Here is a 53,659-nt window from a genome sequence, read left to right as displayed (position 1 = left end):
ACGTAGAAGGGGCTGTCGGGCGGGCTGTCGAGGAGCCCGGCGGCCCACCCCAGCCCCGCGAGGGCCCGTACGCCCATCCCGGCGGCCACGGCCGCGGTGACGGCCCGGGCGAGTCGTCCGCCGCGCCCGCGGGAATGCGCGAGGACGGCGGCGGCCCCGGCCAGCGTCAGCGCGGCCAGCGGCAGCACCGCGGGCGGCGCGAAGGAGGTCTCGATGCCGAGGACGGCGAGCGAGAGGGCCCGGGTGTCGGCGGCGGGCCAGGTCGCGCCGGTGGCCCAGTACAGGTGCAACAGCCCGTCGGCGGCGAGGAGTCCGGCCAGCGCGAGCCCGGTGCGGTGTCGTGTCGTGGTCTTCATGTGAAAAGGGAGGGGGCCCACAGGGAGAACATTCCCTGTGGGCCCCGTCACACCGGTGCGATCGTCCGGCTTGCTCAGGCGGTGGTGCGGCGGCGGCGGCCCGTGCCGGCGACCAGGGCGGCGCCCATGGCCAGGGCCACGCCCGCGCCGCCGAGGGCCCAGGTGGTGGCCGCGTCGGCGCCGGTGGCGGCGAGCTCGCCGCCGGTGTTGCCGCCGGTGTTGCCGCCGGTGGTGGTGTCGCCGATCGGCTTGGCACCGCCGTTGGGCTTCGGCTGGTTGCCGCTCTCGTCCTTGCCGCCGGTCTCCGGAGCGGCGGCGACGAGCTTCGTCAGCTGCGGCTTGGACTGCGACCGGGTGATCCCGTCCTCGGGGCCGTCGCCCAGCGGGGACATGCCGAAGCTGCGGATGATCAGATCGCCCTTCGGGGCGTCGGCGGTGAAGCGGACGCGGACCTGGACGTCGAAGCTCTGGCCGGCCTTGACGGGGCCGCCGGCGAGGTCGAAGCCCATGAACACGCCGTCATCGGTCAGGTTCTCGGCCTCGTGCCAGCCGGCCTTGCCGTTCTTGTCCTTGCTCAGGACCTCGACCTTGAGCTGGTCCGCCTTCATCGACACCCAGTCCGGGCGGGCCAGGACCAGGCCGAGGAAGAACTCGTCCAGCGACTTCCCGCCCGCGTTGTCGACGTGGACGGAGAGGGTGGTCCAGCCGCCGCCCACCGCGATGGTGTCCGGTACGCCGTTCACCGTCAGCGCGGGGCCGTCGACGATCTCCGGGCCCTCGTGGCCACCGGTCGCGCCGCTGATCTTCGCGAAGTACCAGCTGGCGGGGGAGTGGTTGGTGCCGTTCGCGGTGCGGCTCTCGCCGTCCGAGTACAGCTCGAAGGGCAGGACCGGGGTGTCCGCCGCGAAGCTGATCCGGACGTCGACGGTGTAGACCTTGCCGCTGGCGACGTTCGGAGTGGTCCCCAGCTTGTACTGGAGGCCGGGGCCCAGCTCCTCGCCCTGGACGAGCGTGGCGGACTGCCAGGAGCCGCCGGCGCCGCGCCACTCGACCTTGACCTGGGAGGGCTTGAACTTGCCGTCCGCCTCCATGATGTTCAGGGCCGGAGTGTAGTTGGGCACCGCGATGTGGCCGGAGTTGTCGACCGTCACCTTCAGCGGCGTCCAGCTGCCGTCGGGCTTGAAGCCGTCCTTCGGGATGCCCGCCACCGTGACCTCGGGACCCATGAGGATCCCGTCGGACTCGGCGTCCTGCTCGTCCTCGCCGGCCTTGGCGTCCTTCGACGGCTGCTCGGGCTTCGGCGCCGCCGGCGCCGGCGGCGCGGGCTTCTCCGCCACCGGCGAGGGCGCGGGCGCGGGCACTTCGAGGACCGGGGTGGTGGCCTCCGGGGCCTTGCCGGTCTCGCCGGTGCCGGGCGCGGCGTCTTCCTGCGGCGCGGTGTCCGGGACGATCACGGCAGGCTGGTCGGCAGCCATCGCGGGCGTGGACAGCAGGGCCGTCGGACCGGCCACGGCGACCGCCGCCACGGCGGCAATGCGCTTGATCTTCTTCACTTGGTTTCCCCCCGAAGCTCTTTTTGAACGCGATCAGGTTAAGCGAGGCGGAGGGATTTCAAACGGCTGGGAGATCACGAATCGCAAACGGCCCCGGCAGCAGCTGCCGGGGCCGTACGTTTCGCGCGGGTTGTGCCGATGTCAGAGCTTCTCGGGGGTCCGGATCCCGAGGAGGGACATGCCCTTGCCGAGGGTGCGGGCCGTCAGGTCGCACAGGAACAGGCGGTTCTCGACCTGCGCCGGGGTGTCCGCCTTCAGGACGGGGCACTCCGCGTAGAAGGTCGTGTAGAGCGAGGCCAGCTGGTAGAGGTACGCCGCCAGCTTGTGCGGGGCGTGCTCCGACGCCGCCTCGGCGATGAGCTCGCCGAAGTGGTCCAGGTGCAGGCCCAGGGCGCGCTCCGCCGGGGCGAGGGCGAGCTCCGGGTGGGCGGTGGGCTGCGCGTCCCCGGACTTGCGCAGGATGGACTGGATACGGGCGTACGCGTACTGGAGGTACACGGACGTGTCACCCGTCAGCGAGACCATCTGGTCCAGGTCGAACTTGTAGTCGCGCGCGGCGGAGGTGGACAGGTCCGCGTACTTCACCGCGCCGATGCCGACCTGAACGGCCCGCTCGCCGATCTCGGCCTCGGACAGGTCCTTCGCCTTCTCCCGTACGACGGCCGCCGCGCGGTCGATGGCCTCGTCGAGGAGGTCCACCAGCCGGACCGTCTCGCCCTCACGGGTCTTGAACGGCTTGCCGTCCTTGCCGAGGACGGTGCCGAAGGCCAGCTGCACGGCCTTGACCTCGTCGTTCAGCCAGCCCGCCCGGCGCGCCGTCTCGAAGACCATCTTGAAGTGCAGGGACTGCCGCGCGTCGACCACGTAGATCAGCTCGGTCGCGCCCAGCTTGCCCACCCGGTCGCGGATCGCGGAGAGGTCGGTGGCCGCGTAGCCGAAGCCGCCGTCCGACTTCTGCACGATCAGCGGGGTCGGGTTGCCGTCCGGGCCCTTGACGTCGTCGAAGAACACGCACAGCGCGCCATTGGAGCGGACGGCGACGCCCGACTCCTCCAGCAGCTTGCACGTCTCGACCAGCATGTCGTTGTAGCCGGACTCGCCGACCACGTCGGCGTCCTGGACGTCCATGTCCAGCTTGTCGAAGACGGAGTAGAAGTAGATCTTCGACTCGTCCACGAACCGCTGCCACAGCGCGAGGGTCTCCGGCTCGCCGGCCTGGAGGTCCACCACCCGGGCCCTGGCCCGCGTCTTGAACTCCTCGTCGGAGTCGAAGAGCGCGCGCGAGGCCTTGTACAGGCGGTTGAGGTTGGACATGGCCTCCTCGCCGGAGACCTCCTCGTCGGACTTGTGGTCCAGCTCGTGCGGGTGCTCCAGCAGGTACTGGATGAGCATGCCGAACTGGGTGCCCCAGTCGCCGATGTGGTGGCGACGGACCACCTTCTCGCCCGTGAACTCCAGGATCTCCACCATCGCCGCGCCGATCACCGCGGAACGCAGGTGGCCGACGTGCATCTCCTTGGCGACGTTCGGCTGGGCGTAGTCGATCACCGTGGTGCCCGGGTTCGCCGCGAGCGGCACGCCGAGGCGGTCGTCGCCGGCCCGCGCCGCGAGGGTCTCGATGATCGCTTTGTCGGTGATGGTGATGTTGAGGAAGCCGGGGCCGGAGACCTCGATCTCCTGGATCAGGTCACCGGTCGGGATGCCCTCGACCACGGTCGTCGCCAGCTCGCGCGGGTTGGCCTTGGCCTTCTTCGCGAGCGCCAGGATGCCGTTGGCCTGGAAGTCGGCCCGGTCGCTTCGTCGCAGCAGCGGGTCGGCGGCACCGGCCTCCGGCAGGGCGGAGGCGAGGGCGTCCGCGACGCGCTGATTGACGGACGAAGCGAGGGAAGGGACCGAGGCCATGAGCTGCCGTTCCTGTGAGGTTGTGCCTGAAGGTGCACTTGGGTGTTCCGACAAGTGCCGAGTATCCCACGCGGGGCCGTGCGATTTCGCGGGAGAAAACAACCGCGGAGTGGCCCGTTACGTCTGGGAGAATGGCTGAAGCCAGCATTCGAGTAGAAGGACGTGTCGTGGCTCAGAGCAGCACCGAGACCGACTGGGTCTCCCGTTTCGCGGACGAGGTCATCGCCGAGGCGGAGCGCCGAGCACCCGGCAAACCAGTCGTCGTCGCGTCCGGACTCTCCCCCTCCGGCCCGATCCACCTGGGCAACCTGCGGGAGGTCATGACCCCGCACCTGGTCGCGGACGAGATCCGCCGCCGGGGCCACGAGGTCCGGCACGTGATCTCCTGGGACGACTACGACCGGTACCGCAAGGTCCCGGCCGGCGTCCCCGGCATCGACGAGTCGTGGGCCCAGCACATCGGGCGCCCGCTGACCTCCGTCCCGGCCCCGGCCGGATCGGCGTACCCGAACTGGGCCGAGCACTTCAAGGCCGTCTTCGTCGAGGCGCTGGCCGAGATGGGCGTCGAGTACGACCCGATCAGCCAGACCGAGCAGTACACCGCGGGCACCTACCGCGAGCAGGTGCTGTTCGCGATGAAGCACCGCGGCGACATCGACGCGATCCTCGACCAGTACCGCACCAAGCAGAAGCCGGGCGGCAAGAAGCCCCAGCAGAAGCCGGTCGACGAGGCCGAACTGGAGGCCGCCGAGGGCTCCGGCGCGGCCGCCGAGGACGACGGCAGCACCGGCGAGGGCGGGTACTTCCCGTACAAGCCGTACTGCGGCGAGTGCGGCAAGGACTTCACCAAGGTCACCTCGTACGACGACGAGACCACCGAGATGACCTATGTCTGCACCGAGGACGAGTTCACCGAGACGGTCAAGCTCAGCGAGTTCAACCGCGGCAAGCTCGTCTGGAAGGTCGACTGGCCGATGCGCTGGGCCTTCGAGGGCGTGATCTTCGAGCCCTCGGGCGTCGACCACTCCTCGCCCGGCTCGTCCTTCCAGGTCGGCGGGCAGATCGTCGGGATCTTCGGCGGCGAGCAGCCGATCGGCCCGATGTACGCGTTCGTCGGCATCAGCGGCATGGCGAAGATGTCCTCCAGCAAGGGCGGGGTCCCGACCCCGGCCGACGCGCTGAAGATCATGGAACCGCAGCTGCTGCGCTGGCTCTACGCCCGCCGCCGCCCCAACCAGTCCTTCAAGATCGCCTTCGACCAGGAGATCCAGCGGCTCTACGACGAGTGGGACAAGCTGGAGGCCAAGGTCACCGACGGCTCCGTGCTGCCCGCCGACGCCGCCGCGCACGCCCGCGCCGTACGGGTCGCCTCGCACGAGCTGCCCCGCACGCCGCGCCCGATGCCGTACCGGACGCTCGCGTCCGTCGCCGACATCACCGCCGGGCACGACGAGCAGACCCTGCGCATCCTGAGCGAGTTGGAGCCCGAGAAGCCGCTCACCTCGCTCGACGAGGTACGGCCGCGCCTGGACCGCGCGGAGAACTGGATCACCACCCAGGTCCCCGCCGACCAGCGGACCCTCGTACGCGAGGAGGCCGACGTAGAGCTGCTGTCCTCCCTGGACGAGGAGGGGCGCGAGTCCCTGCGGCTGCTCCTGGACGGACTGGACTCGCACTGGTCGCTCGACGGGCTGACCACGCTGGTCTACGGCGTCCCGAAGGTCATGGCCGGCCTGGAGCCCGACGCCAAGCCGACGCCCGAGCTCAAGATCGCGCAGCGGACCTTCTTCGCCCTGCTCTACCGGCTCCTCGTGACCCGCGAGACCGGGCCGCGACTGCCCACGCTGCTGCTGGCGGTGGGCGCGGACCGGGTGCGCAAGCTGCTCGCCGTCTGAGCCCGCACGGTCATGTGGAAGGGCCCGCACCCCTCGGGGGTGCGGGCCCTTCCGCATGCCTGTGCGCGATGTGCCGCTAGGCGATGTGCTCGTTCTCCAGCTCGGTCTGGTAGCGCTGCTTGAGCTGCGGGAAGATCTTGCGGATCAGCGAGGCGCTGCGCGGGTGCACCACCCCGTACCGGTCCGACAGCACTATGTCGAGCTGCTCGGCCGTCAGGACCTCGCCGTTCTCCTCCAGGTGGGAACGGAAGACCTCGTACGCCGCCTCCGCGAACTTCACCGTCTCCTCGTCCTCGGAGTCCAGTACGTACTCCTCCTGGCGGGGAGCCGGTATCGGCAGGTCCGGCCGCTGCTGGAGCAGCTCCTCCGGCTCCGGGCCGGTCGGGGGCATCACCGGGGTCGGCTCCAGGCCCTCCACCACGTGGGGGTGGTAGCCGCCCTCGTACGCCGCCTGCGGGGCCCGCGGCGCGGCGAACCAGGCGCTGTTGTGCGCGGCCGGCATCGCGGTCGGATCCACCGCGAAGGGGGCCGGAGCCATGGCGGCGGCTGGGGTCCCGGGGGTCCCGGCAGTCCCGGGGGTCTGCTGCACCGCGGCCGGCTCGGTCCCGGCGGACGCGTCCCCCGCCACTGCCGTCTGCGCGGGCAGCAGCTCCGGATCGGACCCCGCGGGCAGCGCCGGGCCGACGCCCGAGACCGCGAGACCGGCCGGCCCGCCCTCCTGCCCGGCCGGCAGCGCCTCCGACACGGGCGGCAGCAGCGCCGGGCTGATCCCCGCCGCCGCCAGCCCCTCCGGAGCCGTCTGCGAGAGCGGCACACCGATCCGGGCCAGCTTCAGCGGCATCAGCGCCTCCACCGGGGCCTTGCGCCGCCAGGCACGCCCGTAGCGCGCCTGCAGCCGCGCCTGGTAGATCAGCCGGTCCTGCTCCATGCCGACCGCCTGCTCGTAGGAGCGCAGCTCCCACAGCTTCATCCGGCGCCACAGCTTGAAGGTGGGGACGGGGGAGAGCAGCCAGCGCGTGATGCGGACCCCCTCCATGTGCCGGTCCGCGGTGATGTCCGCGATCCGGCCCACCGCGTGCCGGGCCGCCTCCACCGTGACCACGAACAGGATCGGGATCACGGCGTGCATGCCGACGCCCAGCGGGTCCGGCCACGCCGCCGCGCCGTTGAACGCGATCGTCGCGATCGTCAGCAGCCACGCCGTCTGGCGCAGCAGCGGGAAGGGGATCCGGATCCACGTCAGCAGCAGGTCCAGCGCCAGCAGGACGCAGATGCCCGCGTCGATGCCGATCGGGAACACCAGCGAGAAGCTGCCGAAGCCTTTCTGCAGGGCGAGGGCGCGCACCGCGGCGTACGAGCCCGCGAAGCCGATGCCCGCGATGACGACGGCTCCGGCGACCACGACGCCGATGAGTATCCGGTGCGTACGAGTCAGCTGCATCGCGGCCACCCGCGATCCCCTCCCCTTGTCGAACACTTACCGAGCCTTTACCGAGCTGCGGCAGGGCACAGCGTACGGGTGACCGGGAGTGAGTGCTTCCGCAGGCTCCTCCTGCTCTCCTACGGCTCGGCTACTGCTTGTTGGCGGAGTCGACCGACGCCACGGCCTCCTTGGCCGCCGCGATGGCGTCCTGGAGCAGCTTCGCCTGGTCCGGGGCACCGGCGCCCTCGTACGCGGCACCGTTGTAGTCGAGGGTCACGACCACGTTCTGGGCGCGCGCCACGATCGTCGTGTTGAAGAAGTCGACGTCCTTCTTGACGTTGTAGACGACCGACATCCCCTGGTCGCCGATGCCGCCCGCCTCCTCCGCCTTCACGTTCTGCGCGCCCTCGGTCACCTTCGCGGCCTCGACCTGCTTGGTGAACTGCTCCTCCGCGCGCTTGTTGGCGCTGCCGAGGGAGGCGTGCGAGTCGTAGCGGAAGAGGGAGATGGAGAGCCAGCGGTACTGCGAGCCCTTCAGGCCGTCCTCGTCGAGGCCGTTCCAGGAGCAGCTGGCGCGGCTGGCCAGGTCGTTCGACTTCGTCGCCGTGCCGTTCTTGTCCTTCGCCTCCGGCACGAGCGTGTCGATCGTGCCGGTCTGGACCGCCTTGCAGGGGTCCGGCAGCGTGGCGTACGCCGCCTTCTCCAGGGTGGCGGAAGGCTTCGCGCTGGGCTTGGCGGACGAGGAGGAATCGGACTTCTTGCCGCCGTCCGAGCCCGAGGCCTTGCCCGAATCGGACGAGCACCCGGCGACGGTGAGGATCACCGGGACGGCTGCGCAGGCGAGAACGCGGGTGAGGCGCGAGGCTGATCGGTGCATGGTTCCTTCAGTACGTTGTGGGTCTTCTTCGGACGCGGAACGGCCGCGCGGACCCGAGCAACGGTAGCCCGATCGGGTGGCGGCCTGCTGTGCGCGCCGTCACCCCGGGGCCCGGCGCGCCCCGCTCACTCGTTCAGACGCTCGACCAGAGCCTGCGCCAACTGCCGTGCCTTGTCCTGGGTTTCGGTGCTCGGCGGGACCGTGCCGGGCAGCGCAGGCTGCACGCTGTACTCCAGCGTGACGATGACATTCGAGGTACGGAACACAATCCGCACGGTGCGCGCCTGCGCCGCGGTCGCCCCGGCGGGGCTCAGCTTGTCCTCCAGGAACGCCTCGCTCCCGAGTCCGTCCAGCACGCGGGAGGGGAGCTCGGGCGGGGCGGAGGGGCTGCCGCTGGGGGTGGGCGAGCCGGCGGGGTTCGGGGCGGCGGGGTTGGGAGCGGCGGGCGTCGGGGCTGCCGGAGTCGGCGTGCCCGGCTGGCCGCTGCCGCCGCCGGGCGTCGGGGTGGTGACCGGGCCGGGGTAGGGCAGCTTCGCGTCGGTGAGCCGGCGCACGTACACCTGGCGCGCCCTGTCGTCGTCGCTGGTGGCGGCCCGGTCGTAGGAGACCACGCGCTCGAAGACGACCGACAGCAGCCGCGTCTCCTCGGGCGTCTGCGCGCTCCAGCGGCAGCCGACGTGCCGGTCGCCGTCGTAGGAGGCGTCCGCGACGCCGGCGTAGAGCTGGTCGCGCTGCTCGGGCGTGAGCGAATCGGCGGCGGGGAGCATGCCCTTGAGCCGCTTGCTGTCGGCGCCGGCCTTGCAGGGGGCGGGCAGGATGCGGTACTTCCCGGGCTGGGCGGGTGCGGCCTGGCTGCCGCCGGCCTTCGAGTCGCTGGTGTCGCCGCCCTTGCCGCTGCTGGTGCAACCGGCCACGCCGGCCACCCCGGCCACGAGTGCGGTCAGCATCGCGATGCCTGGCAGGACTCGCCGTACCGCTGCCTTGCGCTGCACGTCCACTGGCTCCCCTCCGGAAAATGCGTTGCCGCGGTTCCGACGCGGATGGACACAATGTCTATCGCACGCACTGGTGCCGGCGCCGGTCCCCTGTCGCATTTGGGGCCAAGAGCGAGGCTTTTTGCGCATTCAGACTTTTCTGTGGTTTTCGGGGGATTGATTCCGTATGTCGTATGTAGAGGTACCCGGGGCGAAGGTCCCGATCCGGATGTGGACCGACCCGGCGTCGGTCGAGGACGGCGCGATGCAGCAGCTCCGCAACGTCGCCACCCTCCCTTGGATCAAGGGCCTGGCCGTCATGCCGGACGTCCACTACGGCAAGGGGGCCACGGTCGGCTCGGTGATCGCGATGAAGGACGCGGTCTGCCCGGCGGCGGTGGGCGTGGACATCGGCTGCGGCATGTCGGCGGTGAAGACGTCCCTGACGGCGAACGACCTGCCGGGGGACCTGTCGAAGCTGCGGTCGCGGATCGAGCAGGCGATTCCGGTGGGCATGGGCCTGCACAAGGAGGCGGTGGACCCGGCGCGCCTGTACGGCTTCTCGGAGTCGGGGTACGAGGACCTCTGGAAGCGCTTCGACTACCTCACGGACTCGGTCAAATTCCGTCAGGAGCGTGCCCTGAAGCAGATCGGAACGCTCGGATCCGGCAACCACTTCATCGAATTCTGTCTCGATGAGTCAGGTTCGGTCTGGCTGATGCTGCACTCCGGCTCCCGGAACATCGGCAACGAGCTCGCCGCCCACCACATCGGGGTGGCCCGGGGGCTGGCACACAACCAGGACCTGGTCGACCGGGACCTGGCGGTGTTCCTGGCCGCGACGCCCGAGATGGAGGCGTACCGCAACGACCTCTTCTGGGCGCAGGAGTACGCCAAGTACAACCGTGCCGCGATGATGAGCCTGTTCAAGGAGGTCATCCGCAAGGAGTTCCGGAAGGCGAAGGTCTCCTTCGACCGCGAGATCAGCTGCCACCACAACTACGTGGCGGAGGAGCGGTACGACGGCATGGACCTGCTGGTCACGCGTAAGGGCGCGATCCGCGCCGGCAGCGGGGACTACGGGATCATCCCGGGCTCCATGGGCACGGGCTCGTACATCGTGAAGGGGCTCGGCAACGAGAAGTCCTTCAACTCGGCCTCGCACGGCGCGGGCCGGAAGATGAGCCGGACGGCGGCGAAGAAGCGGTTCTCGGCGCGGGACCTGGCGGAGCAGACCAAGGGCGTGGAGTGCCGGAAGGACTCGGGGGTCGTGGACGAGATCCCGGGTGCGTACAAGTCGATCGAGCAGGTCATCGACCAGCAGACGGATCTGGTGCAGGTGGTGGCCAAGCTCAAGCAGGTCATCTGCGTGAAGGGCTGACCGCCCGGGGCGCAGCTGTCGGGGGAGTGGAGGGGCCCGGACCGGGTGACGGTCCGGGCCCCTCCGCGTTGCTCCCGACCGGTCGATCAGTCGATTCAGTCGATTCAGTCGAGCAGCATGTCCACCGACAGCTCGACCGTCACTCCGAGGTAGTCGGGAAGGGTGAGCGTCGTGCCGCGCTTGAAGGTCCTGCGCAGGCGGTAGGCCGTGCCGCGGGGATCCGTGTAGATCACGACTTCGTCGTGGTGCCGGTCGGCGATGACGTAGACCGGTACGTCGGCCTTGGCGTAGCTCTCCACCTTGGTGCCGGTGTCGTCGGCCCAGTTGGAGGAGGTGACCTCCAGGATCATGCGGAAGGCGTCCGGGCGGTAGCAGTTCTTGACCACCTTGTGGTCCAGGAAGTCCGCCTCGACGAGCGAGAAGTCGGGGACGGCGTAGTCGTCCTCGCCGGTGGGCAGCCAGATTCCGATGCCCTGGAGGAACTCCAGGCCCGCCTTCTCGGCTCCGGCCTCGTGGAAGGCCACGGTGAGCCGGGTCAGGGTGCGGGCGTGTCGCCCATCGGCGGGTGGTGTCACGGTGAGCCGCCCCTGGAGAATCTCCACGCGGTGCCCGGGAAGCTCCCTGGAGAGTCGATCGGCGGCCTGCGCGATCGTGGTCTCGTGCGGTATCACGGCCATAGCTTCCTCCTTTTCGTGACCCACGCTTTCGGAGCGTAGCCGCGGCTGCAGGCCAGCGGCTCGACTTCACCCGTACGGGCCCGAATTGGGACGACACGCACGTGTGCCGTGCCCGGAGGGGTCCGGGCACGGCACAGGGTTGTTCAGCGGGGTCCTGACGGGGGTCAGGAGCCCTTGTTGCTCTTCGGGAGGGCAGGCTTGGCCGGGGTCTTCTTGGCCGCGAACGGTCCAGTGGTAATCGACGTGTCGAAGGTGATCAGGCGCCAGCGCCTCAGGACCTCGTTGTCAGGGCCGCAGTCGAGGTCCCCCCCAGGGGAGTTGGCGTTGCACTGGAGCTCGTACACGCTCCCGGTTGTGGTCTGGACCTTGAAGTTCGCCACGGCGCCGTGGACCGAGAGGGTGGCGGCGCAGACGGTGGCCGGGTCGGGGTAGTCGGGGTTCTGTGCCGGCTGAGTGAGGTTCTGGCGGAAGTAGGTCCCCGTCGTGGGGTCGTGTCGGTGCCCCCCGTACGTGACCCCGTCGACCAGGAAGACGCTGAATTCCTCGGTGCCGTTGGTGAGGTCGGAGCCGATGCTGTTGCCGCACCCGCTGGTTCCGGGAGGTCCGGGAGGGCCGTCATCTCCGGGCGGGCCCTGTACACCGGGTGCGCCAGGTGCGCCGTTCGCGCCGTTCTGGCCAGGCGCGCCGTTCGCGCCGTTCTGGCCGGGTGCACCGGCCGCGCCGTCTGTGCCGTCCTTGCCGTCCTTGCCGTCGTTGCCGGGAGGTCCGGGCGGGCCGACCTTCCCGCCGTCACACCCGTCCTTGGGGGGGTTCATGCCGCCGACCCGGGCCTCGGGACCGTCGTACTCCTCTTCCGGGCCGCCGTACTCCTCCTCGCACTTGTCGCCGCCCCCGGCGGCTGCCGACGACGATGCGGCCGGCTGCGGCCCATCGGCGGCCGCCATGGCCGGGCTGGCGAAACCGAGCATCGCGATGGCCATCGTTGCCACCGCGCCACCGGCGAGCCACTTGCTCTGCCGGGGAAGCGGACCCATGCGGGACGGTGTCCTTTGCTCAGGACTCATGTGTGTTGCTCCTCGTGGAACCGGTTGGTCTGGCCTGAGGCACGGTTGGCCTCGACCGGCATCCTTCGGCCGGCGAGGGCCCTACGACGGGAGGCGCGAGGTCTGATCATCACATCGGCCGCATATTTGGAGCTGATCGGACGAATGCCCTTCCGTGGCCGGAACGTGGCTGGTGGGGCTCGCGTGCGTGGTTTCATCGGCGCTGTTGGGGTGGGTGGGGACTGCGGGGGGATGTTCGGTGGTTGGTATCCGGGCTGGTCAGAGGCGTGTGCGGGTGGGCGTGGCCGGGGTGGCGGTGGCGTGTGTCGTCGGGTTGGGCGGGTGTACGCACGCGGAGGGTGGGGCGAAAGCGGCGGTCAGCGCGTCGGTGCCGGCGGTGCCGATGGTGATCGGCAAGGACGAGGCTGAGAACGTCTTCAACCGGTACCTGTCGGAGCGGATGGCTTCGCTCGACCGGCGGGACGGCTACGGGCTCGCCGCGGTGGAGACCGGCGAGCTGTTGCAGGAGAGCCTCGCGCGGATCGGGGTGGCCAAGCTCCGGGGGGTCGACACGCCGGAGTTTTCCTTTGGGCGGCCGGAGTTCTTCGTGCCCGCCGAGCGCGACCAGCCGGGATATCCCCGCTCCTTCGCGGTGCTGAGCAGAGAGCGCTCGGACGCCACCAATGAAACGCGGAATGCCGCCCTGCACTACTTCGTGCAGGAGACGCCTGGTGGCGGCTGGAAGGTCGCCGCCAGGTCCTGGGTGAACGACAAGCCGCTCACGCCCGGCAAGAACGACTCAAAGATGTACCGCATCTTCGGCTTCGAGGTGCGGGACAAGGAGATCGCCGCGATCGGCCGGGACGCGTCGGGCGCGGTGGTGTTGTCGCCGACCGCCGGTGAGGACCGGAAGGTGTGCGGACGGTACGCGGAGTACATGAGTTTCACCGCGCCGGACGGGGAGCCGGGGAGCGAGAACTTCGTGCCGGGTGAGCTGACGGGCGAGGTCGTCAAGGCGCTCAACGTCGCCTGGGAGGACATGGACGGCATCACGAAGCGGTACGGCTTCGAGGTGACGGGGGGTGAGCTGCCGGTCGTTCGGCTGGCGGACGGGAAGTCCCTGGTCACCTGCACGTTCGTGCGCACCGACTACTGGAAGGGTCGGAAGGCGACGTTCAAGTACGGGAGCCGGGAGCTCGGGGACGTCGGCGCGCTGGTCGGGGGCGTGGACAAGTGGTGGCTGGACACCACCGTGCGGCGCAGCGTGACCGTGTCGTTCGAGGTGCCGGCGGCCGGGCCTGCCGATGTCGTGGGGAGCAACGTGCTGAAGGCGCGGCCGCTTTCGGCCGAAGGGACGCCCAAGTAAGGGGTTGACGCTGGGAGTTGGTCTAGACCAAGGTGTGCGGCATGTGGAGATCTCGCGCGCTTGTCGCCGCGCTCGCGTCGTTGTCGCTCGCCCTCGGGGCCGCCGGGTCCGCGCAGGCGGGGGTCGGGCTGCCGCCCGTCGTGTCGCATGTGCCGACCTCGGAGAAGGTCGTCTTTATTACGATTGACGATGGTTGGAACCATGATCCGGAGGCCGCTCGGATTCTTCTGGAGAAGCGGGTGCCGGTTTCGTTGTTCCTGCTGCCGGGGGCGACCTCGTACGACACCCGGTACTTCACGGACCTCGTCGAGCAGGGGAGGGTCACCGTGGAGAACCACACCGTGAACCACCCGGATCTGACCACCCTCGACGCCGCCGGCAAGGACGCCGAGGTGTGTGGGGCCGGGGAGCAGCTCGAAACCACCTTCGGGCGGGCGCCGAAGCTATTGCGGCCGCCCTACGGGGCCGTGAACGACGACGTGCGGCTCGCGGCCAAGGCGTGTGGGGTGAAGGCCCTGGTGACCTGGACGTACGACTTCACCACCTGGAGCGAGACGCCGGCCACGCCGCAGTTGAAGGCCGGGGACATCGTGCTGCTGCACTTCACGCCGACGCTGGCCGCGGACCTGGAGCGGGCGCTGGGTGCGGCGAAGGCCGCGGGGCTCAAGCCCGCGGCCCTCATGCCGCACCTCAAGACGGCCGGGTTGGTTCCGTAGCGAGGGTGGAGTGCCGAGCGTCGCCGGCGGCGGCCGACTGCTGCCGCCGGTAGCGGTCGAACTGCCAGGCCGTGAAGGCCGCGAGCGGTACGGCGACCGTGGGGACGACCCACCACGGGATGCCGAGCAGGAGGGCGCCGAAGGCCACGGCAGCGCAGAGCACCGAGATGGTGATGAGCAGCGGCTTGCCGAGCGAGCGCCAGGTGTAGGGCTCGTGGCCGCGGGGTCGGGGCGTCAGTCGTACCGCCCCGAACCACAGCCCGAGGGCCGCCACGAGGCCGGCGAGCGTGCCGAGGCCGGCCATCATCTGGGCCTCGTCGCGGGGTGCGTCGGCGGAGTCCTGCCGGACGGAGTCCTTGGCGAGCGCGGTGATGTCGCCGCGCCAGACGGTGCCGGTCACCTGGTCTCCCGGGCGGAGTTGCTCCAGCAGGGGCCCCGGGTCGCCGAAGTCCAGGGTCCCGTTCCAGAAGGGCGCGCCGGACAGGGTCGCCACGTAGCTGGGGCGTTTGCGCTCGTCGACCTGTGCCTTTTCGACGGTGAAGGGGACCGTGCGCAGGCAGTTCTGCCGTGCGCGCACGGGCAGGTCGGCGGGGCACGGCACGGCGGCCGTGTAGTCCCGGTACCGCTCGGTGTCGTACGGCACCTGTACGGCGAACGCGGCGACGCAGAGCAGTGCCGGGAGGAGGGACAGGACGATCAGTGCCGCGCCCGCGAGCCGTGCCCGGCTGCGCGGGGGCTCTTCCGCTATGAGGGCCGTACTCGATTCCGTCGTCACCACGTGCCTGCCTCCCCCTGGCCTTCGCTCTGGCTTCATTCAGCCACAAGAGGGCGAGCGAGGGGGCTAAAGCTCGCGGTGGACCTTGGTGTTGGAGGCCTGGGCGCGGGGGCGGACCACCAGGAGATCGATGTTGACGTGGCTGGGTCGGGTCACGGCCCAGGAGATGGTGTCGGCCACGTCGTCGGCGGAGAGGGGTTCGGCTACGCCCGCGTAGACCTTCTCGGCCTTGTCGGCGTCGCCGCGGAAGCGGGTCTTCGCGAACTCCTCGGTCTTGACCATGCCGGGGGCGATCTCGATGACGCGGACCGGCAGGCCGACGATCTCCAGGCGGAGGGTCTCGGCGAGGACGCGGGCGCCATTCTTGGCGGCGACGTAGCCGGCGCCGCCCTCGTACGTGGAGTGGCCGGCGGTGGAGGACAGGACGACGACCGTGCCGTCGCCGGAGGCCGTGATCGCGGGGAGCAGGGCCTGGGTGACGTTGAGGGTGCCGATGACGTTGACCTCGTACATCGTGCGCCAGTCGGCGGGGTCGCCGGTGGCGACGGGCTCGGCCCCGATGGCGCCGCCCGCGTTGTTGACCAGTACGTCACACCGGCTCAGCGAGGCCGCGAACGCGTCGACGGCGGCGCGGTCGGTGACGTCGAGGGCGTGGGCGGTGGCCTCCAGGCCCGCCTCGGTGAGCTCGGCGGCGAGGGCCTCGATGCGGTCCTTGCGGCGGGCGGTGAGGACGACGTGGAAGCCGGCCGCGGCGAGCTGCCGGGCGGTGGCGGCGCCGATGCCGCTGCTCGCTCCGGTGACTACGGCGGTTCGGGTGGCGGCCGTGCTCATGTGCGGGCTCCTCGGTCGGTCGTCGTTCGTTCGTACGGGCGATTCCCCGCCAGCATAGGCGGGTGAGCGGCGGCTCAGCGGCCGCGCGGGGCGTACATGATCACGGCCATGCCGGCGAGGCAGACGAGGGCGCCGGCCACGTCCCAGCGGTCGGGGCGGTAGCCGTCGGCGACCATGCCCCAGGCGAGGGATCCGGCGACGAAGACCCCTCCGTAGGCGGCGAGGACGCGGGCGAAGTCGCCTTGGGGCTGCAGGGTGGCGACGAATCCGTAGAGCCCGAGGGCGATGACCCCGGCGCCGATCCAGGCCCAGCCCTTGTGCTCGCGGACGCCTTGCCAGACGAGCCAGGCGCCGCCGATCTCCAGGACGGCGGCGAGGGCGAAGAGGGCGGCGGAGCGGGCGATGAGCATGGCTCGAAGCGTACGCAGGTCACGCGGATGGCCGGGCGAATGGAGGATCGGCCCGCCCTCATTCGTGTGATGGTCCGACCGGATGGGGGCGGTGCTCGTTAACGTCCGCGCGTGGAGGTGGTGGCGATGCGCCGTGTTGCCGTACGGAGTGTGGTGCTGGCCGGGCTGCTGGTGCTCACCGGGGGCTTGCCCGCCGGGGCCCATGCGGGGACCCGTGCCGGGGCCCATGCGGGGGTCGGCCCCGAGTCGGAGGCCGACGTGGCGTACCACGGACGGGTGTCCCTGACCGGGGCGCGGCTGCGGCTCTGGCTGGTCCCGGAGAACGAGGGCCCGTCGGCGCTGCCGAACGCGACGGTGCGGGTGCGCCTGTCGGCCGACCTCGCGGACCGGCAGGAGCTGTCGGAGGGGTGTGCGCGGGCGGGGCAGCGCGAGGTGGTGTGCGAGACGGGCCCGCTGCCGCTGCACGGGCGGGGCCGGCACATCGGGCTCGTGTTGGGGCTGCGGGAGCGCGCGTCGGAGGTGGTGGTGCGGGTGGACACGTGGTGGAACGGCGGGGCGACGGACCGGCACCTGGAGAACAACGAGCACGTGGTGCTGGCGCTGGACACGGGGGACCCGTACGTCTTCTAGTGCAGTACTAGGCCGATGTGGTGCCGAATTCCACGAGGGCCTCGTCCACGATCCGTTCGAGACGGGCGTGGTGGGCGCCGCGCCAGTAGACGCGCTCGCAGTCGGTGCACTGCGCGAAGACGTCGTAGGAGCGGTGCGTGCCGTGTTCGAGGCGGTCGCCGACGCTGTCCTTGTCGGCTTCGTGGAGCGGCCCGTTGCACGCGGTGCAGCGGGTCCACGGCGCGAGTGCGGGCGCGAACCGGCCGAGCACGTCGCGGAGTTGCTCGCCGGGGTTGTCGCTGTAGACGTACGCACCGGCGAACAGCTCGCGGCGGCGCAGCAGTCCGCGGTCGCGGGAGAGCAGGACGCGCTGCTCGGCGGCGGAGCGGGTGGCGAGGGCCGGGTCGCCGATGTCCTCGTTCTCGTACGCGGCGTCCACGCCGAGCAGACGAAGGCGGCGGGCGAGGGTGCCGAGGTGGACGTCGAGGAGGAAGCGGAGCGGGGCGCCGGGGACGTGCTGGGGCCGGTCGACGCCGAACACCTCGACGGACTGGCCGTCTTGGGGCACGTACGAGACGGGCACCTCGCGGCCGTCGACGAGGAGTCGGCCGACCTCGGTGAGCGGGACCCCCGCCGATTCGACGACGTGGCCGAGGCTGGAGGCGCCGTCGGTCGCGGTCGGTACGCGTTCGCCGCGCCGGCTGGGCGCGGCGAACAGGCGCAGTTCGGGGGCGAGGGTGAGCTGAATGCCGGGTCCGTTCACCCTGTCAGCATGCCACTGCCGGGGCGCTGGGCGCGCTCAATTACGAGGTCGCGGTGGTCTGGTCGTAGCTGTCGCGGTGGGTGCTGACCTCGTCGAAGTGGTTCTCGGCCCACCGCTTCACGGAGGAGAGCAGGCAGCCGAGGCTGCTGCCGAGGTCGGTGAGGCGGTAGTCGACCCGGGCCGGGACGGTGGGGGTGACCGTGCGGGTGACGAGGCCGTCGCGCTCCAGGGAGCGGAGGGTCTGGGTCAGCATCTTCTGGCTGACGCCGGGGATCTTGCGGCCGAGCTCGCTGTAGCGCATCGAGCGGTTCTCGGCTTCGCCGAGCGCGCTGACGATGAGGCCGACCCACTTGTCGCTGATCCGGGCCAGGAGCTGGCTGGTGGGGCACTCCGCGAGGAAGGCGTCGTAGGCGAAACGGGCCTCGTCGCGGGCGGCTGCGGCGGTGCGGGTGGCCATGGGTGCCCTACTTCCGGGTCGGGTACGCACCTTGGAGTGCGTACTTACGAAAAGAGAGTACCTCTCCCTAAGTTAGTGCTCACCGCGAACGAGTGAACGAGCGGACGAGCGAACGAAGCGAATGGGAGAAACGGCGATGACCGAGCAGACGACGATGCTGGCGGCAGTGGTGAACGAGTTCGGCGGCCCGGAGCGGGTGGAGGTGGCCGAGGTGCCCGTGCCGCGCCCGGAGGCGGGGCAGGTCCGGATCCGGGTCCGGGCCGCCGGGGTCAACCCGGTGGACGGCGCGGTCCGCGTCGGCGTCTTCGGCGGCGCCGGGCAGCGGCTCGGCCTCGGCTGGGACGTGGCCGGGGAGATCGACGAGGCCGGTTCCGGCGTGACGGGATGGAGCCGCGGCGACCGGGTCGTGGGCCTGCACTACGGGCCGGTGAAGCCGCTGGGCACGCATGCGGAGTACGTGGTCCTCGACGCCTCCGCCGTGGCGGCCGCGCCGACCACCGTGGACGCCGTGACCGCGGCGGCGCTCCCGCTGAGCGGGCTGACCGCCGCCCGTGCGGTGGACCTGCTGGGGCTCGCCCCCGGCGCGTCGGTGCTGGTCACGGGGGCGGCGGGGGTCGTCGGCGGCCTCGCGGTGCAGCTGGCCGCGCGGGCCGGGCTGGTGGTGACGGCCCTGGCGGGTGCGGAGGACGAGGCCCTCGTACGGTCGCTGGGCGCGGCCGCCTTCGTCCCGCGCGGGCAGGCTCCGGCCGGGCCGGTGGACGGCGTGCTGGACGCGGCCGTGCTGGGGGAGACGGCGCTGGCCTTCGTCCGCGACGGCGGGGCCTATGTGGGCCTGATCCCGAACCACGCCCCGGCCGCTGAGCGCGGCATCAGGGTTGAGGAGCAGGAGGTGGCCCCGGACGGGGAGCACCTGGCGCGGCTGGTGGCGTTGGTCGACGGTGGGGTGCTTGCGCTGCGGGTTTCGGAGACGTTCGCTTTGGCGGATGCGGAGAAAGCGCATGCGAGGCTCGGGGTGCCGGGGGTTCGGGGGCGGATCGTCCTGACGGCGTGACGCGCCCCGCCGGCCCCCGGGGCTCCGCCCCGCACCCCGCACCCCGCACCCCGCACCCCGCGCCTCAATCGCCGGCGAGGCTGGATTGTGCCCGTCGCCGCTGGGCGGGTGCGGCTTACGGATTCGGGGCTCCGCCCCGGACCCCGCTCCTCAAACGCCGGAGGGGCTGGATTTGGCTGCTGCCATCCGCCTGGTGCGGCTCAAGGATTCGGGGCTCCGCCCCGGGCCCCCGCTCCTCAAACGCCGGAGGGGCTGGATTTGGCCGCTGCCATCCGCCTGGTGGGGCAGCATTCAGCCTCGCCGGCGTTTGAGGCGCGGGGTCTGGGGCGGAGCCCCAGGTTTGTGAGGCGCGCGGGCCCAGTCGGCCGCACCACATCCAGCCTCGCCAGCGATTGAGGCGCGGGGGGCTGGGGGCGGAGCCCACAGGTTCGGGGAGGGGCGGGGTGGGGGAAGGGCCGCGCAGCGGCAGCCCGGTCAGCGGCAGCCGGTCAGCGGAGGCGGTAGCGCCAGTCGTGGCTGGGGTGCGGCACCCCGGCCGGATACTCGAAGGCGACCTCCCCCAGGCACTCGAAGCCCGCCCGCCGGCACACCCCGTTGGACGCCGCATGGTCCGTGCCCGGAAACGCGTGCAGGGTGTCGCGCGAGCCGTGCGTCCGGGCGTAGGACAGGAGTTCCGCCAGGGCGGCCACCGCCAGCCCCCGCCCCTGGAACTCCGGCAGGATGCCCCAGCCCGTCTCGTACACCGGCTCGCCCTCCCACTCCCGCTCCCAGAAGCCGATCGATCCGACCCCCTCGCCGCTGTCCGCCAGGCTCACCCGGAACATCCGCCCGGCCGCCGGCTCCCGCGCGCTCATGGCCTCGTACCGCCGCTGCCGGTCGGCGAGCTTCTCCGCCGTCTCGGGCCCGCCCAGGAACTTCGTCATCTCGGCCGTGTTCTTCCGCTCCAGCAGCCAGAAGTCGTCCTTCGACCACGGGGTCAGCCGTACCGGCCTCTCGCGTTCCGCCATGCCGGCGAGCCTACGTCGCGGCCGGCTTGCGCCACGGCAAGGGGAGCAAGGGGACCAGTTCGGCGGTGATGAAGGCGGCCACCGCCGCCAGGATCACCACCGGTGTCATGGAGACCTCCCCGATCACCAGCACCACGAGGACGACGCAGCTGACCGGCAGCCGCAGCACGCTGGTGCACGCCGCGGCCATGCCCGCCGCGACCGCCGGTGCGAAGCCGAGCCCGGGCAGCGGCGCGAGCAGGACGCCCACCGCGGCGCCGAGGAACAGCGAGGGGAAGACCGGGCCACCGCGCAGGCTGCCCAGGCACAGGGCGTACCCGATCCCCTTGAGCAGCAGCAGGGCGATCAGCGTGCCGACGCCCCAGGCCTGCGCGTGCGTGACGAGCTGCGGCAGCTCGGCCTGGCCGGAGGAGGCGACCTCGACCGGGGAGTGGTCGGTGAGCAGCGTGTACAGGGCGGCGCAGAGCCCCGCTCCGAGGGCGCACAGCACGGTGCGTACGACCAGGCCCCGCGTCCCGTGCCCGGGGCGCGCGGTGGCCGCCGGGGCCACGTAGGCGGCGGTGCGCCGGCCCCCGGCGACCAGCCCCTGCATCGCGGCCGCGACGAGCACGGCGATGAGCAGCGTCCAGGCGATGTCCCCGGCGTGGAGCGACGGGACGGGCCCGGGCAGCTTCATGGACAGCCCGCCGGTCTTCAGCCCGGTCCAGCTGCCGAATCCGGTGAACACGAGGGCGCCCACCCCGCTGGAGAGCAGCGCGGGCAGCATGACCGCGAACAGCCGCGGCCCGCCGAGTCCGACGACCTCGATCAGCAGTACCGCGGCGATCAGCGGGCTGCCGAAGATGGCCGCCATACCCGCGGCCGATCCGGCGACCGTCACCAGTGCGGTGGCCTGCGGGGTGGTGGGCCCGCGGGAGATGTCCCGCAGGAGCAGCGCCAGCCCGCCGCCCAGCGCGATCAGCGGTCCCTCCGGACCCAGGACGGCGCCGAAGGGCAGGCTCGCCGTCGCCGCGATCAGCACGCCGGGCAGCGCGGCGGTGGTGGCGCCGCCGGGTTGGAGCCCGGCCGCGGGGATGTGGCCGCCGGTCCCGGGCAGCCGGGCGACGACGAGGCCGACGACGGTTCCCGCGATCGCGAGCAGGGGCAGGGGCCACCACCAGGGCGGGGTGTCGCGGCCGAGCAGGGCGTGGGGCAGGTCGGCCCAGAGCGCGTGCTGCAGCGCGTGCAGCCCGGCGAGGAACCAGAACGCGGCGAGCGACACCGGGATGCCGATCAGGGCGCACAGGAGGAGGACCCGCATGTAGCCGGGGGAGAGGAGGATGTCCCGCAGGACTTGTGGTTCCCCCGGGGCCGGCTGCGGTGGCGATGGCTGTGGTGGCGGTGGCGGTGGTGGCTGTTGGTCGGTCATGGGCGCCCCTCCGGATGCCGAGCCGGAGACGGGGACGGAGCGCGATGCGCCGGACGGGTGGTCCGCCGGACCTGCCGGAGGGGCAGGGGGGTGCTCGGGAGCAGCCCCGCGCCGGTCCGGGGATCCGGCGGGGCCGGGTGGTGCGGCCTGGTCGGCGGGCCTGTCGCCGGGCCTGTGGGCGCCGCTGCTCTCGGCAGGTGCCCGGTCGGCCGGAGCCGCGGCCTCCGGGGGATCGGGGGGCTCATGGGCCCATCGTCACGACGGGTCGGACGGACCCGCAACGGCAGCACCCGATGGCAGCACCCGACGGCAGCACCCGACCGCAGCACCCGATGTCGACCACCGGCCGAACCGGAGCCTCGACCACCGCCCGAACCGGAGCCCGGGCCCCGGCCCGCCCCCGCTACGGCCAGACCAGGCAGTACGCCTGGTGCCCGTTCTCGTGGAGGCGGTGGGAGAAGTCCTGCCATTCGTGGAGCAGCTGGTAGACGTTGAAGGCGTCGCTCGGGCCGCCGCGGTCCGGGACCGTCGACCAGATGAAGGCGGCCGCGCCCACCGATTCCTCGCCGATGCCGCGCAGCGGGTCGATGACCGTCATGGGGAGCTTGACCACCGCGTAGTCGGGGTGGAGGACGACCAGCTCCAGCGGCGGCACCTTGTGGAGGGGTATGCCCTCGATGCCGGTCAGGACCATCGCGGCCACCGTCTCCGGCTTGATCTTGGTGAAGAGGCCGCCCATGCCGAGCTCGTCGCCGCCGAGTTCCTCCGGCCGCATCGTGACCGGGACCCGGGCCGCCGTCGCCCCGTCGGGGGCGCCGAAGTACTTGTACGTCACGCCCATGCCCCGGCCCTTGGGGAGCTCGTCGGACGGCAGCGAGGGTCCCGGGACGGCGTCGGCCGCCTCCGTCGAGCGCCGGCGGTGCTTGCCCCGGCGCCGGGCCTCGCGGGCTTCGCGGGCGCGCTGCGGGTCGAGGCCGTCCGTACCCTCGCCCGGTCCACCACCGCGTTGCATATCTCCACCCGACTGGTCTTGCTTGCCCCGGCCCCGCGGCCCCCGCCACGCAGCCTGATCATCATGGCAGTGACCTCCCCCGCGGCGGCGCGGTGAAACGCCCGTCCGCAAGTCTGTCGCGGCCTCTGAGACCATGGCTGGTGTGAGCTACCCGTACCCGTATGAAGCCCCAGTTTCGCAGACGCTCTTCGAGCGCGCGTCCCTCGTGACCCCCGGCGGCGTGAACTCTCCGGTGCGCGCCTTCCGCGCCGTGGGCGGTACGCCCCGGTTCATGGTGTCCGGCACCGGTCCGTACCTCACGGATGCCGACGGTCGTGAGTACGTAGACCTCGTGTGCTCGTGGGGTCCGATGATCCTCGGCCACTCCCACCCCGAGGTGATCGAGGCCGTCCAGGCCGCCGTCGCCCGCGGCACTTCCTTCGGCACGCCCGGCGAGGGCGAGGTCGCGCTCGCCGAGGAGATCGTCGCGCGCATCGAACCCGTCGAGCAGGTGCGCCTCGTCTCCTCCGGTACGGAGGCCACGATGTCGGCGATCCGGCTGGCGCGCGGGTTCACCGGCCGGGCCAAGGTCGTGAAGTTCGCCGGTTGCTACCACGGCCACGTGGACGCGCTGCTGGCCGCCGCCGGTTCCGGTCTGGCGACCTTCGCGCTGCCCGACACCCCCGGTGTGACCGGGGCGCAGGCCGGCGACACGATCGTCCTCCCCTACAACGACCTCGACGCGGTGCGGGCGGCCTTCGCCGCGCACCCCGGCGAGATCGCCTGTGTGATCACCGAGGCCGCGCCCGGCAACATGGGTGTGGTCACCCCGGCCGCGGGCTTCAACCAGGGGCTCGCCGACCTCTGCCGCGCGAACGGCGCGCTGTACATCTCCGACGAGGTCATGACCGGCTTCCGCACCTCGCGCGCCGGTTGGTACGGCGTCGACGGGGTCAAGCCCGACCTGATGACCTTCGGCAAGGTCATGGGCGGCGGCTTCCCGGCCGCGGCCTTCGGCGGCCGCGCCGACGTGATGGGGCACCTCGCCCCGGCCGGCCCGGTCTACCAGGCGGGCACGCTCTCCGGTAACCCGATCGCCACCGCCGCCGGCCTCGCGCAGCTGCGCCTGCTGGACGACGCCGCGTACGAGAAGGTGAACGCGGTCTCCAAGGAGATCCAGGGGCTGGTGACGGCGGCGCTGGGCAAGGAGGGCGTGGCGCACCGGCTGCAGACCGCGTCCAACATGTTCTCCGTCTTCTTCACCGAGGACGAGGTCCGCAACTACGACGACGCCAAGAAGCAGGAGAGCTTCCGCTTCAACGGCTTCTTCCACTCGATGCTGGCGCAGGGCGTCTACCTGCCGCCGTCCGCCTTCGAGTCCTGGTTCGTGTCCACCGCCCACGACGAGCAGGCGGTCGAGCGGATCGCGGCCGCCCTGCCGGCCGCCGCCCGGGCCGCCGCGGAGGCCACCGCATGAGCACCGACACCCCCGCCACCCCCGACATCACCGTCGTGCACCTGGTGCGCCACGGCGAGGTGCACAACCCGGACGGGGTCCTGTACGGGCGCCGCGAGGGCTACCACCTCTCCGAGCTGGGCCGCCAGATGGCGGACCGGGTCGCCGAGCACCTGAAGGGCCGGGACATCACCTACGTGGTGTCCTCCCCGCTGGAGCGGGCGCAGGAGACGGCGGAGCCGATCGCCAAGACCCACGGCCTCGACCTGGCGACCGACAGCCGGCTGCTGGAGGCGGAGAACGTCTTCGAGGGCAAGACCTTCGGCGTCGGTGACGGCGCGCTGCGCAAGCCCGGCAACTGGAAGCACCTGACGAACCCGTTCAAGCCCTCGTGGGGCGAGCCGTACGTCGAGCAGGTGGTCCGGATGATGAGCGCGCTGGAGGCGGCGCGCGACGCGGCCCGCGGGCACGAGGCGGTGGCGGTCAGCCACCAGCTGCCGATCTGGATCGTGCGCAGCTTCGCGGAGAAGCGCCGGCTGTGGCACGACCCGCGCCGCCGCCAGTGCACGCTCGCCTCGCTGACGTCCTTCACGTACCAGGGCGACAAGCTGGTGTCGGTGGGCTACAGCGAGCCGGCCCGCGATCTGGTCCCGGCGCACCTGCTGGCCGGGGCGAAGCCGGTGAAGGGTGCGTCGAAGGCGTTCGGTGCTTGATCGACGGACTGTTACGAACCGTTACAGCTTTACCTAAATAAATACAAGTTGCGCCGGGAATCACCGTTCCAGTGCCGCAAGTTCCAGCGAATTGTCCGTTTATATGGGCAATGGAATGAGCTTTGCGGGTGACGACGGGGACGGTGACATGCGCGACTTCACAGGCGTCAGTCGGAGGGGCCTGCTGGGACTGGGACTTGGGGCCGCCGCCGCGGTGGGCATCGCGGGCTGCGGCTCGCCGAACAGGTCCGATCCCGGCACCCCCGGGCCGATCAAGAACCCCAGGCCCGGCGAGAAGCCGGCGGCCAAGGCGATCGGCGACGGCTCCACCGCCGACACCGGCCCGCAGCCCAACCAGCCGGACAAGCCCGTGCCCCTCCAGCCGGGCGAGACGCCGCCGCAGTTCGTCGTCTTCAGCTGGGACGGCGCGGGGGAGATCGGCAACGGCCTCTTCCCGCGCTTCCTCAAGCTCGCCAAGGACCACGGCGCGGGCATGACCTTCTTCCTCTCCGGCCTCTACCTGCTGCCCGAGTCGAAGAAGGCCCTCTACCAGCCGCCCGGCAATCCCGTCGGGGCCTCGGACATCGGCTACCTCAAGGACGAGAACGTCCGCTCGACCATCAAGTACGTCCGTGAGGCGTGGCTCGACGGGCACGAGATAGGCACCCACTTCAACGGCCACTTCTGCGGGGGCTCCGGCTCCGTCGCCAGGTGGGCCCCGGGCGACTGGCAGAGCGAGATCGACCAGGCCGTGTCCTTCGTCACCAACTGGCGCACGAACACCGGCTTCACCGACCTCGAACCCCTGCCCTTCGACTACCGCAAGGAGCTCGTCGGCGCCCGCACCCCCTGCCTCCTGGGCCAGGACAACCTGCTGGCGACCGCCCAGAAGCTGGGCTGGCGCTACGACTCCAGCTCGCCCGGCGGCCTCCAGGTCTGGCCGGTGAAGAAGTCGGGGATCTGGGACCTGCCGCTCCAGTCCCTGCCCTTCCCCGGGCACTCCTTCGAGGTGCTGTCCATGGACTACAACATCCTCGCCAACCAGTCCAAGAACACCACCAGGGGCGTCCCGTCCAACTACCCGGGCTGGCGCACCCAGGCCACCGCCACCTACCTCGGCGGCTTCCGGCGGGCCTACGAGACCAACCGCGCGCCGCTCTTCATCGGCAACCACTTCGAGGAGTGGAACGGCGGCATCTACATGGACGCCGTCGAGGAAGCCCTCAAAGGCATGGCGGACAAAAGGGATGTACGGCTCGTATCCTTCCGGCAGTTCACCGACTGGCTGGACGTCCAGGACCCCAAGGTGCTCGCCAAGCTCCGCGCGCTGGGCCCCGGCCAGTCGCCCGGCGTCGGCTGGGCCGCGTACCTCGCCGCCTGACCAGCGCCTTCACGGCCCCTCGGGGGGTGCGGTAGATCCACATATCGCCCATGCGAAACTTTTCACATGAGCCTTAGCCGCGCCGGTGTCCGTCGAAGTAGCCGCTCGACCAGTGGCCGCGCCCTCCTGCTGACCGCGGTGACCGCCGCGGGCGCCCTCACCCTCACGGCGTGCACCGGTTCGGACGGCGGCAGCAAGCCGAACGGCAGCGCCGGCGGGAACTACGTCACGGGCACCTTCGGCATCTCCAAGGTCGCCCAGGGGGAGCGCACCGAGGCCCCCAAGCTCGACGGCGAGACCGTCGACGGCAAGACCCTCGACACCACCACCCTCAAGGGCAAGGTCGTCGTCCTCAACGTGTGGGGCTCCTGGTGCCCGCCGTGCCGCCAGGAGGCTCCGGACTTCGCGAAGGTCTCCAAGGAGCTCGCCGGCCAGGACGTCGCCTTCGTCGGCATCAACACCCGCGACAACAGCAAGCAGAACGCCGCCGGCTTCGAGACGGACTTCGGGATCACCTACCCGAGCCTCTACGACCCCGACGGCAAGCTGATGCTCCGCTTCCCCAAGGGCACGCTCAACCCGCAGGCCATCCCCTCCACGATCGTGCTCGACAAGGAGGGCAGGATCGCCGCCCGCGCCCTGGTCGCGCTCAACGAGGAGAAACTGCGCTCGATGATCGACCCGATCCTCGCGGAGAAGTGAGCCGTCCGGCGTGAACACGACGGTCCTCAACGGCGCCCTGCTGCTCGCCCTGCCCATCTCGGTCCTCGCCGGGCTGGTCTCCTTCTTCTCGCCCTGCGTGCTCCCGCTGGTCCCCGGCTACCTCTCCTACGTGACCGGCGTCAGCGGCGCCGACCTCGCCGAGGCTCGGCGCGGCCGGATGCTGGCCGGCGCGAGCCTGTTCATCGCGGGCTTCACCGCCGTCTTCGTCTCCACCGGCGCGCTCTTCGGCTACTTCGGAGCCACCCTCCAGGACAACAAGGCGATCATCTCCCAGGTCCTCGGCGGACTGGTGATCGTCCTGGGCCTCTTCTTCATGGGCGCGATCCCGGGTCTGACGATGCGGGAGTTCCGCTTCCACAAGAAGCCGACGGCGGGCCTCCTCGGGGCGCCCGTGCTCGGCGTGCTCTTCGGAGTCGGCTGGACCCCCTGCATGGGACCGACCCTCGCCGCCGTCAACACCCTCTCCATCGACCAGGCGAGCGCCGGCCGGGGAGCGCTGCTGACCGTCGCCTACTGCCTGGGCCTCGGCCTGCCCTTCATCCTCGCCGCGATCGCCTTCCGCAAGGCGCTCGGCGCATTCGGCTGGGTGAAGAAGCACTATGCATGGGTGATGCGGATCGGCGGCGGCATGCTGATCCTGACCGGTCTGCTCCTCGTCACAGGAATGTGGGACAGCATCGTCAGCGACATGCAGAGCTGGACCCAAGGCTTCACGGTGGGGATCTGAGGACTACACGGACATGAGTACGACAGACAACGCGCCCTCCGAGGCGTCGCACGACTCCGAACCGGGGCTCGGCGCAGCCGGTTCCCAGCTCTCCACCGCCCCCGTCGAGGACAGCGGTCCCGTGGGCATCGGGGTGATCGGCTGGGCCCGCTGGGTCTGGCGGCAGCTCACCTCCATGCGGGTGGCGTTGATCCTGCTCTTCCTGCTGTCCCTCGGCGCGATCCCCGGCTCCCTCATCCCGCAGAACTCGGTCGACCTGATGAAGGTCGCCGAGTGGAAGAAGCAGAACCCGTCCTGGGTGACCGTCGCCGAGAAGCTCCAGCTCTTCGACGTCTACACGTCGTTCTGGTTCTCCGCGATCTACATCCTGCTCTTCGTCTCGCTCATCGGCTGCATCCTGCCCCGCACCTGGCAGTTCGTCGGCCAGCTCCGGGGCCGCCCGCCGGCCGCTCCGCGCCGGCTCGACCGGCTCCCCGCGCACACCACCTGGCGCACCGAGAAGTCCCCCGACGAGGTCCTCGCGCACGCCAAGGCGCTGCTCGGCGGGCGCCGCTTCCGCACCGAGGCCGGCACCGGCCACGTCGCGGCGGAGAAGGGCTACCTCCGCGAGGCCGGGAACCTGATCTTCCACATCGCGCTCATCGTGATGCTCGTGGCCTTCGCCTGGGGCAAGCTCTTCATGTCCGAGGGCGGCAAGCTCGTCCTGCGCGGCGGCGGCTTCTCGAACACGCTCACCCAGTACGACGACTTCAAGTCGGGCAGCATGTTCGATCCCGACGACCTGCCGCCCTTCAGCTTCACCCTCGACAAGTTCGACGCCACCTTCGAGGAGAGCGGCCCGCAGAAGGGCACCCCGCGCGACTTCAAGGCGTACGTCACCTACAGCGAGGGCGCCCACGGCAAGCCCACGAAGGCCGAGATCGAGGTCAACAAGCCGCTGGAGATCGACGGCTCCAAGGTCTACCTGCTCGGCCACGGCTACGCGCCGGTCATGTCGGTGACCGACCCCACCGGCAAGGTCATCTTCCGGGACGCCGTGCCGATGCTGCCGCAGGACGCCAACCTCACCTCGGCGGGCGCCATCAAGGTCACCGACGGCTACCGGAACAAGAACGGCGAGAAGGAGCAGCTCGGCTTCTCCGCCCAGTTCGTGCCGACCTTCGCGGGCAAGGGCAAGGGCACGATGCTCTCCCAGTTCCCCGCCGCGAACTTCCCCGTGATCGCCCTGAACGCCTTCCACGGCAGCCTCGGCGTGGACTCGGGCCTGCCGCAGAACGTGTACCAGCTGAACACGACCAAGATGCAGCAGTTCAAGAAGGAGAACGGCGACCCGCTCGCCAAGATGCTGCTGCCCGGCGAGTCGATGGACCTGCCCGACGGCGCGGGCACCGTGAAGTTCGAGGGCATCGAGCGCTGGGCCACCTTCTCCGTCACCCACCAGCCCGGCAGCGGCCTCGCCCTCGCGGGCGCGATCGCCGCCATCGCGGGCCTGGCCGGATCCCTGTTCATCCAGCGCCGCCGGATCTGGGTCCGGGCGGTGCCCGGCGAGGACGGCGTCACCGTCGTCGAAATGGCGGGCCTGGGCCGCAGCGAGTCCGCCAGGCTCCCCCAGGAGCTGGCCGACCTCGCCGCCACGCTGCACGAGCAGGCGCCGACCGCTCCGCCCGCAGAATCTGCCGAACCTGCCGAACCTGCCGAAGAAACCCCTGAAGGAGAGCGCGGATGACGCCGCTCGCAGCCGCAGCCAACGAGAACCTGGCGCAGATCAGCAACTACCTGATCTATTCGTCGATGGCGGTCTACATGCTCGCCTTCTTCGCGCACATTGCCGAGTGGACCTTCGGCAGCCGCAGCAAGGTGGCCCGTACGGCTGCCGCGCTGACCTCCGCCCAGGGCGCCGCCGCCCCCGCGGTGCAGGTCCGGGGCAAGGGCGGCAGTACGGCCGTCCTCGACAAGCCGAAGGTCGTCACCCGCTCCGCCGCGGGCACGCGTGACGTGCCCGACGGCCCGGGCGCCGCGGGCGGCACCGTGCAGGGCGACCTGTACGGGCGGATCGCGGTCTCGCTGACCGCGCTCGCCTTCCTCATCGAGGCGGGCGGCGTCGTCGCCCGCGCGATGTCGGTGCAGCGGGCCCCCTGGGGCAACATGTACGAGTTCTCGATCACCTTCTCCACGGTGGCCGTCGGCGCGTACCTGGTGCTGCTCGCGCTGAAGAAGAACGTCCGCTGGCTCGGCCTGATCCTGGTCACCACCGTCCTGCTGGACCTCGGCATCGCCGTGACCTGGCTCTACACCGACAGCGACCAGCTGGTCCCGGCCCTGCACTCGTACTGGCTGTGGATCCACGTCTCCACCGCGATCTTCTGCGGCGCCGTCTTCTACATCGGCGCGGCCGGAGCGGTCCTCTACCTCTTCCGCGACTCCTACGAGGCCAAGCTCGCGGGCGGCGGCAAGCCGGGAAGGTTCGCCTCCTCCGTGCTGGAGCGGCTGCCCTCGGCGGCCTCGCTCGACAAGTTCTCGTACCGCATCAACGCGGCCGTCTTCCCGCTGTGGACCTTCACGATCATCGCGGGCGCGATCTGGGCCGGCGACGCCTGGGGCCGCTACTGGGGCTGGGACCCCAAGGAGGTCTGGTCCTTCGTGACCTGGGTGGCGTACGCCTGCTACCTGCACGCCCGCGCCACCGCAGGCTGGAAGGGCCGCAAGGCCGCCTACCTCGCGCTCTTCGCCTTCGCCTGCTGGATCTGGAACTACTACGGCGTGAACATCCTGCTCAGCGGCAAGCACTCGTACGCGGGCGTCTGACCGGCGGGAGTGGGACGCTGGTGTCATGCCTCCTGTGATCCATGGCACCAGCGAGAGCCGCGGCGAGGACCGCTGGCGGCTGCGGTTCGAGCTGCACCTGCCGTACGCGTACGAGGAGCTGTGGCCCGTCCTGACCACGCCGGACGGCCTGCGCGGCTGGCTGGCGGAGGCCGAGGTCCTGGAACGCCGGCTCGGCGGGGCGGTGACGCTGCGCTGGCCCAACACCGGGACGGTGGTCACCGGCCGGGTCACGGCCTGGGACGTCGAGCGGGTCGTGGAGTACACGGTGACCGTGCACGAGCGGATCCGCTTCCACCTGGAGGCGGTGGGGACCGACTCGACGGTCATCCGGTTCGTGAACGAGCGGGCCGGGCCGGAGTCCGAGCGCCTGGACTGCCTGGCCGGCTGGCACGAGCACTTCGAGCTGCTGGAGTCCGCGCTCGCGGGGCGGCCGGCGGGGCCGGCGGACTGGGCCGCCTGGACGGACGCCCACTGGGGCGAGCTGCGGGCGGACTACGCGTCCCTCTCCAGGACGTAGGAGCCGCGCTCGTCCGCCCGCGTGCCGCCCCGGGCGGGGTGACCGGTCAGATCCGGGACGGCTGCGGCTCCGGTTCCGCGGTCGGCTCCGCGGCCGGGTCCAGGTCCAGGTCCAGGTCCAGGTCCGGGTCCAGGTCCAGGTCCGGGCCCGGGGACCGCCGGAGGCCCGGCAGGGTCAGGGCGGCCGCCGCGAGCACCGCCGCGAACGGCACCAGCAGGGCGGCCCGGTACCCCTCCAGCGGGTCCGCGTAGGAGGCCGACACGCCCGTCACGGCGGCCAGGCCGAGTGCCGCCCCGAACTGGAACGAGGTGTACAGCAGCCCGCCCGCGAGGCCCTGCTCCGCCTCCGCGACCCCCTCGGTCGCCACGATGGTCAGCGGCCCGTAGACCAGCGCGAAGGCGAGCCCCAGCAGGACCAGGCTCGGCAGCATCGCGCCGTAGCTCCAGTCCGCGCCGAGCGGCAGGAAGAGTCCGTACGAGAGCGCCGCGAGCAGCAGTCCGCCGAAGATGAGGCGGCCGTTGCCGAACCGCGCCACCAGCCTCGGCACCACCGTCGGCGAGAGCGCCGCGTCCACCCCGATCACGATCATCGCGAAGCTGGTCTGGAGCGTGGACCAGCCCCGCAGTTCCTGGAGGTACAGCACCACCAGGAACTGGAAGCCGAAGAACGCGCCCGCGAACAGCAGCCCCGCGCCGTTGGCCCGCCGGAGCGCCGCCGACCGCAGGATCCCCAGTCGCACCACCGGCTCGGCCGCCCGCCGCTCGACCGCGGCGAACAGCGCGAGCAGCACCAGCCCCGCCCCCAACGTGGCCGCCGTCCACCCGGCCCCGGCGTGCGCGGCACGCTCCACGCCCAGCACCAGCAGCACCAGGGCCGAGGTCACCAGCAGCCCGCCCGCCAGGTCCAGGCGCTGCCCGGACCGCTCCGGCCGCGCCGACTTCGGTACGAGGGCCAGCGCGCCCAGGAGGATCAGCGCGGCCAGCCCCACCGGGGCGAAGAACACCCAGCGCCAGCCGGCCGAGGCCAGCAGCCCGCCCGCGACCAGGCCGATGGAGAACCCGCCGGCGGCGGTGCCGGAGTAGACGAGCAGGGCCTTGTCCCGCTGCGGCCCCTCGTCGAAGCCGGTGGTGATGATCGACAGCCCGGCCGGGGTCATGAAGGCCGCGGCGACCCCGGTCACGAACCGGGCGGCGATCAGCTGCCACCCCTCGGTGGCCAGTCCGCCGAGGCCGGAGAAGAGCAGGAAGACGGTGAGCCAGGCGACGAACATGCGGCGGCGCCCGAACAGGTCGGCCGCCCGGCCGCCCAGCAGCATGAAGCCGCCGTAGCCGAGCACATAGGCGCTCATCACCCATTGGAGTTCGCCGGTTTCGAGCCCGAGATCGGCGCGTATGGACGGCAGGGCGACATTCAGCATCGCGACGTCGATGCCTTCGAGGAAGATCGCTCCGCACAATACGAGCAGTACGCCCAGGCGGCGCCCGCGGATTTCACTGGACATCGGTGTTCCTCACAGGGGGAAAGGGGATGGCCGTCACCGGCTCGACCACCCTCGTTCGCCGCCCGGTCCGGAACAACGCCGAAGAGCGCAACGTTCGTTCAGTCGTGCTTACCGATCGCGATGAACTGGACTGCTTCCTGATCCTCGCCGAGGAACTCCACTTCGGCCGCACCGCCGAGCGCATGCTCCTGTCCCGCGCCCGCGCCAGCCAGCTGATCCAGCGCCTGGAGCGGCGCGTCGGCGCACCGCTGTTCCTGCGGACCAGCCGCCGCGTCGCCCTCACCGCGCTGGGCCGGCAGCTGCGCGCCGACCTCGAACCGCACCACCGCGCCGTCGAGGCCGCCCTGGAGCGGGCCGCGGCGACCGCGCGCGCCGCCGACGGGGTGCTGCACGTCGGCTTCACCACCCCGCCCTCCGGGGAGCTCGTCCTCAAGGCCGCCCAGGTCCTGCGCGCCACGCATCCCGGGCTGGCGGTCGAGGTGTGCGAGGTGCCGCTCTCCGACCCGTACGGGCAGCTGCGCAGCGGCGACTTCGACGTGGCGGTGGCCGAGTTCCCGGTCCGGGAGGCCGATTTGGGGGAGGGGCCCGCGCTGCTCACCGAGGCCCGGTTGCTGGCGGTGGCCGCCGGGCACCCGCTGGCCGGGCGGGACTCCGTATCCCTGGAGGAGCTGGCCGGGGTGCCGCTGCTGACCATCGCCGGGGACCTGCCCCCGTACCGCCGCGAGGCCCAGAGCCCGGCGCGCACGCCGGGCGGGCGGCCCATCCGGCGCGGGCCGGAGGTGACGAACATGCAGGAGGCGCTGGTGATGGTCGCGGCCGGCCAGGGCGCGCTGCTGACGTCGGCCCACACCGCCACCTACCACGCCCGCCCGGGCATCGCCTACGTCCCCTTCGCGGACGCGGAGCCGGTCGGCTACGGCCTGATCTGGCGCGCGGCCGACCACTCGGGGGCGGTACGGGCCTTCGCCCGCGCGGCCCTCGAAGCGGCGGGCCGCGGGCAGGGCGGGGCTCGGCCCTAGGGCCTGGCCAGGGCGGGGCTCGGCCCTAGGGCTGGCCGCCCTTGTCCTCGCCCTGCTCGCGCCGCTTCAGCTCCTCCTCGCGGCGGCGCAGGTCCGCCTCCCAGTCCTTGAGGAGGCTCTCGTCCTTCTTGTTCTCCTCGCGGATGGACTTGAGGAACTCCGGGTTGTCGTCGGGGGCGACCCACTCGTGGCGGTGGTTGCGGTGCCACTCGGAGGGCGTGCGGCCGCCGGCCGGGGCGTGGCGCATCTTGCCCGCGGCGAACCAGACGATCGGGCCGACGATCCAGAAGAGCAGGATGATGATGACCCAGACGACCTTGGGGAGGTGTTTGGCCTCGTCCTCGGGGGTGTTGAGGCAGTCGATGAACGCGTAGATCGTCAGCGCCAGCGGCAGGATGAACATCAGCGCCCTGATCATGCGGAACAGCCCCCTGGAAACAATGGCGGGGTTCGATTGCGACGGCCCCGGTGACGGTCCCAGCGTAGCCGGTGACGGATACTGGCCCCTATGGCTTACGACGATCTCCGCTCGCTGCTCCGGGCTCTGGAGCGAGAGGGCGACCTCAAGCGCATCAAGGCCGAAGTCGACCCGTACCTGGAGGTCGGGGAGATCGTCGACCGAGTGAACAAGGCGGGCGGGCCGGCGCTCCTCTTCGAGAACGTCAAGGGCTCGGCGATGCCGCTGGCCATGAACGTCTTCGGGACCGACCGGCGCCTGCTCAAGGCCCTCGGCCTCACGTCGTACGGCGAGATCAGCGAGAAGATCGGCGGCCTGCTCAAGCCGGAGCTGCCGCAGGGGTTCATCGGGGTCCGCGAGGCCTTCGGGAAGCTCGGCTCGATGGTGCACGTGCCGCCGAAGAAGGTGAAGGGCGACGCCGCGCCAGTCCAGGAGGTCGTCCTCACCGGCGACGACGTGGACCTCGACCAGCTGCCGGCCCTCTTCACCTGGCCCAAGGACGGCGGCTCCTTCTTCAACCTCGGGCTGACGCACACCAAGCACCCCGAGACCGGCGTCCGCAACCTCGGCCTCTACCGCCTCCAGCGCCACGACAAGCGCACCATCGGCATGCACTGGCAGATCCACAAGGACAGCCGCAACCACTACGCCGTCGCCGCCCAGCGCGGCGAGCGGCTGCCGGTCGCGATCGCCTTCGGCTGCCCGCCCGCGGTGACGTACGCGTCGACCGCGCCGCTGCCGGGCGACATCGACGAGTACCTCTTCGCCGGGTTCGTGGCGGGCAAGCGGATCGAGATGGTCGACTGCAAGACGGTCCCGCTCCAGGTCCCGGCCAACGCGGAGGTCGTGATCGAGGGCTGGCTGGAGCCCGGGGAGACACTCCCCGAGGGCCCCTTCGGCGACCACACCGGCTTCTACACGCCGCAGGAGCCGTTCCCCGCGCTGAAGATCGACTGCGTGACGATGCGGAAGCGTCCGCTGATCCAGTCGATCGTCGTCGGCCGGCCGCCGACGGAGGACGGGCCGCTGGGCCGCGCGACGGAGCGTTTCTTCCTCCCGCTGCTGAAGATCATCGTGCCGGACATCGTGGACTACCACCTCCCCGAGTCGGGCGGCTTCCACAACTGCGCGATCGTCTCGATCGACAAGAAGTACCCGAAGCACGCGCAGAAGGTCATGCACGCCATCTGGGGCGCGCACATGATGTCGCTGACCAAGCTGATCATCGTGGTGGACAAGGACTGCGACGTCCACGACCTGCACGAGGTGTCGTGGCGGGCGCTCGGCAATACGGACTACTCCCGCGACCTGACGGTGGTGGAGGGCCCGGTGGACCACCTGGACCACGCCTCGTACCAGCAGTTCTGGGGCGGCAAGGCGGGCATCGACGCCACGAAGAAGCTGCCGGAGGAGGGCTACACCCGCGACGGCGGCTGGCCCGACATGGTCGAGTCCGACCCGGCGACGGCCGCGCTGGTGGACCGGCGCTGGAAGGAGTACGGACTGTGAGCCCCCTCCCCGTCACCGGCCCGGGCCTGTTCATCGGCAGCCTCACCGCCTTCGTGATGCTTGAGCGCCCGAAGCTCGACCCCACCGACCCGGGTCTGCGGCGGGCCGCCGAACGGGCGGGCGTCTCGCCCGAGGAGTTCGCCGGCCCCGGCGACGTCTGGGCGCTGGTGTGGGAGGACGAGGACGGCGAGGGCGGCGGCTTCGAACTGCCCGGCCTGCGGGACGCCGAGGCGGAGGACTTCGCCGAGCGGCTGCGGCTCGCGCTGGGCACCGGCGAGCCGTTCACGATCGAGGCCGGTGCCGTGCTCCGCCTCGACGCGCGCCCGGCCGGCGCCGGCGCCGACGGCTACGCCTTCACGGCCCACGTCACCCCGCCCGAGGGCGAGGACGAGGACGCGGAGCCCGTGACCCTGGAGCTGGAAGCGGTCCGCACGGACTCGCTCCTGAGCCACCTCGCAGAATTCCACGGGAGCCTCGCATGATGACCACCGCCGACGAAGTGGTGGGGTCCGGGCCTTCGCCCGAGGCCACCAACAAGGTCAAGGCCTTCCTGCGGCTCGTGATGATCGAGCACTCGGTCTTCGCCCTGCCCTTCGCCTACATCGCCGCGCTCACCGCCATGTTCCAGCTCGACCGGAACGTGCACTGGGGCAAGCTGCTGCTCGTCACCGTCTGCATGGTGGGGCTGCGCACCTTCGCGATGGCCGCCAACCGGATCATCGACCGCGAGATCGACTCCCGGAACCCGCGCACCGCCGGCCGCGAGCTGGTCACCGGTGCGGTGTCGGTCCGGTCGGCCTGGACCGGGGCGGGGATCGCCCTCGTCGTCTTCCTCGGCTCGGCGGCGCTGCTGAACCCGCTGTGCCTGGCGCTGGCGCCGATCGCGGTGATCCCGATGGTGGTGTACCCGTACGGCAAGCGGTTCACGAACTTCCCGCACGCCATCCTCGGCCTGGCCCAGGCGATGGGCCCGGTCGGGGCCTGGCTGGCCGTCACCGGCGAGTGGTCCTGGGACGCGGTGATCCTGGGCCTGGCGGTGGGCGTGTGGATCGGCGGCTTCGACCTGATCTTCGGCAGCCAGGACGTGGCCGCCGACCGAGCGGAGGGCGTCAAGTCGGTCCCGGCCCGCTTCGGCGTCGCGGCCGCCCTGTGGGGCGCGCGCGGCGCGCACGTGGTGACCACGGTCCTGCTGGCCTGGTACGGCCTGGCCACGGACGCGGGGATGTTCTTCTGGGCGGGCCTGCTGATCGTCGTTTGCGCCTTCTTCTACGAGCACACCATCGTGACCCCGCACGACCTGTCCCGCCTGAACCGCGCCTTCTTCACGGTCAACGGCTTCATCGGCATTGCCCTCTTCGTGTGCGCTCTCCTCGACCTCGTGGTTCGGGGTCTGACCCTGTAGCAGGCGTCCCTGCTGTGGCACGGCCACCTGACCCGCGCCCCGTCGGGGGTGGCCGGATAGTCTCGGAGGTATGACTGAGCGCAAGCGCACCCCGTGGGTGGTCGGGGTTTCCGGGGCGTCCGGGACGCCGTACGCGGCGGCGGTGATCCGCGGGCTGCTCGCTGCGGGGGAGAGCGTCGATCTGGTGGTCAGCCGGGCCTCGCGGCTCACCCTGCTGGACGAAACCGGGATCGCCTTCCGTGACGCGCACTGGCGGGCCGATCTGACGGAGTGGCTGGCGCGCGGCGCCGACGGCAAGCCGGGGACCTTCGAACCGGTCACGGCCGAGGCCGACCTCCGGTACTGGGGTGCCGGGGACCTGGCGGCCGGTCCGAGCTCGGGCTCGTACCCCGTGAAGGGGATGTTCATCGTCCCCGCGTCCACGGCCTGCGTGGCGGGGGTGGCGCTCGGGCTGTCGAAGGACCTGCTCCAGCGGGTGGCGAGCGTGACGCTCAAGGAGCGGCGCCGGCTGGTGGTCGCGGTGCGGGAGACCCCGCTGAACGGTCAGACGCTGAAGCACCTGGTGGCGCTGGACGAGGCGGGCGCGATCGTGCTGCCCGCCTCTCCGGCGTTCTACGCGGGCGCGACGCACATCCAGGATCTGGTGGACTTCGTCGCGGGGCGGGTGCTGGACGCGGCAGGGGTGCCGCACCGGCTGTACCGCCGTTGGGAGGGGGAGATCGGTGGATCCCGCCCCAGGGGGTAGCGCTACTTCGCGATGCGCGGCTTGCGGGTCTTGTCGACGCGCTTGGCCGCGGCGGGCTGGTGGGCACGGGATCGGTTGGCCAGCTCCTGGAGCTGTCGCATGTGTGCGTAGGCCATCTCGATCGTGTACACGGTGAACCACTCCTGAAGATCGTCATTGATCTGTTGAAAGATTCGCAGGGTGTTGACCCTGCGTGCCTTAGATTCTATACCTAGACTTGCAGGATCGCCGAATAATGGAAGGCTCCACGTAATGGACACGGTGGACAGGCAGCTCATCCAGGCACTTCGCGAGAACGGTCGTGCCTCGTACGCGGAGCTGGGCCGTCTCGTGGGCCTCTCCGGCCCCAGCGTCACCGACCGCATCAACCGGCTGGAGACGGCCGGCGTCATCACCGGCTACCGCGCGACCGTGAACGCGGCCTCGCTCGGCCTCGGCGTCACCGCGCTGATCGGACTCTCCATGTCCGATGCCGCCGACCACGAGGACGTCGCCCGGCGGCTGCGCGACCTCGCGGAGATCGAGGACTGCTGGTTCATCGCCGGTGACGACTCCTTCATGCTGAAGGTGCGCGCCAACGACGTGGACGGCCTGGAGAAGATCATTCGCAAGCTCTCCGGCACCAAGGGCGTCTCGCGCACCCGCACGACCATCGTGCTCTCCACGAAGTGGGAGAACCGGGTCGGGGAACTGCCCGAGGAGGGCTGAGAGTACGGTGGGTGGCGGCTACAGGACAGGTATCTAGAGGAGGCGACCGGCTGATGGACGCTGGGCTCAAGCGCGAGCTGGAGGAGAAGGTCCGCTCCGGCGAGCGGCTGACCCGGGAGGACGGTATCGCCCTCTACGAGTCGGACGACCTGGCCTGGCTGGGCGGCCTCGCCCACGAGGTGCGCACGCGGAAGAACGGCGACGTCGTCCACTTCAACGTCAACCGCCACCTCAACATGACGAACGTGTGCACCGCGTCGTGCGCGTACTGCTCGTTCCAGCGCAAGCCGGGCGAGAAGGACGCGTACACGATGCGCATCGAGGAGGCCGTGCGCCTGGCCAAGGCCATGGAGAACGAGAACCTCACCGAGCTGCACATCGTCAACGGCCTGCACCCGAACCTTCCGTGGCGCTACTACCCGCGCTCGCTCTCCGAGCTGAAGAAGGCGCTGCCGAACGTCTCGCTGAAGGCGTTCACGGCGACGGAGATCCACCACTTCGAGACGATCTCGGGCATGTCGGCCTCCGACATCCTCGACGAGCTGATCGAGGCCGGCCTGGAGTCGCTCACGGGCGGCGGCGCGGAGATCTTCGACTGGGAGGTCCGGCAGCACATCGTCGACCACCGCACCCACTGGGAAGACTGGTCGCGCATCCACCGCCTCGCGCACTCGAAGGGCCTCAAGACCCCCTCGACGATGCTCTACGGGCACATCGAGGAGCCGCGCCACCGCGTGGACCACGTCCTGCGGCTGCGCGAGCTCCAGGACGAGACCGGCGGCTTCCAGGTCTTCATCCCGCTGCGCTACCAGCACGACTTCGTGGACATGAAGGACGGCAAGGTACGCAACAAGCTCCAGGCGCGGACGACGATGGCGACGGGCGCGGAGGCGCTGAAGACCTTCGCGGTCTCCCGCCTGCTCTTCGACAACGTGCCGCACGTGAAGGTCTTCTGGGTGATGCACGGCGTGCAGACCGCCCAGCTGGCGCTCCAGCACGGCGCGGACGACATGGACGGCTCGGTCGTCGAGTACAAGATCACGCACGACGCGGACAACTACGGCACCCCGAACAAGCTGGGCCGTGAGGACCTCCTGGACCTGATCCGCGAGGCGGGCTTCCGCCCGGTCGAGCGCAACACGCGCTACGAGATCATCCGCGAGTACCCCGGCCCGGACGCGGACCTGCGCGAGACGCCGCAGGCGATGCGCCTCTGACCTCGCGGTCAGCCGAACGTCACGACGAAGCCCCGATCCGCCCCGGATCGGGGCTTCGTCGTGCTGACGCTGGACGCCCCTCGGTGTAATAGCTAATATCCATCTGTGCCTCTTACTTTCACCCTGGATCCGGTCGTCGACCCCGCCCTGCACGCGGGAATCCTCAGCCTGTGGACGGACGTGTCCAATGCGGGCGGCGCGGTCGGCTTCGTGCCCCCGGTCACCGCCGACGCCATCCGCCCCCAGCTGATCACGCAGCTCTCCGCGGTCGCCGACGGCGGAATGCGGCTCCTCGTCGGACACGACGAGCGGGGCGAGGTGGCCGCCACCGCCTTCCTCGCCCGCAACACGCACCGGCTCCAGCTCCACTGGGTGTGGGCGTACACGGTGATGGTCCACCCGAGCCGCCAGGGCAAGGGCTACGGCCGCGACCTGATGGCGGCCACGGAGGCGGCGGCGCGCTCCATGGAGGGCATCGAGGCGATCCGCCTCGGCTGCCGCGGCGGCCACGGCCTGGAGCGCTTCTACGCGGCCTGCGGCTACAAGGAGGTCGGCCGCGTCCCCGGCGCCATCCGCGTGGCCCCGGGCGACGACCGCGACGACGTCACGATGCTGCTGCCGCTGTACTGACCCCGGGGCGGCGGCCGGAGCCGGGGCCCGGCGTGCTTCACTGGACGGGCACGATTCGAGTATGGCCACGACGAGAGAGAAGGGGTCACCGTGTCCCTCAAGCCGAGCGCGACGATCCGCTACACCGCGATGCGTCTGGGGATCTTCGTCGGGTGCCTCGTCCTCGTCGCGGCCCTGGTCCGTATCGGGTGGGTGCCCGCCGGGCTCGGGGACGCGAACTTCGCCTGGGTCGTGCTGCTCGCCCTCGTCATCTCCGCGCCGCTCTCCTTCGTGCTGCTGCGCAAGCAGCGCGACGAGATGTCCGCGCAGATCTCCGGCCGCGTCGCGGGTGCGAAGCAGAAGCTCGCCGCGAACCGCAGCCAGGAGGACCTGGCGGACGACGCGGCACGCGTGAACCCGTAGTAACCCCATAAGGGGCCAGTTGGCTTCATCACACATCGAACCGCCTCAGCGCCGGGGATACCGCCCGTAACGCTGGGGCGTTCGTGTTTTCCGGGCCGGCGCAAGAGGGCCTGATGCGCCCCTGTCTCAAAGAACCCCTTTGAGATTCCCAAAGTGAAAGTGTTAGCGTGTTCAACATGTTGACCACAGCTGCGCACCACATGACCACGAGCGTTCCGCTCGTGGCGCGCCTGCACGTCGACCTCTGCCGCCGCGTGTCCGCGGCCTGTTGCTGTTGTCGTTGAGCTGAATCGATACAGCAGCGGTCCCGGCCGCCGGCACCTTCCGGCTGTCGCACCGCCAGACCCAGCGCCAGAACAGCGCCGTCCACCGCAGAACCATCCGCCAGTTCGTTTGTGCGTCACCCCCCGGAGAGTGTCCGTGTCCGCGACCCCCCAGGCCCAAGCCCCCGCCAAGGCCTCGTTCAAGTTCCCCTTCTGGGCCCAGATCATCGCCGGTCTGGTGCTCGGTGTCCTGTTCGGCTGGCTCGCCCGCAGCCAGGACATCAGCTGGCTCGGCACCACCCTGGAGAAGGTCGGCGACATCTTCATCCAGCTGCTGAAGCTGGCCATCGCCCCGCTCGTCTTCTTCGCGATCCTGGTGTCGATCACCAACCTGCGGAAGGTGAACAACGCGGCGCGCCTCGCCTCCCGCACCCTCCTCTGGTTCATGATCACCTCGCTGATCGCGGTCGGCATAGGCATCGCGATCGGCCTGCTGACCGACCCGGGCTCCGGCACCGGCCTCACCGCGGCCGACGGCAAGGACCCGAAGAAGGCCGGCTCCTGGATCGACTTCCTGACCGGCATCGTGCCGACGGACATCGTCACGCCCTTCACCCAGCTGAAGGTCCTCCAGATCGTCTTCCTCGCCGTCGTCGCCGGCATCGCCGCCCTCCAGCTGGGCGCCAAGGCCAAGCCGGTCCTGGACCTCGCCGAGTCCGCCCTGGAGCTCCTCCAGAAGGCCCTGTGGTGGGTCATCCGCCTCGCCCCGATCGGCACCATCGGCCTGATCGGCACCGCGATCGCCACGTACGGCTGGGACCTCATCGGCAAGTACGCGACCTTCACCGCCGACATCTACATCGGCTGCGCGCTCGTGATGTTCGGCGTCTACCCGCTGCTGCTCGCGACGGTCGCCAAGGTCAGCCCGCTGCAGTTCTTCAAGGGCGCCTGGCCGGCCATCCAGCTGGCCTTCGTCTCCCGCTCCTCGGTCGGCACCATGCCGGTCACCCAGAAGGTCACCGAGCGTCTCGGCGTCCCGAAGGAGTACGCCTCCTTCGCCGTCCCGTTCGGCGCCACCACCAAGATGGACGGCTGCGCCGCGATCTACCCGGCCCTCGCCGCCATCTTCATCGCGCAGATCTTCGACGTGCAGCTGGGCATCAAGGAGTACCTGCTCATCGTCTTCGTCTCGGTCATCGGCTCCGCGGCCACGGCCGGCCTGACCGGCGCCACGGTCATGCTGACGCTGACCCTCTCCACGCTGGGCCTGCCGCTGGCGGGCGTCGGCCTGCTGATGGCGATCGACCCGATCCTGGACATGATGCGCACCGCCACCAACGTGGCCGGCCAGGCCCTGGTCCCGGTCATCGTCTCGGCCCGGGAAGGCATCCTCGACAAGGAGGCCTACGCCTCCGCCTCGGCCTCCCCGCTCGACGAGCCGGCCAATACCCCGGCCCCGGTCGCCGTCGCGGCCTGACCGCCACCGCGCACTCGCCGCAGCCCCCGCCCCCGTCCGGGCGGGGGCTGTGGCGTGTTCAGCCCAGGGTCTCCCCGCGGATGTAGGCGATCAGCCCGAGGACGAGGGGCGGGGCGAGCCACCACAGGCCCATCGCCCGGCGCACGCTGGGGATGAGGGTGATGAGCAGGCCGAGCACGCTCAGGCACATGGCGACCAAGCACATCATGGCGGTGTTCTCGTAGCCGTGGTGGTCCCACTCGGCCTCGGGCCCGACGAATACGGCCGCGAACACGGAGAAGGCGTTCAGCAGGTGGATGAGCGTGAGCGGGACGCCCAGCACCCACCGCAGGCAGCCCCGGTCCTCGGGCAGGTCGATGTTCTCGCGCGGCAGCCTCAGCCGGGCGTTGCGATACGCACCCACGCGATCACCCCCAGGGCGACCGGCGGGACGAGCCACCACAGGCCCAGGGTCCGGCGGACGGGCGGGACGAGCGTGATCAGGATCGTGCTGCCGCTCAGGAAGAACACCAGGAGGCATTCCAGTTCGGTGCCGGCGTATCCCTGGGTGTCCCATTCGCCGGCCGGTCCGTAGGCCAGGGCCAGGTAGACGACGCCGGCGTTCATCAGGTGGACGAGGGCGAGGGGGACCCCGAACGCCCAGCGCGTCCATGGGCGGATCTCGGGCAGGTCGATGTTCTCGCGCGGCAGCCTCAGCCGAGCGTCGCGATACGCACCCACGCGATCACCCCCAGGACGACCGGCGGGACGAGCCACCACAGGCCCATGGTCCGGCGGACGGGCGGGATGAGGGTGATCAGAATTGCGATCACGCTGAAGATGATGGCGAACAGGGCCATCGCCGTGGTGCCGGCGTGTCCCTGGTCGTCCCATTGGTTCAACGGGCCGTAGCGCAAGGCAGAGTAGACGGCGGCGGCGCTCAGCAGGTGGAGGAGCCCGAGCGGCACCCCGAGCACCCAGCGCACCCAGCGACGCTTCTTGGACGTGCCGGTGTTCTCGCTGCGGTCCGTCATCGCATCGCGTCCTTGATCTTGGCGAGGTTGTCCCGGAAGTCCTGGCCGTAGAACTGCGGGCCCTGCGATTCCCAGTACGGGCCACCGTTGTAGCGGGTGGCGATCTCCTGCATCTGGGCGTCCGTCAATTGATCCGCCGGGATGTCGGCGTAGCCCGTCTCAGCCTTGATCTGCGCCAGGAACCCGGCTGCTATGAAGGCATTCTGCGCCGGGTCCTGGAGCGACTCCTCCACTAGGTCCCGCTGGTCCTCTGTGAGGTGAGCCGGGTCGTAGCCGAGCACCTCGGCGCCGCGGCGGAGCTGGATGGCGATCGGACCGAAGGAGGTCTCGTCAGGCACCCCGCCGAGCCTGCTGGGAAGATTCCGCGGCGAGACGGGACTCAAAGGCGAACCGGCCAAATCGCGCAACGTGTCCGTTCCGTCGTCAAACCACCCGGGCTGCCCCGGGATCTCCTTCCAGGCGATGCCCGCGACCAGCTCCTCAGGCAGTCCGGCGTGCTCGGCGGCGGCCCGGAGCACCCACTTGTTGTGGGAGATCCACTCCGCCTTCTCCGCGTCGCTGTCCTTCGGGTCCCAGTACATGTCCTCCGCCACCGGCAGGCCGGCGACCTTCATCCGGATGTCCCGCAGCTCCGGCGATATCTCGGCCTTCCCGACCGGCCCCGCCATCTCCCGCTTCGGGCCGCTGCCCGGCAGATGGGTCAGGGGGCTTCTGGCGGCCTCCGCCGCCTCGCGGCGGATGTCCGCCATCGCCGCGTACAGGTCGGGCCGCTTGTCGCTGCCCGGCGCCTTGAAGTCCGGCAGCAACTCGTACGCCTGCTTCAGCGCGTGCACACACGTGTCGCGCGCCTCCTGCTCGACCGACTTCGCCAGCTGGAAGCTGCCGCCCGCGGCGCCGTGGAGGCGGTTGGCCTCGTCCCGGATGTCGTCCACGTCCATCGTCAGCTCGGCGAAGAAGTCCATGACCCCGGTCGTGGCCCGCATGTCCTCCCACTGCCGCATGGGTTCGGCGTCCTGCGCCGTGCGGGTGATCGCCGTGCCCTTCGTTCCGATGAGCGCGGCGAGCGCCCGCTCCGAGCGCTTGCCGTCGCGGTAGTGGGTCTTGGCGGTGGTCAGGGCCGAGGCGTAGGCGAACAGGGCGCTCGCGGCCTTGTCGTAGCCCTCCGCCATGTGGGTCACCAGCTGGCGTGCCTCGGTGAGCCGCGAGGTGTACGTGTGGCTGCCGTCGCTCTCCCACTTGGCGGACTGCGCCTGCCGGGCGGGTTCCCCGACCTGGACGAGGAGATCGCGCAGGCGGCGGAACTCCTCGGCGTTGCGCTCCACGAGGGGCGGGTTCGCCTCTTCCAGGAACTCGACGTCCTTACGGTGGGCGAGGCCGCTCACTTGCACTCCGGTGGCACGTACTGACCCGATTCGAGGAGGTTGTCGAGGAAGGACCGGGCGGTGCCGTCGTCCACGTGGGCGAAGCTGGTTCCGGTCGTCTTGAGGCGGGTGGCCAGGCCGGCGAACAGGGCGATCGTGTCCTGGAACTGGTCGTCGGCGAACCGCGCGAAGCGGAGGGCTTCGGCGGCGACGTCCGCATGCGCCCGGGGTGCGCGCGCCATCGTGCCGGCGTCCCCGTCGGGGCGGCCCTCGTGCAGCAGCGCGGCGATCTCGACGAGGAGGTTCGCGTTGCCGTTGATGGATCCGACCCCGGCCACCAGACTGCCCGCCGGTCCGCCTCCGCCGCCGCTCGGCTCGGGGGCGACGTGGTTCAGCCGCATGCCGGTGAGGGCGTCGGCCTTGTGCTGTGCCCATTCCGCGTCGAACGACATCTGCACCCCCCGCAGTTGGACGATCATGTGCATGATCATCCTAATACGGATCAGACGGTGGCCAACCGGATGAAGGCCACCGCCGTCAGGACCCGGATTGCGCGACGAATCCGGCCCAGGCGTGGGGGGTGAAGGCGAGGCGGGGGCCCTGGAGGTTCTTGGAGTCGCGGATGTGGATGGTGGTGGGGGTGTTGGCCACCTCGACGCAGGAGTCGCCCTCGCTCCCACTGCTGTAGCTGCTCTTGAACCAGTGCAGTTGGGGGGCTCCGGTCATGAGGTGTAGCCCACGAACTCGGACCAGGCCTTGGGTGTGAAGGCGAGTTGGGGGAGGCGCGTGTCCTTGGAGTCGCGAACGTGGACCGCGGCTGAGGTGTTCGCCACCTCGACGCAGTCGTTGCCGTCGCTGCTGTCGCTGTAGCTGCTCTTGAACCAGTCCAGCTCGGGGTCGTGGATCATGTTTCTCCTAGCAGTGACTCGATGTAGGCCAGCGAACTTCGCGGCGGCAGCGCCTGAGCTCGGATGATGCCATAGCGCAGTTCAAGGACCCGGACCTGCTTCGGGCTGGACACCGGTCGCCCGTAGAACGCCCCGTCTGATCGGCCCGCTGCCGTACCATCCGCGAACTTGAGCACCTGGATTCGTCCGCCCATGCCCGCGTGATCCTCGACGTCGGACAACATGACCTGGAGTTCCACGTTCGGCAACTGGGCCACCTCCAGTAGGTGTTCGAGCTGTCGGCGCAGAACCAGTATCCCTCCGATAGGCCTGATGAGGGTTACCGCTTCCTGTACGAAGCTGAGTGTGGGGGCGGGGGACCGTTCGAAGATCGACTGCCGTGCCATTCGGGCCGCCAGCATCCGTTCCATCTCGCTCGCTGTATAGGCAGGGCGCCACGTCCTGAACAGGGCCTCCGTGTACTCCGGTGTCTGCAACAGGCCATGGATGTTGTGGTGGTTGTACGTCCCCATCTCGACGGCCCGCCCCTCCAGCTTGGCGAGATCCCGCACGTCCTTCGGGTAGCGGACCTGCTCCATGTCCGCCTTCATCGCGGCGATCTTGCCGCCCGCGCGCAACACCTCGTCCGCCCTGTCCAGGTACTCGGGGCGCGGGATCCGTTTCCCGCCCTCGACCTTGCGGACCAGGTCTTCCCCGTACCCGACCGCCGTGCCGAAGTCGGCGGCCCGCATGCCCGCCTCCTCGCGCCAAGCCTTGAGCTGGCGGCCGAGGGCGGCCAGGACCGCCAGGCCCTGTTCGTCCTCGGGATCGACGTCCCAGCCGGCGTCTTCCGTACCGTCACTGTCCACGCTCATGCGTGCCCACCTCCGACGTACCGATTTCCTCAACGCCCTTTGCCCACCAGCTACTCAGGACAGCCGGGACAGCGCCGGACAGTCTCCGGACAAACACCGGACGCAAGGGCGGTACCGCTTCCCACGGTACGCACGACCGGCCACGCTCTGTCACGTGAACACTCAAATCTGTGACTCCGAGGGCCGATTCGCCGCCCAGCTCGCCGCCACGCCCCGCGGAGCCCGTCAGCGCGCCGCCTCGCCGTCGAGACGCTCGCCGACTGGGGGCTGCCCTCGGAAGGGCCGGCGCTCATCGTGGCCGAGCTCGCCGCCAACGCCGTGACCCATGGCCGTGTGCCCGGGCGGGACTTCCGGATCGTGCTCGCGGTGGGGGGTGGGGTGCTGCGCATCGAGGTGATGGACACCCGCGGCGACCGGGTCCCGGGAATCCGCGACGCGGACGGGGGCGCGGAGGCCGGGCGGGGACTGGTGTTGGTGGATGCGATCGCCGACCGCTGGGGGGTGGATCGGGGGTTGCCGCCGGTCAAGTCGGTGTGGGCGGAGCTGGATGTGCCCGGGTGGCGCGGAGAACCGGGTCGCGGTGAACCGGGACCCGGTCCGCTTGGACGTCACCACTCAAATCACGGAGGTAAATCCAACCAACCCACCCCTCCGGCTCCCCGTAACTCGGACGGGTGAGCCGTGGCAACTGGGCTGGATTTCCGGCTGGTTGCCGGGCATATGCTCGGCCCCACAACCCCAGACATGAGACGGCCCCCGCCGGGACTGGCATCCCGATCGAGGGCCTGACCAAACAGGAAGCCGAAACCTTCCCAATGGCTCTTTCGCAGCCTAGCGCGCCCTCGTGCGCCTCGTCCCGTGTTCGCGCCGGGACCCCCCGATCCGGTGTCGTTCACGTCAACGAACGGCATGACGACCACTACGTGGTGATCGGCAACCACCTCGCCCAGCACCGCTCGCTGTCGCTGATCGCGATCGGCCTCGCCACCCACATCCAGTCGCTGCCGACCGGCGCCCGTGTCGGCGTCAAACGGCTGACCGAGCGGTTCCGGGAGGGGGAGGCGCGGATCGCCGCCGCGCTGCGGGAGTTGGAGGCGTACGGGTACCTGGAGCGGAGTCGCGTGCGGCTGGCGAGCGGGCAGATCGTCACGCGGACCGTGTCCTACAACCGGCCGTCCGTGCGGCGGGCGACTGCCCGTGGGCCGGTGCCGGTTGCCCTGGCCGGGCCGGCGCTGGTTCCCGGGCCGATGCCGGTTGCCCTGGCCGGGCTTCAGCCGGTTGCCCTGGTCAGGCCCCAGCCCGTTGGCGTGGCTGTGCCGGAGCCCGAGCCGGAGCCTGTGCCCGCGCCCGTGCCGGAGGTCGCGCCCGCGCCCGTGCCGGTGGTCGCGCCCGAGCCCGAGCTTGCGGTCGTGGCCGAGCTGGGGCCGCAGGTCGCGGCCGAGCCGGAGCCCGTGCCGCAGCCGGTGGTCGAGCCCGCGCTCGGGACCGTGCCGGAGCCGGAGCCGGAGCCGGAGCCCGAGCCGGTGGTCGAGCCCGGGACCGTACCGGAGCCGGAGCCGGAGCCGAAGCCGGAGCCTGTGCCCGAGCCCGAGCCGGTGATCGGGCCCGAGCCCGGGACCGTACCGGAGCTCGCGCCCCCGCTCCGGGAGGCCCTGGAGCTGCTCGCGCGGCTGCGGGAGGACGATCCGCGTCTGCTGTTGCCCGAGCGCGAGGTACGCCGGCTCGCGCCCGGCGTCTCGGCATGGCTGGAGCGCGGGGCCGCGCCCGAGGCGGTACGGCACGTGCTGGCCGCGGGGTTGCCCGACCACCTGCGGCACCCCGCCGCCCTGGTCGCCCACCGGCTCAAGGTGGGGATCCCGCCGAACCTGTCCGCGGCCCCGGCCGTGCGGCCCGTGCGGCCGCCCGACCCCCTCCAGAACTGCGACGGCTGCGAGCGCGCCTTCCGCGCCCCGCACCCCGGCCGCTGCCGCGACTGCCCGCCGGTCAGCGGGACGCCGGATCCGCCCAGGGGCGACGCCCCGGTCCCGTCGGGTGCATGCCCGTGACGCCCATGACCACCGAGTAGAGGCTGGTCTCGGCGGTGATGAAGAGCCGGTTGCGCTTGGCGCCGCCCCAGGAGATGTTGGACACCACCTCGGGGACGTTGAGCCGCCCGATCAGGGTGCCGTCGGGGTCGTAGCAGTGCACCCCGTCGCCCATCGCGGCGGCCCAGAGGCGGCCGCCGTCGTCGAAGCGGAGGTTGTCGAAGCGGGCCCCCTCGCGAGCCGCCGCTTCGGCGAAGACCTTGCCCTCGGACAGCGTGCCGTCATCGCGTACGTCGAAGACCCGGATGCAGCCCGCCCGGGTGTCGGAGACGAAGAGCTGCCGCTCGTCGTTCGAGAAGACCAGCCCGTTCGGCGTGCTGAAGCAGTCGGCGACCAGCCGTACTTCACCGGTGTCCGGGTCGATGCGGTAGACGTTGTTGGCGCCGATCTCGCTCTCGGCTCGGTAGCCCTCGTAGTCGCTGGTGATGCCGAAGTCCGGGTCGGAGAACCAGATCGAGCCGTCCGACTTCACCGCCGCGTCGTTCGGGCTGTTCAGGCGCTTGCCCTCCCAGTGGTCCGCCAACACGGTGACGGTGCCGTCGTGTTCGGTGCGGGTCACGCGGCGGTTGCCCTGCTCGCAGGTGATCAGCCGGCCCTGGCGGTCGAGGGTGTTGCCGTTGGTGTGCCCGGCCGAGCGGCGGAAGGTGCTGACCGTGTCCGTCTCCTCGTCCCAGCGCAGCATCCGGTCGTTGGGGATGTCGCTCCAGATCAGCTGGCGCCAGGCGGGCACGTAGATCGGGCCCTCGGCCCAGCGGCAGCCGGTGTACAGGACCTCCAGCGCGTCGTCGCCGTTCATGCACCGCCCGGTACGGAACCGGTCGTCGAGCATCTCGTACAGCGCGGGGCGCTCGCTGGTCATGGGGCCCATCCCTCCGTTAGACATCGGATGCTGAATTTGATCCGGCCTACGGTGAACATTGCAGGATGGGATATGGCATGCGCAATGAGATGCTGAATGGAGAGTTGTGGATCACATCGAGTCTGCGCCGCCTAGATAGGGGGTGGGGGCTGGGCCGGGAGGTTCGCCGCCGCCGTGCGGGCCGCGGCCGCCGCGTGCTTGGCGTCGTCGGCGTCGCTGCGGCGGAGGGTGAAGATCTTCACCAGGGCGAGGAGGGTCGGCCCGAAGAAGGTGATGGCGAGCCAGGGCTGGTCGTGCGTACCGAAGTACACGGACGCGCCGAGCGTGGCCAGCGCCACCGCCAGCCCCGCGTACACACCCAGGACGTGCCGGCCGTGCACCCGCTGCTGTTCGGCGGCCTCGGCCCGGAGGCGGGTCAGCTCGGCCTGTCCGCGGGCGCGTTCGACCTCCATGCGGAGTTTGTGTTCGCGGGCCAGCTGCGGTTCCAGGGCGCCCAGGGCAACCGCCAGGTGTTCGGCGGGCAGTTGGGCCCACTGGGCGGCGATGTCGAGGGCACTCGGCTGCCGGTCGGGCTGCGTGCCGATTTCCTCAGCCATCGCTGGTGCCTCCGTCTCCCTGGGGTGGGCCCGTCTGGGCGATCCGGACTGATTCGGGGGGCGGGCCGAGGGCGCGGAACAGGGCGTCCAGGCCGGTGGACATGGCTTCCGCCGCGGCGGGGGTGTCCGGGGAACCGGCTATGTCGAGCAGGTCGGAGGGGAGTGGCGGGTCCGGCGGGGCGTCGCCCTCGGCGCGCCGGGAGCGTTCGTACAGGTCCGGATCGAAGGACGCCCGGTTCCGCTGGGGGTACTTCGGATACACCCCCTTCGCCATGGCGGAGATGGACACGAGCGCGCGGAGGTTCCACAGCCAGCCCGCGGCCGCCGCGCCCGCCAGTTGCGCCCGGTCCCGCCAGACGCCGCGCGGGGTCGGCCCGGCCGTCATCAGGCCGCGACCGGTCTGCGACCGCAGCCAGAGCGCCCCGCGTGCGTTCGCCAGGACGGACGCAAGGACGACCCAGAACGGCAGCGCGAACCGGTACGCGGGCAGAGCGGGAAGTGCGAAGGGGACGGAGAGGGCGATCCAGAGCGCGGACACCGCGACCACGCCCCGGAGCGACGGGAAGAGGAAGGTGCGGTGTGAGAACAGCACGTCGCGGACGCGCAGGGGATACCGCCACTCGCGCGTCCAGTGGACGGCCAAGAGGCGGCGGTGCCAGTCGAGGCGCGCCACCTCCCATCCGGGCCGGTGACGCGGGTGGGCCGAGGGGGCGCCGTGCCAGGGCGCCAGCCCGTGGTGCCGGACCGGTTCGCCGTACAGCATCGCGCCCTTGACCTTCGGCCGCCGCGACCGTCGAAGCCCCGCCATCAGCTCCAGTTCCTCGATCTCGCAGTTCCCGTCCCAGCCGCCGTGTGACCGCAGCAGGTCGGTCCGGACGAAGTAGGCGTCGCTCGGCGGGAGGTGGAAGGAGCGGGTGACGCGGACCGGGCGGGTACCGCGGACGCACACCACGTCGTCCATGGCGGCGTACAGATGGGGGGCGGTGAGGCGGCCGTCCGGCAGTTCCGCGGCCACCCGGACGACATCGGCCTCCGAGATCCGGAAGGCGCCGTCGACCCGGCCCAGCAGGCTCCCGCGGATCGGGTCCCCGGTCTCGATGACGCCGGTCAGCTCGCCCTGGCAGAAGGAGAGGGCGTGGTTCAGGGCGTCCGCCACGGAATCCCCCGAACCCCAGGCGTCGTCCACCACGCGTACCTGGTCCGGGTATCGCTCGGCCAGCTGCCATGCGGACATGAGGCTCGGGACGTCGTCCGTCTGGACGAGCAGCAGGATCTCGAAGTCCTGCCGGGAGGTCCGGAGGAGTCCCCCGAGGGTTCCCTCGATGTCCGGGTTGTAGGCCATCGGTACGAGCAGGGAGAAGCGCAAGCGGCGGCCCGGCTCGGGGCGCTGTTGCGTGGGGATCGGGAGGTCGTACTGGGCCCGTGCGAAGACGAACCTGGGGTGCGGCAGGAGGCGGGGCAGGAGTAACGCGGCGGCGATGAACGCGATCGCGGACGGAATGTCCATGGCGCCCCCCTCGGCCCTCGACCGCGTCCACTATCTCGCAAGGCAGCAGCCGTGGACAGCGGTTCGGGCGGTTTCGTCCCCGTCCCCGTGCCCGAGGGCCGTCCGGGCGCGCGGGCGGGTGCGGGGGCGGGTGCGGGGGCGGCGTGGAGCGGTCGTGAAGAAGGGGGCCGGGGGGTGTTCAGGCGCGGCGGGGGTCCGTAAATTACCGGCGGTAACACTGCGTCGAATCGAGGAGAGCGCGCCGTGGCAGCCGAATCGAGCCTGGTCAAGGCCACACAGCCCGGGAACCCCGTCGCCGTCGAGCCCGTCAAGACCGTGATCGACGGGCGGGTGCGCGAGGTACGGATGCCCGCGCTGGCGGCGGTGCCGGCGCGGGGCTCCCTCGGAGACATCCCCTTCGACAACGCCCGGGAGGCCCCCCGCGAGCCCGTGCTCGCCCGCAAGCAGCGCGACGGGTCCTGGAGGGACGTCACGGCCGCCGAGTTCGCGGCCGAGGTGTTCGCCGTCGCCAAGGGGCTCATCGCCGAGGGGCTGCGCGAGGGCGACCGGCTGGCGATCATGGCGCGGACCACCTACGAGTGGACCCTGCTGGACTTCGCCGGATGGGCCGCCGGGCTGGTCACCGTGCCCATCTACCCCACCTCCTCGGCGATCCAGGCCCGCTGGATCATCCACGACTCCGGCGCCGTGGCCTGCGCCGTCGAGGACACCGTGCAGGCCCGCCTCATCAGCTCCGAGCGGGTCAACCTGCCCTGGCTGGCCCACCTGTGGGAATTCGACACCGGCGCGGTGGCCCGGCTGGCCAAGGCCGGCGAACACGTGCCCGACGCGGCGGTCCACCAGCGGCTGGCCGCCCGTACGCCGGACTCCATCGCCACCCTGATCTACACCTCGGGCACCACCGGGCAGCCCAAGGGGTGCGTGATCACCCACGCCAACTTCTTCGCCGAGGTCGACAACGCGGTGGAGCTGCTGCACCCCGTCTTCAAGTCGGTGAGCAAGGACCCGGCGTCCACGCTGCTCTTCCTGCCGCTGTCGCACGTCTTCGGGCGGATGGTGGCCGTCGGCTGCCTGCGGGCCCGCGTCAAGCTCGGGCACGCGCCCAGCATCAGTACCGAGGACCTCCTCGCCGACCTCGCCGGCTTCCGGCCGACCTTCCTGCTCGCGATCCCGTACGTCCTGGAGAAGGTCTACAACACCGGCCGCGCCACCGCCGAGAAGATGGGCAAGGCCTCGTCCTTCGACCGGGCCGCGCGGGTCGCCCGGCGCATCGGCGAGTGCGTCGAGGGCAAGCGGCCGGGGCTCGGGCTGCGGGCCGCGCGGGCGCTGTACGAACCGCTCGTCTACCGCCGGATCCGGGCCGCGCTCGGCGGCCGCGTCCGGTACATCCTCAGCGGCGGATCCCCGCTGGGGCGGCGGCTGGCCGCCTTCTACACCGGCGCCGGTGTGGAGGTATTCGAGGGGTACGGGCTCACGGAGACCACCGGCGCCAGCACCGTCACCCATCCGGCGCGGCCCCGGCTCGGCACGGTGGGCTGGCCGCTGCCGGGCACGGCCGTACGGATCGAGGAGGACGGCGAAGTGCTGCTGGGCGGGCGGCACGTCTTCGCGGGCTACTGGAACACGGCCCAGGCCGTCCCGCCGGGCGGCTGGCTGGCCACCGGCGACATCGGGGAGCTGGACGCCGACGGGTACCTCACCATCACCGGCCGCAAGAAGGACCTGATCATCACCACCGGCGGCAAGAACGTGGCCCCGGCCCCGCTGGAGGACTGGCTGCGGGCCCATCCGCTGGTCGGGCAGTGCATGGTCGTCGGCGACAACCGGCCCTACATCACGGCGCTGATCACGCTGGAGCCGGACGGGTTGCTGCACTGGCGGCAGATGCACAAGAAGACGGGGGTGCCGGTGTGGGAGCTGGTGCGGGACGAGGTCCTGAGGGCGGACCTGCAGCGGGCGGTGGACGACGCGAACCGGTTGGTTTCGCGGGCGGAGTCGATACGGCGGTTCGTGGTGCTGCCGGGGGACTTCACGGAGGCGAAGGGGCACCTCACGCCGTCCCTGAAGCTGAAGCGGGGCGCGATCCTGCGGGACTATGCCGAGCAGATCGACGCGCTCTACCGGGGCCCCCGCGAGCCCTGACCCTCCGGGTCGGGTGCCGGCCCGCTGCGCGGAGCCCGTCCCCCACCCCGCCCCTTCCCGAAACCGGGTGCTCCGCCCCCGGACCCCCGCGCCTCAAACGCCGGCGGGGCTGAATTCAGCCCCGCCGGCGTTTGAGGGCACGGGCGCGGAGCGCACGTATGGGGTCCGGGGCGGAGCCCCGGGGAACGGTGGAAGGG

General features: G+C 71.0%; 57 protein-coding genes (1 of these 57 cut by a window edge). 27 read left to right on the top strand and 30 right to left on the bottom strand.

The genetic code is table 11. The features are described from left to right. From ACFWBN_RS28160 to argS, 3 genes are all read right to left on the bottom strand, one after another. On the bottom strand, positions 1-356 hold the 5' portion of the coding sequence (locus tag ACFWBN_RS28160; protein WP_385180599.1) for a DUF3995 domain-containing protein. 115 nt of this gene lie to the left of the window's left edge; only the first 356 of its 471 coding nucleotides appear in the window; its start codon is at positions 354-356; its stop codon lies off the left edge, out of view. 74 nt (positions 357-430) lie between these two features. Continuing rightward, on the bottom strand, positions 431-1,909 hold the full coding sequence (locus ACFWBN_RS28155) for a hypothetical protein (RefSeq protein ID WP_385180596.1): 1,479 nt from the start codon (positions 1,907-1,909) through the stop codon (positions 431-433). Positions 1,910-2,050: 141 nt separating this feature from the next. Further along, positions 2,051-3,811, bottom strand: coding sequence for an arginine--tRNA ligase (gene argS / locus ACFWBN_RS28150; protein WP_385180593.1), 1,761 nt, complete (start codon positions 3,809-3,811; stop codon positions 2,051-2,053). Between the two features lie 167 nt (positions 3,812-3,978). On the opposite strand from argS, the gene lysS reads away from it, so the two are divergent. Further along, a complete protein-coding gene (gene lysS / locus ACFWBN_RS28145) occupies positions 3,979-5,706 on the top strand; it encodes a lysine--tRNA ligase (protein WP_385180591.1) in 1,728 nt (575 codons plus the stop codon). A 76-nt stretch (positions 5,707-5,782) separates the two neighbouring features. Here the strand turns inward: lysS and ACFWBN_RS28140 are convergent, their stop codons facing one another. The 3 genes from ACFWBN_RS28140 to ACFWBN_RS28130 form a co-directional block, all read right to left on the bottom strand. Further along, positions 5,783-7,147 carry a DUF2637 domain-containing protein gene (locus ACFWBN_RS28140; protein WP_385180588.1) on the bottom strand — a complete coding sequence of 455 codons (1,365 nt, stop codon included), beginning with the start codon at positions 7,145-7,147 and terminating at the stop codon, positions 5,783-5,785. A gap of 130 nt (positions 7,148-7,277) precedes the next feature. Continuing rightward, complete coding sequence (locus ACFWBN_RS28135; RefSeq protein ID WP_385180586.1) at positions 7,278-8,006, bottom strand: DUF3558 family protein; 729 nt, start codon at positions 8,004-8,006, stop codon at positions 7,278-7,280. Between the two features lie 125 nt (positions 8,007-8,131). Further along, the gene (locus tag ACFWBN_RS28130) at positions 8,132-8,998 is read right to left on the bottom strand and encodes a DUF3558 domain-containing protein (protein ID WP_385180583.1); all 867 of its coding nucleotides are present in this window, start codon (positions 8,996-8,998) and stop codon (positions 8,132-8,134) included. Between the two features lie 169 nt (positions 8,999-9,167). Between ACFWBN_RS28130 and ACFWBN_RS28125 the strand changes: the two genes are divergently transcribed. Beyond that, on the top strand, positions 9,168-10,361 hold the full coding sequence (locus ACFWBN_RS28125; RefSeq protein WP_385180581.1) for an RtcB family protein: 1,194 nt from the start codon (positions 9,168-9,170) through the stop codon (positions 10,359-10,361). 104 nt (positions 10,362-10,465) lie between these two features. Here the strand turns inward: ACFWBN_RS28125 and ACFWBN_RS28120 are convergent, their stop codons facing one another. After that, positions 10,466-11,038, bottom strand: coding sequence for a Uma2 family endonuclease (locus ACFWBN_RS28120; RefSeq protein WP_385180579.1), 573 nt, complete (start codon positions 11,036-11,038; stop codon positions 10,466-10,468). 164 nt (positions 11,039-11,202) lie between these two features. Then, a complete protein-coding gene (locus tag ACFWBN_RS28115) occupies positions 11,203-12,072 on the bottom strand; it encodes a hypothetical protein (protein WP_385180576.1) in 870 nt (289 codons plus the stop codon). A gap of 406 nt (positions 12,073-12,478) precedes the next feature. Here ACFWBN_RS28115 and ACFWBN_RS28110 point away from each other — a divergent pair, with 406 nt between their 5' ends. Both ACFWBN_RS28110 and ACFWBN_RS28105 read left to right on the top strand, forming a co-directional pair. Continuing rightward, positions 12,479-13,447 carry a hypothetical protein gene (locus ACFWBN_RS28110; protein WP_385180574.1) on the top strand — a complete coding sequence of 323 codons (969 nt, stop codon included), beginning with the start codon at positions 12,479-12,481 and terminating at the stop codon, positions 13,445-13,447. A 41-nt stretch (positions 13,448-13,488) separates the two neighbouring features. Beyond that, positions 13,489-14,163 carry a polysaccharide deacetylase family protein gene (locus tag ACFWBN_RS28105; RefSeq protein WP_385180571.1) on the top strand — a complete coding sequence of 225 codons (675 nt, stop codon included), beginning with the start codon at positions 13,489-13,491 and terminating at the stop codon, positions 14,161-14,163. Here ACFWBN_RS28105 and ACFWBN_RS28100 read toward each other — a convergent pair. From ACFWBN_RS28100 to ACFWBN_RS28090, 3 genes are all read right to left on the bottom strand, one after another. Beyond that, entirely contained in the window at positions 14,138-14,941 is an 804-nt protein-coding gene (locus tag ACFWBN_RS28100) for a hypothetical protein (protein ID WP_385180569.1), read from the bottom strand. The genes ACFWBN_RS28105 and ACFWBN_RS28100 overlap by 26 nt on opposite strands. A 63-nt stretch (positions 14,942-15,004) precedes the next feature. Next, positions 15,005-15,769, bottom strand: a complete 765-nt coding sequence (locus tag ACFWBN_RS28095) for an SDR family NAD(P)-dependent oxidoreductase (RefSeq protein WP_385180567.1) — start codon at positions 15,767-15,769, stop codon at positions 15,005-15,007. 74 nt (positions 15,770-15,843) lie between these two features. Next, positions 15,844-16,179: a YnfA family protein gene (locus ACFWBN_RS28090; protein ID WP_385180565.1), complete on the bottom strand. Its 336-nt coding sequence runs from the start codon at positions 16,177-16,179 to the stop codon at positions 15,844-15,846. A 126-nt stretch (positions 16,180-16,305) separates the two neighbouring features. On the opposite strand from ACFWBN_RS28090, the gene ACFWBN_RS28085 reads away from it, so the two are divergent. After that, on the top strand, positions 16,306-16,809 hold the full coding sequence (locus tag ACFWBN_RS28085) for a hypothetical protein (protein WP_385180562.1): 504 nt from the start codon (positions 16,306-16,308) through the stop codon (positions 16,807-16,809). 7 nt (positions 16,810-16,816) lie between these two features. On the opposite strand, the gene ACFWBN_RS28080 is transcribed toward ACFWBN_RS28085, so the two are convergent. Further along, positions 16,817-17,551 (bottom strand): Mut7-C RNAse domain-containing protein, encoded by a 735-nt coding sequence (locus tag ACFWBN_RS28080; RefSeq protein ID WP_385180559.1) that lies wholly within the window; start codon positions 17,549-17,551, stop codon positions 16,817-16,819. Between the two features lie 40 nt (positions 17,552-17,591). Then, complete coding sequence (locus ACFWBN_RS28075) at positions 17,592-18,008, bottom strand: winged helix-turn-helix transcriptional regulator (protein ID WP_385180557.1); 417 nt, start codon at positions 18,006-18,008, stop codon at positions 17,592-17,594. 154 nt (positions 18,009-18,162) lie between these two features. On the opposite strand from ACFWBN_RS28075, the gene ACFWBN_RS28070 reads away from it, so the two are divergent. After that, positions 18,163-19,059 (top strand): NADP-dependent oxidoreductase, encoded by an 897-nt coding sequence (locus ACFWBN_RS28070; protein ID WP_385180684.1) that lies wholly within the window; start codon positions 18,163-18,165, stop codon positions 19,057-19,059. A gap of 488 nt (positions 19,060-19,547) precedes the next feature. Here ACFWBN_RS28070 and ACFWBN_RS28065 read toward each other — a convergent pair whose 3' ends face one another. From ACFWBN_RS28065 to ACFWBN_RS28055, 3 genes are all read right to left on the bottom strand, one after another. After that, positions 19,548-20,066 carry a GNAT family N-acetyltransferase gene (locus ACFWBN_RS28065; RefSeq protein WP_385180555.1) on the bottom strand — a complete coding sequence of 173 codons (519 nt, stop codon included), beginning with the start codon at positions 20,064-20,066 and terminating at the stop codon, positions 19,548-19,550. A 10-nt stretch (positions 20,067-20,076) separates the two neighbouring features. After that, entirely contained in the window at positions 20,077-21,474 is a 1,398-nt protein-coding gene (locus ACFWBN_RS28060; RefSeq protein ID WP_385180552.1) for a chloride channel protein, read from the bottom strand. A 403-nt stretch (positions 21,475-21,877) separates the two neighbouring features. Continuing rightward, the gene (locus ACFWBN_RS28055) at positions 21,878-22,315 is read right to left on the bottom strand and encodes a hypothetical protein (RefSeq protein WP_385180681.1); all 438 of its coding nucleotides are present in this window, start codon (positions 22,313-22,315) and stop codon (positions 21,878-21,880) included. Between the two features lie 304 nt (positions 22,316-22,619). On the opposite strand from ACFWBN_RS28055, the gene hemL reads away from it, so the two are divergent. From hemL to ACFWBN_RS28015, 8 genes are all read left to right on the top strand, one after another. Continuing rightward, the gene (hemL, locus tag ACFWBN_RS28050; protein ID WP_385180549.1) at positions 22,620-23,942 is read left to right on the top strand and encodes a glutamate-1-semialdehyde 2,1-aminomutase; all 1,323 of its coding nucleotides are present in this window, start codon (positions 22,620-22,622) and stop codon (positions 23,940-23,942) included. After that, entirely contained in the window at positions 23,939-24,634 is a 696-nt protein-coding gene (locus ACFWBN_RS28045) for a histidine phosphatase family protein (RefSeq protein ID WP_385180546.1), read from the top strand. The genes hemL and ACFWBN_RS28045 overlap by 4 nt, the downstream gene beginning before the upstream one ends. Before the next feature lie 148 nt (positions 24,635-24,782). Continuing rightward, the gene (locus ACFWBN_RS28040; protein WP_385180544.1) at positions 24,783-26,015 is read left to right on the top strand and encodes a hypothetical protein; all 1,233 of its coding nucleotides are present in this window, start codon (positions 24,783-24,785) and stop codon (positions 26,013-26,015) included. A gap of 66 nt (positions 26,016-26,081) precedes the next feature. Then, entirely contained in the window at positions 26,082-26,717 is a 636-nt protein-coding gene (locus ACFWBN_RS28035; protein ID WP_385180541.1) for a TlpA family protein disulfide reductase, read from the top strand. A gap of 10 nt (positions 26,718-26,727) precedes the next feature. Beyond that, the gene (locus tag ACFWBN_RS28030; RefSeq protein WP_385180539.1) at positions 26,728-27,465 is read left to right on the top strand and encodes a cytochrome c biogenesis CcdA family protein; all 738 of its coding nucleotides are present in this window, start codon (positions 26,728-26,730) and stop codon (positions 27,463-27,465) included. Between the two features lie 13 nt (positions 27,466-27,478). Continuing rightward, the gene (locus ACFWBN_RS28025; RefSeq protein WP_385180536.1) at positions 27,479-29,191 is read left to right on the top strand and encodes a cytochrome c biogenesis protein ResB; all 1,713 of its coding nucleotides are present in this window, start codon (positions 27,479-27,481) and stop codon (positions 29,189-29,191) included. Then, positions 29,188-30,270, top strand: coding sequence for a c-type cytochrome biogenesis protein CcsB (gene ccsB, locus ACFWBN_RS28020; RefSeq protein ID WP_385180533.1), 1,083 nt, complete (start codon positions 29,188-29,190; stop codon positions 30,268-30,270). The genes ACFWBN_RS28025 and ccsB overlap by 4 nt, the downstream gene beginning before the upstream one ends. A gap of 25 nt (positions 30,271-30,295) precedes the next feature. Further along, complete coding sequence (locus ACFWBN_RS28015) at positions 30,296-30,808, top strand: SRPBCC domain-containing protein (protein WP_385180530.1); 513 nt, start codon at positions 30,296-30,298, stop codon at positions 30,806-30,808. A 46-nt stretch (positions 30,809-30,854) separates the two neighbouring features. On the opposite strand, the gene ACFWBN_RS28010 is transcribed toward ACFWBN_RS28015, so the two are convergent. After that, the gene (locus tag ACFWBN_RS28010) at positions 30,855-32,309 is read right to left on the bottom strand and encodes an MFS transporter (protein ID WP_385180527.1); all 1,455 of its coding nucleotides are present in this window, start codon (positions 32,307-32,309) and stop codon (positions 30,855-30,857) included. A 104-nt stretch (positions 32,310-32,413) separates the two neighbouring features. Between ACFWBN_RS28010 and ACFWBN_RS28005 the strand changes: the two genes are divergently transcribed. After that, positions 32,414-33,328 (top strand): LysR family transcriptional regulator, encoded by a 915-nt coding sequence (locus tag ACFWBN_RS28005; RefSeq protein WP_385180523.1) that lies wholly within the window; start codon positions 32,414-32,416, stop codon positions 33,326-33,328. A 25-nt stretch (positions 33,329-33,353) separates the two neighbouring features. Here ACFWBN_RS28005 and ACFWBN_RS28000 read toward each other — a convergent pair whose 3' ends face one another. Beyond that, on the bottom strand, positions 33,354-33,746 hold the full coding sequence (locus tag ACFWBN_RS28000) for a PLD nuclease N-terminal domain-containing protein (protein ID WP_385180521.1): 393 nt from the start codon (positions 33,744-33,746) through the stop codon (positions 33,354-33,356). A gap of 90 nt (positions 33,747-33,836) precedes the next feature. On the opposite strand from ACFWBN_RS28000, the gene ACFWBN_RS27995 reads away from it, so the two are divergent. From ACFWBN_RS27995 to ACFWBN_RS27980, 4 genes are all read left to right on the top strand, one after another. Next, positions 33,837-35,294 carry a menaquinone biosynthesis decarboxylase gene (locus tag ACFWBN_RS27995; protein ID WP_385180518.1) on the top strand — a complete coding sequence of 486 codons (1,458 nt, stop codon included), beginning with the start codon at positions 33,837-33,839 and terminating at the stop codon, positions 35,292-35,294. Next, positions 35,291-35,776 (top strand): hypothetical protein, encoded by a 486-nt coding sequence (locus tag ACFWBN_RS27990; RefSeq protein WP_385180515.1) that lies wholly within the window; start codon positions 35,291-35,293, stop codon positions 35,774-35,776. Before ACFWBN_RS27995 ends, ACFWBN_RS27990 begins: the two co-directional genes overlap by 4 nt. Continuing rightward, positions 35,776-36,696 carry a menaquinone biosynthesis prenyltransferase MqnP gene (gene mqnP / locus ACFWBN_RS27985; protein WP_385180679.1) on the top strand — a complete coding sequence of 307 codons (921 nt, stop codon included), beginning with the start codon at positions 35,776-35,778 and terminating at the stop codon, positions 36,694-36,696. The genes ACFWBN_RS27990 and mqnP overlap by 1 nt, the downstream gene beginning before the upstream one ends. 70 nt (positions 36,697-36,766) lie before the next feature. After that, positions 36,767-37,441 (top strand): UbiX family flavin prenyltransferase, encoded by a 675-nt coding sequence (locus ACFWBN_RS27980; protein WP_385180512.1) that lies wholly within the window; start codon positions 36,767-36,769, stop codon positions 37,439-37,441. 2 nt (positions 37,442-37,443) lie between these two features. On the opposite strand, the gene ACFWBN_RS27975 is transcribed toward ACFWBN_RS27980, so the two are convergent. Continuing rightward, on the bottom strand, positions 37,444-37,572 hold the full coding sequence (locus ACFWBN_RS27975) for a hypothetical protein (RefSeq protein ID WP_385180689.1): 129 nt from the start codon (positions 37,570-37,572) through the stop codon (positions 37,444-37,446). Between the two features lie 121 nt (positions 37,573-37,693). Between ACFWBN_RS27975 and ACFWBN_RS27970 the strand changes: the two genes are divergently transcribed. The 5 genes from ACFWBN_RS27970 (at position 37,694) to ACFWBN_RS27950 (ending at position 42,138) form a co-directional block, all read left to right on the top strand. Beyond that, positions 37,694-38,149 carry an Lrp/AsnC family transcriptional regulator gene (locus tag ACFWBN_RS27970; RefSeq protein WP_385180510.1) on the top strand — a complete coding sequence of 152 codons (456 nt, stop codon included), beginning with the start codon at positions 37,694-37,696 and terminating at the stop codon, positions 38,147-38,149. Positions 38,150-38,202: 53 nt separating this feature from the next. Beyond that, positions 38,203-39,366 carry an aminofutalosine synthase MqnE gene (mqnE, locus tag ACFWBN_RS27965; protein ID WP_385180508.1) on the top strand — a complete coding sequence of 388 codons (1,164 nt, stop codon included), beginning with the start codon at positions 38,203-38,205 and terminating at the stop codon, positions 39,364-39,366. Between the two features lie 105 nt (positions 39,367-39,471). Beyond that, the gene (locus ACFWBN_RS27960) at positions 39,472-39,996 is read left to right on the top strand and encodes a GNAT family N-acetyltransferase (protein WP_385180505.1); all 525 of its coding nucleotides are present in this window, start codon (positions 39,472-39,474) and stop codon (positions 39,994-39,996) included. A 129-nt stretch (positions 39,997-40,125) separates the two neighbouring features. Continuing rightward, positions 40,126-40,398, top strand: coding sequence for a DUF4229 domain-containing protein (locus ACFWBN_RS27955; RefSeq protein ID WP_385180676.1), 273 nt, complete (start codon positions 40,126-40,128; stop codon positions 40,396-40,398). A gap of 420 nt (positions 40,399-40,818) precedes the next feature. Further along, positions 40,819-42,138, top strand: a complete 1,320-nt coding sequence (locus ACFWBN_RS27950) for a dicarboxylate/amino acid:cation symporter (RefSeq protein ID WP_385180503.1) — start codon at positions 40,819-40,821, stop codon at positions 42,136-42,138. A 58-nt stretch (positions 42,139-42,196) separates the two neighbouring features. On the opposite strand, the gene ACFWBN_RS27945 is transcribed toward ACFWBN_RS27950, so the two are convergent. From ACFWBN_RS27945 to ACFWBN_RS27910, 8 genes are read right to left on the bottom strand one after another with little or no spacing between them, the layout of a single operon-like run. Further along, positions 42,197-42,541, bottom strand: coding sequence for a hypothetical protein (locus ACFWBN_RS27945; RefSeq protein ID WP_385180500.1), 345 nt, complete (start codon positions 42,539-42,541; stop codon positions 42,197-42,199). After that, positions 42,514-42,858 (bottom strand): hypothetical protein, encoded by a 345-nt coding sequence (locus ACFWBN_RS27940; protein ID WP_385180498.1) that lies wholly within the window; start codon positions 42,856-42,858, stop codon positions 42,514-42,516. The genes ACFWBN_RS27945 and ACFWBN_RS27940 overlap by 28 nt, the downstream gene beginning before the upstream one ends. Beyond that, positions 42,831-43,151 carry a hypothetical protein gene (locus tag ACFWBN_RS27935; RefSeq protein ID WP_385180496.1) on the bottom strand — a complete coding sequence of 107 codons (321 nt, stop codon included), beginning with the start codon at positions 43,149-43,151 and terminating at the stop codon, positions 42,831-42,833. The genes ACFWBN_RS27940 and ACFWBN_RS27935 overlap by 28 nt, the downstream gene beginning before the upstream one ends. Beyond that, positions 43,148-44,533, bottom strand: coding sequence for a hypothetical protein (locus ACFWBN_RS27930; RefSeq protein ID WP_385180493.1), 1,386 nt, complete (start codon positions 44,531-44,533; stop codon positions 43,148-43,150). Before ACFWBN_RS27930 ends, ACFWBN_RS27935 begins: the two co-directional genes overlap by 4 nt. Further along, entirely contained in the window at positions 44,530-44,991 is a 462-nt protein-coding gene (locus ACFWBN_RS27925) for a hypothetical protein (RefSeq protein ID WP_385180490.1), read from the bottom strand. Before ACFWBN_RS27925 ends, ACFWBN_RS27930 begins: the two co-directional genes overlap by 4 nt. A gap of 58 nt (positions 44,992-45,049) precedes the next feature. Then, a complete protein-coding gene (locus ACFWBN_RS27920; protein WP_385180488.1) occupies positions 45,050-45,238 on the bottom strand; it encodes a DUF397 domain-containing protein in 189 nt (62 codons plus the stop codon). Next, positions 45,235-45,420, bottom strand: coding sequence for a DUF397 domain-containing protein (locus ACFWBN_RS27915; RefSeq protein WP_385180485.1), 186 nt, complete (start codon positions 45,418-45,420; stop codon positions 45,235-45,237). Before ACFWBN_RS27915 ends, ACFWBN_RS27920 begins: the two co-directional genes overlap by 4 nt. Continuing rightward, complete coding sequence (locus tag ACFWBN_RS27910; RefSeq protein WP_385180483.1) at positions 45,417-46,274, bottom strand: helix-turn-helix domain-containing protein; 858 nt, start codon at positions 46,272-46,274, stop codon at positions 45,417-45,419. The genes ACFWBN_RS27915 and ACFWBN_RS27910 overlap by 4 nt, the downstream gene beginning before the upstream one ends. Before the next feature lie 186 nt (positions 46,275-46,460). Here ACFWBN_RS27910 and ACFWBN_RS27905 point away from each other — a divergent pair, with 186 nt between their 5' ends. Both ACFWBN_RS27905 and ACFWBN_RS27900 read left to right on the top strand, forming a co-directional pair. Next, positions 46,461-46,952 (top strand): ATP-binding protein, encoded by a 492-nt coding sequence (locus tag ACFWBN_RS27905; RefSeq protein ID WP_385180673.1) that lies wholly within the window; start codon positions 46,461-46,463, stop codon positions 46,950-46,952. A 245-nt stretch (positions 46,953-47,197) separates the two neighbouring features. Then, entirely contained in the window at positions 47,198-48,319 is a 1,122-nt protein-coding gene (locus tag ACFWBN_RS27900) for a hypothetical protein (protein WP_385180481.1), read from the top strand. Here ACFWBN_RS27900 and ACFWBN_RS27895 read toward each other — a convergent pair. The 3 genes from ACFWBN_RS27895 to ACFWBN_RS27885 all read right to left on the bottom strand — a co-directional run bounded on the left by ACFWBN_RS27895 (position 48,258) and on the right by ACFWBN_RS27885 (position 51,320). After that, complete coding sequence (locus ACFWBN_RS27895; RefSeq protein WP_385180479.1) at positions 48,258-49,217, bottom strand: SMP-30/gluconolactonase/LRE family protein; 960 nt, start codon at positions 49,215-49,217, stop codon at positions 48,258-48,260. The genes ACFWBN_RS27900 and ACFWBN_RS27895 overlap by 62 nt on opposite strands. 131 nt (positions 49,218-49,348) lie before the next feature. Beyond that, the gene (locus ACFWBN_RS27890) at positions 49,349-49,813 is read right to left on the bottom strand and encodes a hypothetical protein (RefSeq protein ID WP_385180477.1); all 465 of its coding nucleotides are present in this window, start codon (positions 49,811-49,813) and stop codon (positions 49,349-49,351) included. Then, a complete protein-coding gene (locus ACFWBN_RS27885) occupies positions 49,806-51,320 on the bottom strand; it encodes a glycosyltransferase (protein WP_385180474.1) in 1,515 nt (504 codons plus the stop codon). Before ACFWBN_RS27885 ends, ACFWBN_RS27890 begins: the two co-directional genes overlap by 8 nt. Positions 51,321-51,563: 243 nt before the next feature. Here ACFWBN_RS27885 and ACFWBN_RS27880 point away from each other — a divergent pair, with 243 nt between their 5' ends. Then, a complete protein-coding gene (locus tag ACFWBN_RS27880; RefSeq protein WP_385180472.1) occupies positions 51,564-53,462 on the top strand; it encodes an AMP-dependent synthetase/ligase in 1,899 nt (632 codons plus the stop codon). Positions 53,463-53,659 lie beyond the last annotated feature (197 nt).

Origin of the sequence: Streptomyces sp. NPDC059989 (assembly GCF_042736975.1) — a bacterium.
Classification (GTDB): domain Bacteria; phylum Actinomycetota; class Actinomycetes; order Streptomycetales; family Streptomycetaceae; genus Streptomyces.
The sequence above is the reverse complement of the archived record's forward strand: the minus strand, read 5'-3'. Positions and strand labels throughout refer to the sequence as shown.

What these genes read in the sequence shown, in the direction of transcription:
- ACFWBN_RS28095 (WP_385180567.1), bottom strand. Translation starts at nt 15,769, where the DNA reads ATGAGCACGGCCGCCACCCGAACCGCCGTAGTCACCGGAGCGAGCAGC.
- ACFWBN_RS28070 (WP_385180684.1), top strand. Translation starts at nt 18,163, where the DNA reads ATGCTGGCGGCAGTGGTGAACGAGTTCGGCGGCCCGGAGCGGGTGGAG.
- ACFWBN_RS27935 (WP_385180496.1), bottom strand. Translation starts at nt 43,151, where the DNA reads ATGACGGACCGCAGCGAGAACACCGGCACGTCCAAGAAGCGTCGCTGG.
- mqnP (WP_385180679.1), top strand. Translation starts at nt 35,776, where the DNA reads ATGACCACCGCCGACGAAGTGGTGGGGTCCGGGCCTTCGCCCGAGGCC.
- ACFWBN_RS27980 (WP_385180512.1), top strand. Translation starts at nt 36,767, where the DNA reads ATGACTGAGCGCAAGCGCACCCCGTGGGTGGTCGGGGTTTCCGGGGCG.
- ACFWBN_RS28040 (WP_385180544.1), top strand. Translation starts at nt 24,783, where the DNA reads ATGCGCGACTTCACAGGCGTCAGTCGGAGGGGCCTGCTGGGACTGGGA.
- ACFWBN_RS27955 (WP_385180676.1), top strand. Translation starts at nt 40,126, where the DNA reads ATGCGTCTGGGGATCTTCGTCGGGTGCCTCGTCCTCGTCGCGGCCCTG.
- ACFWBN_RS28060 (WP_385180552.1), bottom strand. Translation starts at nt 21,474, where the DNA reads ATGACCGACCAACAGCCACCACCGCCACCGCCACCACAGCCATCGCCA.
- ACFWBN_RS27995 (WP_385180518.1), top strand. Translation starts at nt 33,837, where the DNA reads ATGGCTTACGACGATCTCCGCTCGCTGCTCCGGGCTCTGGAGCGAGAG.
- ACFWBN_RS28140 (WP_385180588.1), bottom strand. Translation starts at nt 7,147, where the DNA reads ATGCAGCTGACTCGTACGCACCGGATACTCATCGGCGTCGTGGTCGCC.
- ACFWBN_RS27910 (WP_385180483.1), bottom strand. Translation starts at nt 46,274, where the DNA reads ATGAGCGTGGACAGTGACGGTACGGAAGACGCCGGCTGGGACGTCGAT.
- mqnE (WP_385180508.1), top strand. Translation starts at nt 38,203, where the DNA reads ATGGACGCTGGGCTCAAGCGCGAGCTGGAGGAGAAGGTCCGCTCCGGC.
- ACFWBN_RS28055 (WP_385180681.1), bottom strand. Translation starts at nt 22,315, where the DNA reads ATGGGCGTGACGTACAAGTACTTCGGCGCCCCCGACGGGGCGACGGCG.
- ACFWBN_RS28025 (WP_385180536.1), top strand. Translation starts at nt 27,479, where the DNA reads ATGAGTACGACAGACAACGCGCCCTCCGAGGCGTCGCACGACTCCGAA.
- ACFWBN_RS28115 (WP_385180576.1), bottom strand. Translation starts at nt 12,072, where the DNA reads ATGGGTCCGCTTCCCCGGCAGAGCAAGTGGCTCGCCGGTGGCGCGGTG.
- argS (WP_385180593.1), bottom strand. Translation starts at nt 3,811, where the DNA reads ATGGCCTCGGTCCCTTCCCTCGCTTCGTCCGTCAATCAGCGCGTCGCG.
- ACFWBN_RS28105 (WP_385180571.1), top strand. Translation starts at nt 13,489, where the DNA reads ATGTGGAGATCTCGCGCGCTTGTCGCCGCGCTCGCGTCGTTGTCGCTC.
- ccsB (WP_385180533.1), top strand. Translation starts at nt 29,188, where the DNA reads ATGACGCCGCTCGCAGCCGCAGCCAACGAGAACCTGGCGCAGATCAGC.
- ACFWBN_RS28120 (WP_385180579.1), bottom strand. Translation starts at nt 11,038, where the DNA reads ATGGCCGTGATACCGCACGAGACCACGATCGCGCAGGCCGCCGATCGA.
- ACFWBN_RS28135 (WP_385180586.1), bottom strand. Translation starts at nt 8,006, where the DNA reads ATGCACCGATCAGCCTCGCGCCTCACCCGCGTTCTCGCCTGCGCAGCC.
- hemL (WP_385180549.1), top strand. Translation starts at nt 22,620, where the DNA reads ATGGCTGGTGTGAGCTACCCGTACCCGTATGAAGCCCCAGTTTCGCAG.
- ACFWBN_RS27895 (WP_385180479.1), bottom strand. Translation starts at nt 49,217, where the DNA reads ATGACCAGCGAGCGCCCCGCGCTGTACGAGATGCTCGACGACCGGTTC.
- ACFWBN_RS28015 (WP_385180530.1), top strand. Translation starts at nt 30,296, where the DNA reads ATGCCTCCTGTGATCCATGGCACCAGCGAGAGCCGCGGCGAGGACCGC.
- ACFWBN_RS27920 (WP_385180488.1), bottom strand. Translation starts at nt 45,238, where the DNA reads ATGACCGGAGCCCCCCAACTGCACTGGTTCAAGAGCAGCTACAGCAGT.
- ACFWBN_RS28085 (WP_385180562.1), top strand. Translation starts at nt 16,306, where the DNA reads ATGCGCCGTGTTGCCGTACGGAGTGTGGTGCTGGCCGGGCTGCTGGTG.
- ACFWBN_RS27915 (WP_385180485.1), bottom strand. Translation starts at nt 45,420, where the DNA reads ATGATCCACGACCCCGAGCTGGACTGGTTCAAGAGCAGCTACAGCGAC.
- ACFWBN_RS28010 (WP_385180527.1), bottom strand. Translation starts at nt 32,309, where the DNA reads ATGTCCAGTGAAATCCGCGGGCGCCGCCTGGGCGTACTGCTCGTATTG.
- ACFWBN_RS28065 (WP_385180555.1), bottom strand. Translation starts at nt 20,066, where the DNA reads ATGGCGGAACGCGAGAGGCCGGTACGGCTGACCCCGTGGTCGAAGGAC.
- ACFWBN_RS27885 (WP_385180474.1), bottom strand. Translation starts at nt 51,320, where the DNA reads ATGGACATTCCGTCCGCGATCGCGTTCATCGCCGCCGCGTTACTCCTG.
- ACFWBN_RS28125 (WP_385180581.1), top strand. Translation starts at nt 9,168, where the DNA reads ATGTCGTATGTAGAGGTACCCGGGGCGAAGGTCCCGATCCGGATGTGG.
- ACFWBN_RS28075 (WP_385180557.1), bottom strand. Translation starts at nt 18,008, where the DNA reads ATGGCCACCCGCACCGCCGCAGCCGCCCGCGACGAGGCCCGTTTCGCC.
- ACFWBN_RS27970 (WP_385180510.1), top strand. Translation starts at nt 37,694, where the DNA reads ATGGACACGGTGGACAGGCAGCTCATCCAGGCACTTCGCGAGAACGGT.
- ACFWBN_RS28045 (WP_385180546.1), top strand. Translation starts at nt 23,939, where the DNA reads ATGAGCACCGACACCCCCGCCACCCCCGACATCACCGTCGTGCACCTG.
- ACFWBN_RS27890 (WP_385180477.1), bottom strand. Translation starts at nt 49,813, where the DNA reads ATGGCTGAGGAAATCGGCACGCAGCCCGACCGGCAGCCGAGTGCCCTC.
- ACFWBN_RS28090 (WP_385180565.1), bottom strand. Translation starts at nt 16,179, where the DNA reads ATGCTCATCGCCCGCTCCGCCGCCCTCTTCGCCCTCGCCGCCGTCCTG.
- ACFWBN_RS28000 (WP_385180521.1), bottom strand. Translation starts at nt 33,746, where the DNA reads ATGATCAGGGCGCTGATGTTCATCCTGCCGCTGGCGCTGACGATCTAC.
- ACFWBN_RS27925 (WP_385180490.1), bottom strand. Translation starts at nt 44,991, where the DNA reads ATGATCGTCCAACTGCGGGGGGTGCAGATGTCGTTCGACGCGGAATGG.
- ACFWBN_RS28035 (WP_385180541.1), top strand. Translation starts at nt 26,082, where the DNA reads ATGAGCCTTAGCCGCGCCGGTGTCCGTCGAAGTAGCCGCTCGACCAGT.